This is a genomic window from Mesorhizobium sp. M1409 (assembly GCF_040317535.1).
Lineage (GTDB): Bacteria > Pseudomonadota > Alphaproteobacteria > Rhizobiales > Rhizobiaceae > Mesorhizobium.
Genome location: NZ_JAMYKV010000011.1, coordinates 1 through 55661, shown reverse-complemented (window position 1 = coordinate 55661; position 55661 = coordinate 1). Strand labels below are relative to the sequence as shown.

At 62.8% G+C, this 55661-nt stretch carries 58 protein-coding genes (1 of these 58 running past the window's edge); 31 read left to right on the top strand and 27 right to left on the bottom strand.

What is annotated here, in order from left to right:
* Window positions 1–202, bottom strand: partial view of a vWA domain-containing protein gene (locus NKG99_RS11745; RefSeq protein ID WP_352867521.1) — the 5' end (the start) only. Its footprint begins 1985 nt before the window's first position; 202 of the gene's 2187 nt are visible here — the first part of the coding sequence; its start codon is at window positions 200–202; the stop codon falls past the left edge of the window.
* Between the two features lie 2 nt (window positions 203–204).
* Window positions 205–765, bottom strand: coding sequence for an RNA polymerase sigma factor (locus NKG99_RS11740; protein ID WP_352867681.1), 561 nt, complete (start codon window positions 763–765; stop codon window positions 205–207).
* 157 nt (window positions 766–922) lie between these two features.
* Here NKG99_RS11740 and NKG99_RS11735 point away from each other — a divergent pair, with 157 nt between their 5' ends.
* Genes NKG99_RS11735 through NKG99_RS11710 form a run of 6 tightly spaced genes read left to right on the top strand, consistent with a single transcriptional unit; the run spans window position 923 to window position 3251 of the window.
* On the top strand, window positions 923–1246 hold the full coding sequence (locus NKG99_RS11735; protein WP_023757734.1) for an ArsR/SmtB family transcription factor: 324 nt from the start codon (window positions 923–925) through the stop codon (window positions 1244–1246).
* The gene (locus tag NKG99_RS11730) at window positions 1243–1653 is read left to right on the top strand and encodes an SRPBCC family protein (protein ID WP_352867520.1); all 411 of its coding nucleotides are present in this window, start codon (window positions 1243–1245) and stop codon (window positions 1651–1653) included. Before NKG99_RS11735 ends, NKG99_RS11730 begins: the two co-directional genes overlap by 4 nt.
* A 50-nt stretch (window positions 1654–1703) precedes the next feature.
* Window positions 1704–1925, top strand: coding sequence for a hypothetical protein (locus NKG99_RS11725; protein ID WP_352867517.1), 222 nt, complete (start codon window positions 1704–1706; stop codon window positions 1923–1925).
* A gap of 11 nt (window positions 1926–1936) precedes the next feature.
* Complete coding sequence (locus NKG99_RS11720; protein WP_352867516.1) at window positions 1937–2380, top strand: DUF1801 domain-containing protein; 444 nt, start codon at window positions 1937–1939, stop codon at window positions 2378–2380.
* Window positions 2381–2409: 29 nt separating this feature from the next.
* Window positions 2410–2802: a VOC family protein gene (locus NKG99_RS11715; protein WP_352867515.1), complete on the top strand. Its 393-nt coding sequence runs from the start codon at window positions 2410–2412 to the stop codon at window positions 2800–2802.
* 41 nt (window positions 2803–2843) lie between these two features.
* Window positions 2844–3251 carry a DUF1801 domain-containing protein gene (locus NKG99_RS11710; protein WP_352867514.1) on the top strand — a complete coding sequence of 136 codons (408 nt, stop codon included), beginning with the start codon at window positions 2844–2846 and terminating at the stop codon, window positions 3249–3251.
* Window positions 3252–3257: 6 nt separating this feature from the next.
* On the opposite strand, the gene NKG99_RS11705 is transcribed toward NKG99_RS11710, so the two are convergent.
* Window positions 3258–4436: a BaiN/RdsA family NAD(P)/FAD-dependent oxidoreductase gene (locus tag NKG99_RS11705; protein WP_352867512.1), complete on the bottom strand. Its 1179-nt coding sequence runs from the start codon at window positions 4434–4436 to the stop codon at window positions 3258–3260.
* Between the two features lie 185 nt (window positions 4437–4621).
* Complete coding sequence (locus NKG99_RS11700; RefSeq protein ID WP_352867510.1) at window positions 4622–5209, bottom strand: TetR/AcrR family transcriptional regulator; 588 nt, start codon at window positions 5207–5209, stop codon at window positions 4622–4624.
* 140 nt (window positions 5210–5349) lie between these two features.
* Here NKG99_RS11700 and NKG99_RS11695 point away from each other — a divergent pair, with 140 nt between their 5' ends.
* The gene (locus tag NKG99_RS11695; protein ID WP_352867509.1) at window positions 5350–5907 is read left to right on the top strand and encodes a DUF308 domain-containing protein; all 558 of its coding nucleotides are present in this window, start codon (window positions 5350–5352) and stop codon (window positions 5905–5907) included.
* A gap of 177 nt (window positions 5908–6084) precedes the next feature.
* Here NKG99_RS11695 and NKG99_RS11690 read toward each other — a convergent pair whose 3' ends face one another.
* From NKG99_RS11690 to NKG99_RS11680, 3 genes are all read right to left on the bottom strand, one after another.
* Window positions 6085–6822, bottom strand: a complete 738-nt coding sequence (locus NKG99_RS11690; RefSeq protein ID WP_352867507.1) for a dienelactone hydrolase family protein — start codon at window positions 6820–6822, stop codon at window positions 6085–6087.
* Between the two features lie 107 nt (window positions 6823–6929).
* Window positions 6930–7619, bottom strand: a complete 690-nt coding sequence (locus tag NKG99_RS11685) for a hypothetical protein (protein WP_352867505.1) — start codon at window positions 7617–7619, stop codon at window positions 6930–6932.
* Window positions 7620–7708: 89 nt separating this feature from the next.
* Entirely contained in the window at window positions 7709–9283 is a 1575-nt protein-coding gene (locus NKG99_RS11680) for a trimethylamine methyltransferase family protein (RefSeq protein WP_352867503.1), read from the bottom strand.
* Between the two features lie 275 nt (window positions 9284–9558).
* Between NKG99_RS11680 and NKG99_RS11675 the strand changes: the two genes are divergently transcribed.
* Window positions 9559–10257, top strand: coding sequence for a cobalamin B12-binding domain-containing protein (locus tag NKG99_RS11675; RefSeq protein ID WP_126069400.1), 699 nt, complete (start codon window positions 9559–9561; stop codon window positions 10255–10257).
* Between the two features lie 90 nt (window positions 10258–10347).
* Here NKG99_RS11675 and NKG99_RS35950 read toward each other — a convergent pair whose 3' ends face one another.
* A complete protein-coding gene (locus NKG99_RS35950) occupies window positions 10348–10488 on the bottom strand; it encodes an EncA/B family entericidin (protein WP_502910928.1) in 141 nt (46 codons plus the stop codon).
* A gap of 63 nt (window positions 10489–10551) precedes the next feature.
* On the opposite strand from NKG99_RS35950, the gene NKG99_RS11665 reads away from it, so the two are divergent.
* The gene (locus NKG99_RS11665; protein WP_352867499.1) at window positions 10552–11184 is read left to right on the top strand and encodes a DUF1638 domain-containing protein; all 633 of its coding nucleotides are present in this window, start codon (window positions 10552–10554) and stop codon (window positions 11182–11184) included.
* Here NKG99_RS11665 and NKG99_RS11660 read toward each other — a convergent pair.
* On the bottom strand, window positions 11181–11552 hold the full coding sequence (locus NKG99_RS11660; protein WP_352867497.1) for an NAD-dependent epimerase/dehydratase family protein: 372 nt from the start codon (window positions 11550–11552) through the stop codon (window positions 11181–11183). The genes NKG99_RS11665 and NKG99_RS11660 overlap by 4 nt on opposite strands.
* Window positions 11486–12091, bottom strand: a complete 606-nt coding sequence (locus NKG99_RS11655; RefSeq protein WP_352867495.1) for an NAD-dependent epimerase/dehydratase family protein — start codon at window positions 12089–12091, stop codon at window positions 11486–11488. Before NKG99_RS11655 ends, NKG99_RS11660 begins: the two co-directional genes overlap by 67 nt.
* A gap of 114 nt (window positions 12092–12205) precedes the next feature.
* Here NKG99_RS11655 and NKG99_RS11650 point away from each other — a divergent pair, with 114 nt between their 5' ends.
* The 9 genes from NKG99_RS11650 to NKG99_RS11610 all read left to right on the top strand — a co-directional run bounded on the left by NKG99_RS11650 (window position 12206) and on the right by NKG99_RS11610 (window position 20674).
* Window positions 12206–12781 (top strand): DUF4893 domain-containing protein, encoded by a 576-nt coding sequence (locus tag NKG99_RS11650; RefSeq protein ID WP_352867493.1) that lies wholly within the window; start codon window positions 12206–12208, stop codon window positions 12779–12781.
* A 94-nt stretch (window positions 12782–12875) separates the two neighbouring features.
* On the top strand, window positions 12876–13655 hold the full coding sequence (locus NKG99_RS11645) for a formyl transferase (RefSeq protein WP_352867492.1): 780 nt from the start codon (window positions 12876–12878) through the stop codon (window positions 13653–13655).
* Window positions 13656–13959: 304 nt separating this feature from the next.
* A complete protein-coding gene (locus NKG99_RS11640) occupies window positions 13960–14262 on the top strand; it encodes a virulence factor (RefSeq protein ID WP_027034742.1) in 303 nt (100 codons plus the stop codon).
* Entirely contained in the window at window positions 14255–14866 is a 612-nt protein-coding gene (locus tag NKG99_RS11635; RefSeq protein WP_352867490.1) for a methylenetetrahydrofolate reductase C-terminal domain-containing protein, read from the top strand. Before NKG99_RS11640 ends, NKG99_RS11635 begins: the two co-directional genes overlap by 8 nt.
* Window positions 14863–15954, top strand: a complete 1092-nt coding sequence (locus tag NKG99_RS11630) for a methylenetetrahydrofolate reductase (RefSeq protein WP_352867487.1) — start codon at window positions 14863–14865, stop codon at window positions 15952–15954. The genes NKG99_RS11635 and NKG99_RS11630 overlap by 4 nt, the downstream gene beginning before the upstream one ends.
* 81 nt (window positions 15955–16035) lie before the next feature.
* A complete protein-coding gene (locus NKG99_RS11625) occupies window positions 16036–17010 on the top strand; it encodes a methyltetrahydrofolate cobalamin methyltransferase (RefSeq protein ID WP_352867486.1) in 975 nt (324 codons plus the stop codon).
* A 10-nt stretch (window positions 17011–17020) separates the two neighbouring features.
* On the top strand, window positions 17021–19114 hold the full coding sequence (locus NKG99_RS11620) for an ASKHA domain-containing protein (protein WP_352867483.1): 2094 nt from the start codon (window positions 17021–17023) through the stop codon (window positions 19112–19114).
* 186 nt (window positions 19115–19300) lie between these two features.
* Entirely contained in the window at window positions 19301–19486 is a 186-nt protein-coding gene (locus NKG99_RS11615; RefSeq protein ID WP_352867481.1) for a hypothetical protein, read from the top strand.
* A gap of 234 nt (window positions 19487–19720) precedes the next feature.
* The gene (locus NKG99_RS11610; RefSeq protein WP_352867478.1) at window positions 19721–20674 is read left to right on the top strand and encodes an alpha/beta hydrolase; all 954 of its coding nucleotides are present in this window, start codon (window positions 19721–19723) and stop codon (window positions 20672–20674) included.
* A 34-nt stretch (window positions 20675–20708) separates the two neighbouring features.
* On the opposite strand, the gene NKG99_RS11605 is transcribed toward NKG99_RS11610, so the two are convergent.
* A complete protein-coding gene (locus NKG99_RS11605) occupies window positions 20709–21608 on the bottom strand; it encodes a LysR substrate-binding domain-containing protein (RefSeq protein ID WP_352867476.1) in 900 nt (299 codons plus the stop codon).
* Window positions 21609–21827: 219 nt separating this feature from the next.
* Between NKG99_RS11605 and NKG99_RS11600 the strand changes: the two genes are divergently transcribed.
* From NKG99_RS11600 to NKG99_RS11585, 4 genes are all read left to right on the top strand, one after another.
* A complete protein-coding gene (locus NKG99_RS11600) occupies window positions 21828–22013 on the top strand; it encodes a hypothetical protein (protein WP_032930657.1) in 186 nt (61 codons plus the stop codon).
* A 338-nt stretch (window positions 22014–22351) separates the two neighbouring features.
* Window positions 22352–22486 carry a hypothetical protein gene (locus tag NKG99_RS11595; RefSeq protein WP_013531161.1) on the top strand — a complete coding sequence of 45 codons (135 nt, stop codon included), beginning with the start codon at window positions 22352–22354 and terminating at the stop codon, window positions 22484–22486.
* A gap of 344 nt (window positions 22487–22830) precedes the next feature.
* Window positions 22831–23769 carry a GlxA family transcriptional regulator gene (locus tag NKG99_RS11590; RefSeq protein WP_352867678.1) on the top strand — a complete coding sequence of 313 codons (939 nt, stop codon included), beginning with the start codon at window positions 22831–22833 and terminating at the stop codon, window positions 23767–23769.
* Window positions 23697–23954 carry a type II toxin -antitoxin system TacA 1-like antitoxin gene (locus tag NKG99_RS11585; RefSeq protein ID WP_352867473.1) on the top strand — a complete coding sequence of 86 codons (258 nt, stop codon included), beginning with the start codon at window positions 23697–23699 and terminating at the stop codon, window positions 23952–23954. Before NKG99_RS11590 ends, NKG99_RS11585 begins: the two co-directional genes overlap by 73 nt.
* A 10-nt stretch (window positions 23955–23964) precedes the next feature.
* On the opposite strand, the gene NKG99_RS11580 is transcribed toward NKG99_RS11585, so the two are convergent.
* The 15 genes from NKG99_RS11580 to NKG99_RS11510 all read right to left on the bottom strand — a co-directional run bounded on the left by NKG99_RS11580 (window position 23965) and on the right by NKG99_RS11510 (window position 41439).
* Complete coding sequence (locus NKG99_RS11580) at window positions 23965–24747, bottom strand: ABC transporter ATP-binding protein (RefSeq protein ID WP_352867471.1); 783 nt, start codon at window positions 24745–24747, stop codon at window positions 23965–23967.
* Complete coding sequence (locus NKG99_RS11575; RefSeq protein WP_352867469.1) at window positions 24744–25517, bottom strand: ABC transporter permease; 774 nt, start codon at window positions 25515–25517, stop codon at window positions 24744–24746. Before NKG99_RS11575 ends, NKG99_RS11580 begins: the two co-directional genes overlap by 4 nt.
* An 85-nt stretch (window positions 25518–25602) precedes the next feature.
* On the bottom strand, window positions 25603–26553 hold the full coding sequence (locus NKG99_RS11570) for an ABC transporter substrate-binding protein (protein WP_352867466.1): 951 nt from the start codon (window positions 26551–26553) through the stop codon (window positions 25603–25605).
* Between the two features lie 162 nt (window positions 26554–26715).
* Window positions 26716–27060, bottom strand: a complete 345-nt coding sequence (locus NKG99_RS11565; RefSeq protein WP_352867463.1) for a peptidase inhibitor family I36 protein — start codon at window positions 27058–27060, stop codon at window positions 26716–26718.
* Between the two features lie 156 nt (window positions 27061–27216).
* Complete coding sequence (locus tag NKG99_RS11560) at window positions 27217–28065, bottom strand: DUF1194 domain-containing protein (RefSeq protein WP_352867461.1); 849 nt, start codon at window positions 28063–28065, stop codon at window positions 27217–27219.
* An 88-nt stretch (window positions 28066–28153) separates the two neighbouring features.
* Window positions 28154–30715, bottom strand: a complete 2562-nt coding sequence (locus tag NKG99_RS11555) for a GcvT family protein (protein ID WP_352867459.1) — start codon at window positions 30713–30715, stop codon at window positions 28154–28156.
* A 274-nt stretch (window positions 30716–30989) separates the two neighbouring features.
* On the bottom strand, window positions 30990–31163 hold the full coding sequence (locus NKG99_RS11550) for a hypothetical protein (RefSeq protein ID WP_352867457.1): 174 nt from the start codon (window positions 31161–31163) through the stop codon (window positions 30990–30992).
* Window positions 31160–32392 (bottom strand): hypothetical protein, encoded by a 1233-nt coding sequence (locus NKG99_RS11545; protein ID WP_352867454.1) that lies wholly within the window; start codon window positions 32390–32392, stop codon window positions 31160–31162. The genes NKG99_RS11550 and NKG99_RS11545 overlap by 4 nt, the downstream gene beginning before the upstream one ends.
* Before the next feature lie 23 nt (window positions 32393–32415).
* Window positions 32416–33846: an aspartate aminotransferase family protein gene (locus NKG99_RS11540; RefSeq protein ID WP_352867675.1), complete on the bottom strand. Its 1431-nt coding sequence runs from the start codon at window positions 33844–33846 to the stop codon at window positions 32416–32418.
* A gap of 104 nt (window positions 33847–33950) precedes the next feature.
* Window positions 33951–34958: an NAD-dependent epimerase/dehydratase family protein gene (locus NKG99_RS11535; protein ID WP_352867451.1), complete on the bottom strand. Its 1008-nt coding sequence runs from the start codon at window positions 34956–34958 to the stop codon at window positions 33951–33953.
* Window positions 34955–35389 carry an EamA family transporter gene (locus tag NKG99_RS11530; RefSeq protein ID WP_352867448.1) on the bottom strand — a complete coding sequence of 145 codons (435 nt, stop codon included), beginning with the start codon at window positions 35387–35389 and terminating at the stop codon, window positions 34955–34957. Before NKG99_RS11530 ends, NKG99_RS11535 begins: the two co-directional genes overlap by 4 nt.
* Before the next feature lie 126 nt (window positions 35390–35515).
* Complete coding sequence (locus NKG99_RS11525) at window positions 35516–36868, bottom strand: FAD-binding oxidoreductase (protein ID WP_352867445.1); 1353 nt, start codon at window positions 36866–36868, stop codon at window positions 35516–35518.
* Between the two features lie 2 nt (window positions 36869–36870).
* Window positions 36871–38304: a UbiA family prenyltransferase gene (locus NKG99_RS11520; protein ID WP_352867442.1), complete on the bottom strand. Its 1434-nt coding sequence runs from the start codon at window positions 38302–38304 to the stop codon at window positions 36871–36873.
* 227 nt (window positions 38305–38531) lie between these two features.
* On the bottom strand, window positions 38532–38795 hold the full coding sequence (locus NKG99_RS11515; protein WP_352867440.1) for a hypothetical protein: 264 nt from the start codon (window positions 38793–38795) through the stop codon (window positions 38532–38534).
* A gap of 154 nt (window positions 38796–38949) precedes the next feature.
* Window positions 38950–41439 (bottom strand): mechanosensitive ion channel family protein, encoded by a 2490-nt coding sequence (locus NKG99_RS11510; protein WP_352867438.1) that lies wholly within the window; start codon window positions 41437–41439, stop codon window positions 38950–38952.
* Window positions 41440–41646: 207 nt separating this feature from the next.
* Here NKG99_RS11510 and NKG99_RS11505 point away from each other — a divergent pair, with 207 nt between their 5' ends.
* The 4 genes from NKG99_RS11505 to NKG99_RS11490 are packed head-to-tail and all read left to right on the top strand — an operon-like array spanning window position 41647 to window position 46797.
* On the top strand, window positions 41647–42906 hold the full coding sequence (locus NKG99_RS11505; RefSeq protein WP_352867436.1) for a sarcosine oxidase subunit beta: 1260 nt from the start codon (window positions 41647–41649) through the stop codon (window positions 42904–42906).
* Window positions 42907–42915: 9 nt separating this feature from the next.
* Complete coding sequence (locus NKG99_RS11500) at window positions 42916–43227, top strand: sarcosine oxidase subunit delta (protein WP_352867434.1); 312 nt, start codon at window positions 42916–42918, stop codon at window positions 43225–43227.
* The gene (locus NKG99_RS11495) at window positions 43224–46217 is read left to right on the top strand and encodes a sarcosine oxidase subunit alpha (protein ID WP_352867431.1); all 2994 of its coding nucleotides are present in this window, start codon (window positions 43224–43226) and stop codon (window positions 46215–46217) included. The genes NKG99_RS11500 and NKG99_RS11495 overlap by 4 nt, the downstream gene beginning before the upstream one ends.
* Complete coding sequence (locus NKG99_RS11490) at window positions 46210–46797, top strand: sarcosine oxidase subunit gamma (protein WP_352867429.1); 588 nt, start codon at window positions 46210–46212, stop codon at window positions 46795–46797. Before NKG99_RS11495 ends, NKG99_RS11490 begins: the two co-directional genes overlap by 8 nt.
* A 162-nt stretch (window positions 46798–46959) precedes the next feature.
* Here NKG99_RS11490 and NKG99_RS11485 read toward each other — a convergent pair whose 3' ends face one another.
* On the bottom strand, window positions 46960–47664 hold the full coding sequence (locus NKG99_RS11485) for a nitroreductase (RefSeq protein ID WP_352867427.1): 705 nt from the start codon (window positions 47662–47664) through the stop codon (window positions 46960–46962).
* Between the two features lie 178 nt (window positions 47665–47842).
* Here NKG99_RS11485 and NKG99_RS11480 point away from each other — a divergent pair, with 178 nt between their 5' ends.
* The 5 genes from NKG99_RS11480 to NKG99_RS11460 are packed head-to-tail and all read left to right on the top strand — an operon-like array spanning window position 47843 to window position 55428.
* Window positions 47843–48430, top strand: a complete 588-nt coding sequence (locus NKG99_RS11480; protein ID WP_502910932.1) for a helix-turn-helix domain-containing protein — start codon at window positions 47843–47845, stop codon at window positions 48428–48430.
* Between the two features lie 21 nt (window positions 48431–48451).
* Complete coding sequence (locus NKG99_RS11475; protein ID WP_352867423.1) at window positions 48452–50905, top strand: GcvT family protein; 2454 nt, start codon at window positions 48452–48454, stop codon at window positions 50903–50905.
* Window positions 50902–51807: a homocysteine S-methyltransferase family protein gene (locus NKG99_RS11470; protein ID WP_352867421.1), complete on the top strand. Its 906-nt coding sequence runs from the start codon at window positions 50902–50904 to the stop codon at window positions 51805–51807. Before NKG99_RS11475 ends, NKG99_RS11470 begins: the two co-directional genes overlap by 4 nt.
* Window positions 51800–52981, top strand: a complete 1182-nt coding sequence (locus tag NKG99_RS11465) for a pyridoxal phosphate-dependent aminotransferase (protein WP_352867418.1) — start codon at window positions 51800–51802, stop codon at window positions 52979–52981. The genes NKG99_RS11470 and NKG99_RS11465 overlap by 8 nt, the downstream gene beginning before the upstream one ends.
* Window positions 52978–55428: a GcvT family protein gene (locus NKG99_RS11460; protein ID WP_352867415.1), complete on the top strand. Its 2451-nt coding sequence runs from the start codon at window positions 52978–52980 to the stop codon at window positions 55426–55428. Before NKG99_RS11465 ends, NKG99_RS11460 begins: the two co-directional genes overlap by 4 nt.
* Window positions 55429–55661: the final 233 nt, after the last annotated feature.

The following is a 55661-nucleotide window of genomic DNA, read 5'->3' as shown; positions in this document are numbered from 1 at the left end:
GTTTCTTTTGCATGATCTCGCTCCAGAGCTTTTGTGCTCGCTCTGTGAGACGAAGCCCGCCAACCGATCCTTGGGTGACGGCAGAAATATTTTCCTGATCATAGGCGCGCAGGGCGGCCTCAAAAGCACGTGCCTTCGCGCTCCCGCCCGGCGCCGGTGCCGCGATGTCGCGCAGTTTCTTGAGTTCGTTGTCGTCGACCATGGTCACACTTCCCCGGCCGTGCGCATCAGCGTCTTCAGCCGTTTCTTCGCTTCATGGATGTGCCAGGAAACCGTCGTCTCCGAGATCGCCATCGCTTCGGCGGCGGACGCGTGGCTCAACCCTTCGCCATAGACCAAAAGCACCGCGTCACGCTGCTTATCCGGCAATTGCCGAACCGCTGCCCATAGGGCGTCGGCCGGGTCTTCCGGTTCGGCCGACGCATCGCCCGTGATCAGCGCATGGATGCCGTAGGCCTCGGTCTTGACCGTCTCACGCGCGGTCTTTCGCATCGTGTCTCGCGCGGCGTTCATCGTCACGGAATAGAGCCATGTCGTGAAGGCGCCGCCGCCGCGATAGTCGCGGATCGCCTTGCCGAGCCGGACGCAGACCTCCTGGGCGATGTCTTCGGCGTCCGCCTTCCTGCCGCACCATCGATAGGCGGCCCGATAGACAAAGTCGTAATGGCGCTCCAGCAATGTGCTGAAGGCCCCCCTGTCTCCGCCCTTCGCCCGCCCGATCAATTCGGCGTCGGAGGCTTCGCTCTCATCCAGCATCATCGCCATCATTTGCCTGTTGGACGAAGGCTAATGGCTAATCCTTGGGGTAATGGAAAGATTTTTTCGGAAACGGCCGGATCGTGACCATCAACGCCCCTGCTTGACACATCCATATCTCGGTGGTTATACGTTAAACCAATAGCCGCCGGGTTATCGATCCCAAATGACGAACGCTCACGATGTCCTCTTCAGAACGCTCTCCGATCCGACGCGTCGTGCGATCTTCGAGCGCTTGTGCCGCGAGGGCGAACAGACGGTGGGAGCGTTGACGGCTCAATCCGGGGTCTCGCAGCCCGCGGTGTCGAAGCATCTCGGTCTTCTCAGGCAGGCCGGACTGGTGCGCGATCGCCATGAAGGACGGCAGACCCATTACAGCGCCCAGCTCGCAGCACTTTCCCCACTAACCGACTGGACGAACCAGATGAACGCGTTCTGGCAGAGCCGGTTCGACGACCTCGAAAATTTGCTCAAAAGAATGGACCAATGACCAGCACAGCGACCGAAACGCGCTCCGTCATCGTCGAACGTGATATCCCCTATCCGCCGGAGAAGATCTGGCGCGCCCTCACCCAACCGCATCTGATCGAGGAGTGGCTGATGAAGAACAACTTCAAGCCAGTCGTGGACCACCGTTTCAATCTCAGCGCCGACTGGGGCGGCGTCGACTGTCGGGTCCAGACGGTCGAGCCCAACAAGACGCTATCCTACACCTGGGATACCAAGGATCTCGAGAGCGTGGTCACCTGGACGCTCACCGCTACGAGCACGGGGACCCATCTGCGCATGGAGCAGACGGGCTTCCGGTCGGACCAGCAGCCCTACTTCCGCGGCGCCACCGTCGGCTGGCAGAGGTTCCTCGCTGCCCTGGAGGATGTCCTGGCGCGGCTGGATTGAAAGCCGCCGGCAAGCGGATCGCTGGGTCCGCTTCGGCCCGTTGACAGGAGGTGCCATTGGACAAGTGGATTCGGCAAATTCATCGCTGGCTGTCGATCATCTTTACGCTGACCGTCATCGCCAACTTCGTCACCATGGCATTCGGGCAGCCTCCCGCCTGGGTGGTCTACTCTCCGCTGTTACCGCTCGTCCTGCTGCTGTTCAGCGGCCTGTACATGTTCGTGCTGCCCTATGCCACCAAGGGACGCGACGCGCAGCGCGCGGACGGATAGGTGTGGGCAGAATGGCCAAGACGCTGGGACAATCCATCAAGGCCAAGGCTGCACCGGTGCTGCTCTCGGGCGGCAACCCGCAAATCGCCAAGGGCGACGGCGACGCCCCCGTGCAGGCATACATCGCCGCAATGCCAGGCTGGAAGCGCGATCTCGGCGAGCGCCTCGACGCGCTCATCCAGCGCAGCGTGCCTGACGTGCGCAAGGCCGTGAGATGGAATTCGCCGTTCTACGGCATCGAAGGCCAAGGCTGGTTCGTGACGTTTCATGTCTTCACCCACTACGTGAAGGTGACCTTCTTCAGCGGCATGTCGTTGCGGCCGATCCCACCCGGCGGCACGGCGAAGAGCAAGGATGTGCGCTGGATCGACATCCGCGAAGACGACCAGTTCGACGAGGCGCGGATGGCGGACTGGGTGAAGCAGGCCGCCGCCCTGCCCGGCTGGGTCCCGTAGCGACCGAATACGACAGAGGAGAAATAGCCATGAAGATCAAGCTGACCAGTGTGCACGTGGACAACCAGGAGAACGCACTGCGCTTCTATACCGACGTGCTCGGCTTCACCAAGAAGGCCGATTTCAGCAATGGACCCTATCGCTGGCTGACCGTGACCTCGGCCGAAGAGCCTGACGGGACCGAGCTGCAGCTCGCCCTCAACGACAACCCGGCGGCCAAGGCTTATCAGGAAGCCATCTTCAAGCAGGGGCAGCCCGCGGTTATGTTCTTCACCGACGACGTCAAGGGCGACTACGAGCGCATCAAGGCCAAGGGCGGCGCGTTCACCATGCCGCCGACCGAGGTAACCGGCTCGACCATCGCTCAGCTGAACGACAGCTGCGGCAACCTCGTTCAGATCACCCAGCTGGCGCGCTGGTAAAGGACGGCGGTTGAACGCGTCGAGGCACAGGAAGGCACCCAATGAACCCATCCGAACAGATCGACCAGCTGATCGCCGGCCTCAAGGACTGGCGCGCCGAGACGCTCACCGGCATCCGCAAGACCATTCTTGCAGCCGACCCGGACATCGTCGAGGAGTGGAAGTGGATGGGCAGCCCGGTATGGTGCCTGGACGGGAACATCGTCGTCGGCAATGCCCACAAGGACAAGGTGAAGCTCACCTTTTTCCATGGCGCCAGCCTGCCCGATCCCGACAAGCTGTTCAACAACGGTTTTGGCGGCAAGGTGTGGCGGGCAATCGATATCCTTGAGGGCGACAAGCTCGATGAGGGCGCCCTGAAAGACCTTGTCCGGGCCGCCATCGACTACAACCGGGCCAAAAAGAAGAAGAAAGCGCCGGCGGGTGCTCGGGCGAAGGCGCAGAAGTAACGGGTCCTAGGCAGCCTGGCCCGCCACCCATCCCGACGACCATGCCCACTGGAAATTATAGCCACCCAGCCAACCTGTGACATCGACGACTTCGCCTATGAAGAACAGGCCCGGCACGGATCTCGCCTGCATCGTCTTCTGGTCCAGTCCGTTGGTGTCGACCCCGCCCAGCGTCACTTCGGCGGTGCGGTAGCCCTCTGAACCGGCCGGCTTGATACGCCAGTCATTGATCGCGGCGGCGACGGTCTTGATCTGGGCATCGGAAAGATCGGCGAGGTTGCTCTCGATCCCGGTTCGTTCAGTGATCGATTGGGCAAGCCGCTTCGGCAGATGATTTGCCAGCACCGTCTGCACCGCCTGCCGTCCATTGCCGCGCTTGGCGGCACGAATGAGGTCCGCCACATCCACCCCCGGCAGCATGGCGATGCGGATTTCATCGCCCTCGCGCCGATAGGACGAGATTTGCAGGATGGACGGTCCGCTGACGCCGCGATGCGTGAACAGCATCGCTTCGGAAAACCGCGTCTTGCCGCAAGCGACTTCCGCGTCGACGGCGTTGCCGGCCAGGGGCGCCAGCCGTTCGAGCGTGTTGGCGTCGAATGTCAGCGGCACCAGCGCCGGCCGCGTTTCGACAATGGCTAGGCCGAACCGTTCGGCAAGCTCATAGCCGAAACCGGTCGCCCCCATCTTGGGGATCGACTTGCCGCCGCAGGCCACAACAACGGACTGGCAAGTGACCGTGCCGGTGGAGAGGGTGAGCACAAACCCCTCGGCCGTTTTGCGGACATCCGCAACGCTGGTCAACAGGGCCAGCTCCACGCCCCTGCCCTGCATTTCCGAGACCAGCATGTCGATGACCTGGCGGGCGGAGCCGTCGCAGAACAATTGCCCCAGCGCCTTCTCGTGGTAGGCGATGCGATTGCGTTGGACGAGCGCGATGAAATCGCGCTGCGTGTAACGGCTGAGCGCCGAAATGCAGAAATGCGGATTGCCTGAGAGAAAATTCTTCGGGCTGGCGTGGATGTTGGTGAAGTTGCACCGGCCACCGCCCGAGATGCGGATCTTTTCGCCCGGCATCGCCGCGTGATCGAGGATCAACACCGAACGGCCACGCTTGGCCGCCTCCACGGCGCACATCATTCCGGCGGCACCCGCGCCGATGATCACGACATCATAGAATTGCATCAGGCTATTCGTTCCCGCTCGACCCGCTCATCCGGGGCCGCGCCATTTGTGCTGCCTGATACCGCGAACGGGACGGCAGCCAACAGGCAAGAATAGCCGCGGAGAGGTTTGGGGGACAGGAACCAAGCGAAGACCGGACGTCGGCTTTCGACCTGAGCAGTTGACCACTTTGGCCTGACAGTTCTCTAGCAATCCTGTCCCAGCAGTTTGGTGATCTGGGGCGTAACGATTTTGGTGAACAGCCCGGGATCGCTGAAAGCCCTCGCAGAGAGCATGGCCCCATGAACCGATGCCATCAACATTTGGGCCTCCTCCTCCGGCCGGTTGTTCAACCGGAACAAGCCCTGCTCCACTCCAGCCCGCAGCACCGACGTAAGCCATCTCGCCAGGTTATGGAAATGAGCACGAATGCGCGATGCGACCTCTTCCGGCAGCATCTGCATCTCGCCAGCGAGCATCGCGCAGACGCAAAATGACGGCGAGGCATCGCGAATGCATGTCTGCCAGTAGTTCAGATAGGATCGCAGTTGTTCTGCAGGGCTTGAGAACTGCTTCCGGACAGATTCCAAACCGGATTCAGCCTGCCGCTTGTAGCGATCCACCAGCACCGAGACCAGTTCGGCCTTCGTCGGAAAGTGATGGTGGATGCTCGCCTTCCTGATGCCGATCGCAGCCGAGATATCGGCATAGCTGAACCCGTTATAGCCGCCTGCGACGATGAGCGACTGCGCGATGTCGAGAATTTTTTCGGACGTCGAAGTCTTTGATTCCATACCTTCGCCTACCTTCTGGTAGGAAGATTGTCAAGTATGTGCATCGCTCCTGCTTCTCACGAAGAGGTGTCCGAGCGCCGGGTTGACTCATGGGAAGATGCCTCCCTACTGGTAGGTAGACAACAACAAGGAGCCTGCCAATGCAAAGCCAATCTTCGACCCGGCCCAACTGGTTGCGATCCTATTATTTCGGACGCGCTATATTCTCTATCGCCTGGATTGCTGCCGCCATTCTCTTCAGCGGGCGACCCGGTCCCGCCGCGTTTCTGCTCGTGATCTACCCGGCATGGGACGCGTTCGCCAACCTGGTTGACGTCAGGGTAAATGGCGGCCTGAAAGCCAACTCGTCTCAAGCATTGAATGTCGTGGTCAGCCTGATAACGGCGCTCGCCGTCATCGTGGCGATCCGCAACGGCATGTATGCCGTTCTGGCCGTGTTCGGGGTTTGGGCGATCCTCTCGGGCCTGCTGCAGCTGAATACGGGACTAAGGCGTTGGCGCTACTATGGCGCGCAATGGGCGATGATCCTGAGTGGTGCGCAATCGGCCCTCGCCGGCGGCTTCATGATCAGCCTATCCCTCGGCACTGTTGCGCCGACGATTCTAGACATCGCCCCCTATGCTGGGTTCGGCGCGTTCTACTTTCTGCTTTCCGCCATTTGGCTTGTCGTCGCAGCCTATCGCAAGGCAGGCGCATAGGCGCTGCCTGTCCGGCGGTGGCAAAGTGAAAGTCATTTTGCCGCCGCAGCAGCGACAGCATCACTCATTCCCCGCAAGCACCCAGCAATCTCACCGTGCGAACGGGTGCGCACGCCTTCTTCAGCGCGATGTGTATCGCCACGAGTCATCCTCTGGCCTGGCAAACGAGTCCTGACCTCAGATCAGTGTCTCGGCGAAAAGCGTCGTCAATCGCTTCCAGTGGCGCTCGGCGCCCGCGGCATTGAAAACGCTGTGGTCTGGCACGCACCAGCCATGCGCCACACCGACATAGTTTTCGATGACGTGGTCGACTTCCGCAACTCTGAGCGCCTCGGCCAGCCGCGCCGATTGTTCCGGCGGAAAACTTCTGTCGACACCGGAAGTGCCGACATAAACGCGCGCCTGGATGGACGCTGCCTTGCGGTGCGGGCTGTCGGCGGCGTCGCTGGCCAAATTGCCGCCATGGAAACTCGCGGCTGCCTTTATCCTGTCTGGATAGGTCGCGGCGGCATTCAATGCCCGGCCGCCACCCATGCAATAACCGACCGTGCCGACCGGTCCGGTGACGCCCTCGGCAGCGAGAGCGTCGAGGAAAGCATCGCTGTCGCTGATGGTCATCTCCTGCGTCGTGCCGCTGACCAGCGCCGTCAGCGCCGCCTTGGTCTTTTCCTCGACGAAGGCGGTCTTGGCGTCGAACGGCCGGTAAGGCGCATTGCGGTAGAACAGGTCCGGCACCAGCACCGTATAACCTTCATTCGCCAGCCGCTCGGCCATGCTGTCGAGCGCCGGCCGCGGACCGAAAGCGTCCTGATAAAGAATGACGCCGGCCTTGGTCGAAGATGCCTTTGCCGAGCGGAAAAGCCCCGCCTTGGCAACGCCATCCCTGGTCTCGATGTGAAGCTGTTGTTTCGTCATCGCCCGGCTCCGTTCGTCAGATGCGCGATACATATCCGGCCGAACCGATACGGCAAGGCGTTCCCTGAACCCGGCGGTCAACATTTCGTGCAGGATTGCGTGTCGGTTTACAGTCCCGCGAATGCCGCCATGTGAAACGCCTGGACCTCCGGCGGATAGCGATAGGTTGTGCCATAGGGACAGGCGTTTCGATCGAGGCAGCCGCCGCTGCGGCACGGTTCGCCGTCCGTTCCCCGCACATGCGCAAGACAGCCCTGATAGGCAAATCCTTGCGCGGAATAGGCGTAGACTGGGCAAGATTTCAGGCATGGTTTCTCGACACAGGTATCGCAAAGGTGAGGCGCTGCCTCGGCGGCGCGAACCGGAAGCGTGTCCTCGAACAGCAGTGCACCGCGATAGGCGTGCCACAGCCCGTATCGCGGATGCATGAGGATGCCGAGCGGTGACGGCCTCAGCCCCTCCGCCCGCATCGCCCATTGCTGGAACGGCAGATAGGGCTTGTCCGATGGCGAAACGGCCCGCGCCCCGAATGCCTCCGCCACGGCACCGATCACTTCGCGCGACCACGTGTCGAGCGGATTGGCGATGCTCCGTGGTTGCTTTTCCCGCCAGCGCAGGAAATGCGGCCAGGGCGCGGCACCCCCCTGCCCCACCAGCAGGACGGCTCTGGCCGGCGCGCCCGATGATCCAGTTGGCGACGCTTCGCCGGGCGCGAAATTGAAACCGCCGCGAAGGACAAGGCCGTTGGCGAGAAGCGCCGCAGAGATGCGGTCAACGCTGCAGGCAGGCGCAATCATTCCTTCTTGACCGGATCGGAGAACGCGCTCCGCCAGACTTCCTTGTGGATGATGCTGGCGACTTTAGCCCCGCCTGACTCGGGCTCCTTTCAAGTGAAGGCGTCGGGCATCGACCCCTTCTTCCTGGCGATGAAGTCCTTCAAGGCCTCGTCGATGCTCGGATCGAGATGCGGCGCCTCGTAGCTCTCCAGCCAGCGGCGGGCAAGCTCGTTGGCGCGCTGCGGCGCGGTCTTCTCGCCTTCGGCCAGCCACTGCTCGTAGGAATTGTTGTCGGCGATGTTGGAGCGGTAGAAAGCGGTCTGGAAATTCGCCTGGGTGTGGTCGCAGCCGAGATAGTGGCTGCCCGGACCGACCTGGCGTATGGCATCCATCGCCTGGCCGTTTTCCGATAGATCGACCCCCTCGGAGAATTTCTGCGTCATGCCGAGCTGGTCGATGTCCATCATGAATTTTTCGTAGCAGGACGCCAGCCCGCCCTCGAGCCAGCCGGCCGAATGCAGCACGAAATTGGTGCCGGCCAGGATGGTCGAGTTCAGCGTGTTGGCGCTTTCATAGGCCGCCTGAGCATCCGGGACCTTGGACGCGCAGAGCGAGCCGCCGGTACGGAACGGCAGGCCGAGACGGCGCGCCAGCTGTGCCGCGCCATAGGAAACCAGCGACGGCTCCGGTGTGCCGAAGGTCGGCGCGCCCGACTGCATGGAGATGGACGAGGCGAAGGTGCCGAACAGCACCGGCGCGCCCGGCCGGATCAGCTGCGTGAACGAAGCGCCGGCCAGCACCTCGGCCAGAACCTGCGTCAGCGTGCCGGCCACCGTCACCGGGCTCATCGCGCCGGCAAGGATGAACGGCGTGACGATGCAGGCCTGGTTGTGGCGCGCATAGACTTTCAGCGCGCCGAGCATGGTCTCGTCGAACACCATCGGCGAGTTGGCGTTGATCAGGCTGGTCAGCACCGTGTTGTTCTCGACGAAATCGTCGCCGAACACGATCTTGGCCATGGCGACAGTGTCTTCGGCACGCTCCGGCGCGGTCACCGAGCCCATGAACGGCTTGTCGGAATATTTGATGTGGCTGTAGATCATGTCGAGATGGCGCTTGTTGACCGGCACGTCGACCGGCTCGCACACAGTGCCGCCCGAATGGTGGATCGACGGCGCCATATAGGCGAGCTTCACGAAATTCCGGAAATCCTCGATCGTCGCGTAACGCCTGACACCATCGAGGTCACGCACGAAGGGCGGACCGTAGACCGGCGCGAAGACCGTGGCATTGCCGCCGATCTGCACCGAGCGCTCGGAATTGCGGGCATGCTGGGTGTAGACGGACGGCGCGGTCTTGAGCAGCGAACGGCAAAGCCCCTTCGGAAAGTGCACGCGCTCGCCCTTGACGTCGGCGCCGGCCTCTTTCCACAGCTGCAGCGCTTCCGCGTCATCACGGAAGATGATGCCGATCTCCTCGAGCACCGTGTCGGTGTTCTTCTCGATCAGCGCCAGGCCTTCCTCGTCCAGCACCTCATAGACGTTGATCTTGCGCTTGATATAGGTGAGCTGCGTGCCCGGGCCACCGCCCGAACGTGCTGCCCGCCGGGCAGCGGCTCCGCCGCTGGCGCCGCGCCCACGTCGCGCGTTTGACGCTTCCTGATCGACTGCCGCGTGTTCGCTCATGGTGATTCTTCCCTGAATCTGTTCTTGTCTGGAATCCATAGCGGCTGCCTCTCGCCGCTTCTTGCCAGATCGTAGCCATGCACCCTATTCGAAACGGCCCGCCAGCGCCAACGCCTGTCGCAAAATCGACAAGAATTCCTAGAGAGTTGCGGTCGCTTTCCTTTTGCGGGAAGTCGCAAATCAGCTATGGATACATGCCCCTAGCGGGTTAGGAATGACCGTGAATATTTTGTGCTTTGCGACATGGTCGCGATGCCGGCAGGAGCTCGATACAAATGTCCGACGACGAGATCATCCTTTCCGAACTTTCCGACGACGAGTTGGTGCAGCAGATGCACGACGATCTCTATGACGGGCTGAAGGAAGAGATCGAGGAAGGCACCAACATCCTGCTCGAGCGCGGCTGGGTGCCTTACAAGGTGCTCACCGAGGCGCTGGTCGAGGGTATGCGCATCGTCGGCGAGGATTTTCGCGACGGCATCCTGTTCGTGCCGGAAGTGCTGCTGTCGGCCAATGCGATGAAGGCCGGCATGTTCATCCTGCGTCCGCTGCTCGCCGCCACCGGCGCGCCCAAGCAGGGCAAGATGGTCATCGGCACCGTCAAGGGCGACATCCACGACATCGGCAAGAACCTCGTCGGCATGATGATGGAGGGCGCGGGCTTCGACGTCATCGACCTCGGCATCAACAATGCGGTCGAGAAATATCTCGATGCCATCGAGCAGCACCAGCCCGACATCATCGGCATGTCGGCACTGCTGACCACGACCATGCCCTATATGAAGGTCGTCATCGATACGATGAAGGAAAAGGGCATCCGCGACGACTATGTCGTGCTGGTCGGCGGCGCGCCGCTGAACGAGGAATTCGGCAAGGCCGTCGGCGCCGATGCCTATTGCCGCGACGCGGCGGTGGCGGTCGAGACCGCCAAGGATTACATGAAGCGCAAGCACAACGTTCGCGCTTCGGCCTGAGCCGGCCGGCCCCGAAATGCCCCATGAAAAAAGCCGCGCCTTGCAGCGCGGCTTTTTTGTCCCCAGATGATGAGGAAGGCTGTGCGTGGATCAGGGCTTGGTAACGGTGTCCTCGACTGCCTTGGCCGTCGATTTGACGTCCTTGCCGACGCCACGGACGGTGTTCGCGCAAGCCGCAAGGGTCAAGGCGCAAGCCAGGATGGCAATCGGCGTGATGCGTAGCAGCTTCATGAACGGTGTCTCCCTCAACAGATAAATTAGCGCCACAACAACGAAGGCCGCTCGACTGGTTCCATGGCCAAGACGCAAAAAACGAAACCGAATCAAGACGACAGGCTGCTCGTTATCGCCTGTGGGATGATTGCGCGCGAAGTTCTGGCCGTCAAGGAACAGCTCGGACTGGATCACCTCGACCTGACCTGCCTGCCTGCGGAATTCCATTTCTATCCGGACCGCATCGCCCCGGCCATGGACAAGGCGATCGAAAAGGCCAGGGCGGAAGGCTACACCAACATCTTCGTCGGCTATGCCGATTGCGGCACCGGCGGCCTGCTCGACCGCATCTGCGAGAAGCACGGCGTCGAGCGCATGGCCGGCCCGCATTGCTTCGCCTTCTATCAAGGCATGGATGCCTACGCGAAGATCGCCGACGACGACATGATGTCCTTCTACATGACCGACTTCCTGTGCCGGCAGTTCGACGCCTTCTTCATGAAGCCTCTCGGCCTCGACAAGCACCCCGAGTTGATCAAGGACTATTTCGGCAACTACGAGAAGCTGATCTATCTCGCCCAGACCGATGATCCCGATCTCGACAAGGTCGCCGAAAAGGCCGCAAAGATGCTCGGTCTCGTTTACGAACGCCGCGCCACCGGCTATGGCGACCTGACGGCCGGAATGGCGCAGGCCGCCGCCGTCACCGGCTAGGCCGCCCGCAGTTCCGTTAGCACATCGGCAAAGCTCGTCTTGCAGACGAAACCCAGCCTGTCCCTCGCCCGCGACGCGTCGTAGACCCGGTCGATGGAGGAAAACATCGTCCAGCCTTTTCGCGCGTAAAGGGCCGGAAAATCCGGAAAATAGCGCGCGACGACGGATGGCGCATCGGCGATTAGCTCAGTGCAGTCTTCCGGTCGAAATGGCGTTGGCGCCGATACGATGAAAATATCAAAGCCGAGCTGTGGCGCCTTTTCCAGGGCAAGGATGTGGGCATCGGCCGCGTCCTCCACCGTCAACCGGCGAAACAACAGCTCATTGGCCTTGGTGTTGGCATCCGACTGCTCGATCCCATGCGCCATGTCGTCGGCTTCGGAAAGAAGCGCGCCGTGCGCAGCACCACCACCGGCAGCCCGTGCTGGACGTGATAGAGGCGGCAGAGATGCTCGGCCGAAAGCTTGGTGACGCCATAGATGTTGCGTGGCTCGGCCGACATTGCCTCCGTCAGCCATGCCGCCTTGCGCGCGCCACCGCTTAACCCGTCGCGTATCGCTTGCGAAATCATCAGCGAGGTCGTCGAGGTGAAAATGAAGCGCTGCACGCCGGCCGCCACCGCCGCGTCGAGCAGGTTCAGCGTGCCTTGCACATTGGTGGCGACGAAATCGCTGTTGGCGCGGCTCTCTATGTTGGGCTTGTGCAGCGCGCCGCTGTGGATGATCGCGTCGATCTGGTTGTCCCTGACCGTCCGCATGACAAGGTCGCGGTCGGCGATCGAGCCGATCATCCGCGTTTCCGCCGATGGCACCGGATCGAGCCCGGTGACATCGTGCCCAAGCGCGCGCAGCCGCGGCGTCAGCGCGCTGCCCAGCCAACCCGACGATCCCGTGAGCAAGATTCGCATTCGTCACACCATGATTTTTGACCGTGACGCTGTTAAGCACGGATGACAGGCGCCAACGACCCGATAAGTTATGCACCAGCCGGCGCTGCGCCAGACTTCAACCGGAGGCTTCCTATGACCCATCGCCCGCTGTTCGCCCTTGTCGGCTTGCTCTGCTGCACTCTTCCCGCCCTTGCCGATGGCGAGATACAGAAACTCATCACCGCCGCCGACAAGGCGCGACTTGACAAATATGGCGAGACCCGCAAGGCGGCGCTCGCCGAGGCGAAAGCGGGCGACCCCGCCGAGGTTAGACAACTCGACGCCTTGCTGGCGAAGCCGCTGGTGGCCTTCTCCGACAAGGATCTGACCGGCAACTGGCAGTGCCGCACCATCAAGGCCGGCGGATCTTTGCCGCTCGTCATCTATGGCTGGTTCAAGTGCAAGGTGATCGACGACGGTTCGGGCTGGCGGCTGGAAAAGATCAGCGGCTCGCAGCGCACCAAGGGGCGCTTCTTCGACGATGGCGAGAAACGTGCGATCTATCTCGGCTCCTTCTATGTCAACAGCGATCCGGCAAAGCCCTATGGCAGTGGTCCGCAAACCGACCAGATCGGCTATGCCTTCCGCAACAACGCCAAGGAATGGCGCATCGAATTCCCGGCGCCCTACTATGAATCGAAGCTCGACATCATCGAGTTCAAACGCTGACCGTGTATCGAAGAGCTGATCACCAAGGATTAACCCGAACGCCCTAGCATCCCGCCCATTGTCGAGAACGGGTTGCTTGGAGGGGGCAAGATCCATGGCAGCATCGGAATCCAGTACGCGGATCGTGGTCGTCACCGGAGGAGGCCAGCATGTCTGGGCGATCGTCAATGCGATCGCCGACCGCGTCGGCCCTGTCAGCGTTATTCTCGAAACGCCTGAATCCAAAAAGGAATTGCTGATTGGTCGCGCTCGCCGCCAAGGCTGGATCTCCGCCATCGGCCACCTCGGCACGATGGTGCTGAGCAGGCTTGGCAAGCGGCTCCTTGCCGGCCATGCCGCGCGGCTGATTGCTGAGGAGAGGCTCGAGGTCGAGCCGCGGCGAGGCCAGGAAATCATCCATGTTGCTTCCGCCAATGGGCCGGAGTGCCTCGAGGCAATCGAGAAGATCCGGCCTGGCGTTGTCCTGCTTAACGGCTGCAGACTGTTGTCGAAGGACATGTTGGCCCGGATGCCGTGCCCGGTGCTCAACTATCACGCCGGCATCACGCCGAAATACCGCGGCATGAATGGCGGCTACTGGGCGCTGACTTCAGGCGATCCGCAGAATTTCGGCACCACCGTGCATCTGGTCGATGCCGGCGTCGACACGGGCGGCGTGCTGAAACAGGTGCACGGGCGGCCGAAACGCGGCGACACCATCTCCAGTTACGCGCTTCGTCAGGCCGCGTTCTCGCGCGACATCTGCGTCGAGGCAGTCAGCGACGCGCTGGCCGGAAAACTTACCACCATCGACCCGGGCCTGCCGTCGCAACAATGGTATCACCCAACGATCTGGTTCTACCTCTGGACTGGCCTCAGAACCGGCATCTGGTAGCGCCTCCTTCTCCCGGATCCGCATGCCGCGCGCCGGCTTTTCCGACGCGTCGAACCTGCCGCCGGCTCGCGCCGCAAACGAATAAACCCACCTTTCATTTTACGACATCCAAATGCGTCGCTTTTGAATGCGCGCGCGTCGTCCCATAACAAGCGGCCCCACCGCGCTTCCGGCAATGCTCCGACACTGCATCGGCCCGAAAATCGGAATCGATCTTCGGAAAGCTCGACGCAGCAGATTGAAGTGGTAGAGCGTCCTTTGTGCGTCCAAGTGGACACAGGGCGCTCTACGGGAGTGAGAATTCATGGCCGATCTGATCGTCGTCTACTGGCGCGACATCCCTGCCCAGATCATCGTCAAGAAGGGTCGGCAGAATGCCAAGCGCGAACTGCCGCTGCGCTTCACCGAGGCGATCGACATGTGCGCCATGCGCACCGGCGCCGGCGGCACCGACGATTATCTGGCCGAATGGCGCAAGGCCGATCCCATTCCGGTCGGCGACGACCTCGAAGCCGAGGTCGAGAAGGCGTTCAACGACATCGACACCAAATACGACCGCGAGCGGCTGGTCGCTCTGGTCAAGGCGGGCGGCAAAGAAAATGTCTGACACCACCCCGGCGGTTACCCAGGCCACTTTGGTCAAGAAGGCAGCGCCGAAATCCGACTACAAGCCGGCCGACGTGTCGCCGCAGCGGCGCGTGCAGCGTTCCTTCGCGGTTCGGCTGTGGTCGATCAGGCATTCGCGATTGCTCGAATGGTTCTACGCCAAATTCGCCGACATGTTCCTGCTCCTCCATCCCCTGTGGAAGGGCATTGGCTACGGCCGCGTCGAAGGGCCGATCAAATTCGTCGAGAAGCGCGTCAAGGGCTTCATGTTCGACTGCCGCATGTGCGGCCAGTGCATATTGTCGTCAACCGGCATGTCGTGCCCGATGAACTGCCCCAAGCAGCTGCGCAACGGCCCTTGCGGCGGCGTCCGCGCCAACGGCAATTGCGAGGTCGAGCCCGACATGCCCTGCGTCTGGGTCAAGGCTTGGGAAGGCTCGCAGAACATGGTTCACGGCGACAAGATCCTGACGGTACAGAAGCCGGTCGACCAGTCTCTGCGCGAAACCTCGGCCTGGCTGCGGGTGACCGCGCAGGCCGCCGCCGCGCGCGAAGCCGCCGCTGCCGCCAAGAATGGCGCGGCGAACACCGGGGCATCGGCATGATCGGACGCCAGCGCGACGAGAACCCGGCTGGCATCCACCTGCCGCTCGAGCCCCTGCCCGGCCACACCTCGCGCGGCCGACTGGAGCGCGTGCTTCGGCGCGGCGAGTTCGCGGTGACGACGGAGCTCAATCCGCCCGACAGCGCCGATCCGGAGGACGTCTATAATCGCGCAAAAATCTTCGACGGCTGGGTCGACGCCATCAACGCCGTCGATGCGTCGGGCGCCAACTGCCACATGTCTTCGGTCGGCATCTGCGCACTGCTCACCCGCATGGGCTACGCGCCGATCATGCAGATCGCCTGCCGCGACAAGAACCGCATCGCCATCCAGGGCGACGTGCTGGGCGGTGCCGCGATGGGCGTCGCCAACATGCTGTGCCTCACCGGCGACGGCGTGCAGGCCGGCGACCAGCCCGGCGCCAAGCCGGTGTTCGACCTCGACTGCATGTCATTGCTCGAGACCTGCCGCATCATGCGCGACAACGGCAAGTTTCTGTCCGGCCGCAAGCTGACGACGCCGCCGCAGCTGTTCCTGGGTGCTGCGATCAATCCGTTCGCGCCGCCGATCGACTTCCGCCCGCATCGGCTGGGCAAGAAGATCGCAGCCGGCGCTCAATTCGTGCAGAGCCAGTATTGCTTCGACGTGCCGATGTTTCGCACCTACATGCAGAAGGTGCGCGATCTCGGTTACACCGAAAAATGCTTCATCCTGGTTGGCGTCGGCCCGCTCGCCTCGGCCAAGACGGCCAAGTGGATCCGCTCCAACGTGCCGGGCATCCATATCCCCGATTCGGTCATCAAGCGGCTGGAAGGCGCCCAGGACCAGAAGAAGGAAGGCAAGCAGCTCTGCATCGACATCATCAACGAGGTGAAGGAAATATCAGGCGTTTCCGGCGTCCATGTGATGGCCTACCGGCAGGAGGAATACGTCGCCGAGATCGTCGATGAATCGGGCGTGCTGAAGGGCCGCCAGCCATGGAAACGCGAGATCCGTCGTGACGACCAGATGGTTGCCGACCGGCTCGAAAGCATATTGCACGACGACATTACCGAAACGCAGGTGGACATGGTGAAGACCGCGCACTGACGGCGCGGAAGGCCCCCATTCGCTTGAACGAAAACAAACAACGATATAAAGAAATCTTTATATCATGGCGGAGAAGAATTCATGACCCGTACCATCGTCGCCTCGGCGACCCGAGAAATCATCATCGGCTTCGACCAGCCGTTCTGCGTGATTGGTGAACGCATCAATCCGACAGGCCGCAAGAAGCTGGCCGCCGAGATGATCGCGGGCAATTTCGAGACCGTCATCAGGGACGCGCTCGAGCAGGCAGCCTGTGGCGCCACCATGCTCGACGTCAATGCCGGTGTCACCTCGGTCAACCCGAACGAGACCGAACCTGGCCTTTTGGTGCAGACGCTGGAGATCGTGCAAGGGCTGGTCGACCTGCCGCTGTCGATCGACTCGTCGGTCACCGCCGCGATCGAAGCCGCGCTCAAGGTCGCCAAGGGCCGCCCGCTGGTCAACTCCGTCACCGGCGAGGAAGAAAAGCTCGAAGCCATCCTGCCGCTGATCAAGAAATACAATGTGCCCGTCGTCGCCATCTCCAACGACGAGACCGGCATTTCGATGGATCCGGATGTTCGGTTCGCCGTCGCCAAGAAGATCGTGCAGCGCTGCGCCGATTTCGGCATTCCGGCGCATGACGTTGTCGTCGACCCGTTGGTCATGCCGATCGGCGCGCTGGGCGATGCCGGCCGCCAGGTGTTCGCGCTGCTGCGCCGCCTGCGTGAAGAGCTCAAGGTCAACACCACCTGCGGCCTGTCCAACATCTCCTTCGGCCTGCCGCATCGCCACGGCATCAACGCCGCCTTCATCCCGATGGTGATCGGTGCCGGCATGACATCAGCCATCATGAACCCGGTGCGTCCGCAGGAAATGGAAGCCGTGCGTGGCGCCAACGTGCTGAACGGCACCGACGAGAACTGCACCAACTGGATCAGGACCTACAAGGACTACAAGCCGGCCGAAGGCGGCCAGGCGGTAGCTGCCCCTACGCAAGTCAATGCGCCGGGCGAAGGCGCCAACAACGGTGGCCGCCGTCGTGGTGGCCGTGAAGCCCGTATGGGTCGAGGATAAGCGCGCAATCGTGAATTCACCTGCAAACATCACCGACCCGCTCGTGCTGTTCATGCCGTCGGGCAAGCGCGGGCGGTTTCCTGTCGGCACGCCCGTGCTCGATGCCGCGCGCCAGCTCGGCGTCTATGTCGAAAGCGTCTGCGGCGGACGCGCCACCTGCGGACGCTGCCAGATCGAAGTGCAGGAAGGCAATTTCGCCAAGCACAAGATCGTTTCCTCCAACGACCACATCACGCCCAAGGGTGCCAAGGAAGAGCGCTATGAGCGCGTCCGCGGCCTGCCCGAACGGCGCCGCCTCTCCTGCTCGGCGCAGATCCTCGGCGACCTCGTCATTGACGTGCCGCAAGACACCGTCATCAACGCGCAGACCATCCGCAAGGATGCCGATACCAGGGTGATCGCCCGCGATTCAGCGATCCGCATGTGCTATGTCGAGATCGAAGAACCCGACATGCACAAGCCGCTTGGCGACCTCGACCGCCTGAAGATCGCGCTGATGCACGACTGGGGCCTGAAAAGCCTCGATTTCGATTTCTATCTGCTGCCGCAGGTGCAAGGCATCCTGCGCAAGGGCAACTGGACCGCCACCGCCGCCATCTACAAGGATGCCGACAGCGAGACCGCGCGTGTCGTGGCGCTGTGGCCCGGCCTCAAGAACGAAGCCTATGGCCTCGCCTGCGACATCGGCTCGACCACCATCGCCATGCATCTGGTGTCGCTGCTGTCTGGCCGCGTCGCCGCTTCGTCCGGCACGTCGAACCCGCAGATCCGCTTCGGCGAGGATCTGATGAGCCGTGTCTCCTATGTGATGATGAACCCGGACGGCCGCGAAGGCATGACGGTCGCCGTGCGTGAGGCGATCTCGGGTCTGGTCGACAAGGTCTGCGCCGAAGGCAATGTGCAGCGCAACGACATCCTGGATTCCGTCTTCGTCGGCAATCCGATCATGCACCATCTGTTCCTCGGCATCGATCCGACCGAGCTTGGCGGCGCTCCCTTCGCGCTGGCCGTTTCGGGTGCGGTTCACATCAAGGCATCCGATATCGGCCTGAAGCTAAACCAGGGCGCCAGGCTCTACATGCTGCCTTGTATAGCCGGCCACGTCGGCGCCGATGCGGCGGCCGTCACGCTGTCGGAAGGCCCGCACCGCCAGGACGAGATGATGCTGATCGTCGATGTCGGCACCAATGCCGAGATCGTGCTCGGCAACCGTGCGCGGGTCGTGGCTGCTTCTTCTCCGACCGGCCCGGCCTTCGAGGGCGCTGAAATATCCGGCGGCCAGCGCGCAGCACCCGGCGCCATCGAGCGCGTGCGCATCGATCCCGACACGCTTGAGCCGAAGTATCGCGTCATCGGCTCGGAGCTGTGGTCCGACGAGCCTGGCTTCCTCGACAGCGTCCAGGCGACCGGCGTCACCGGCATCTGCGGCTCCGGCATCATCGAAGTGGTGGCCGAGATGTATCTCGCCGGCATCATTTCCGAGGACGGCGTTATCGACGGGGGACTTTCGGCCCGCTCGCCGCGTGTCACCGCCAACGGCCGCACCTTCTCCTACGTGCTGAAGGAAGGCTCCGCCGTATTGAAGGAAGATGGGCCGAAGATCACCATCACCCAGACCGACGTCCGCGCCATTCAGCTCGCCAAGGCGGCGCTTTATGCCGGCACCAAGCTGCTGATGGAAAAGCAGAACACCGACCATGTCGACCGCATCCATTTCGCCGGCGCCTTCGGCTCCTTCATCGATCCGAAATACGCCATGGTGCTGGGCCTGATCCCGGACTGCGACCTCGACAAGGTTTCGGCGGTCGGCAACGCCGCCGGCGCCGGTGCCCGCATGGCGCTGCTCAATCGCGGCTATCGCCGCGAGATCGAGGACACGGTCAGCAAGATCGAGAAGATCGAGACGGCGCTGGAACCGAAATTCCAGGAGCATTTCGTTTACGCCATGGCGCTGCCCAACAAGGTCGACCCGTTCCCGAAACTGTCCGCGGCGGTGAAACTGCCGCCGCGCAAGACGGTCAGCGAGGATGGCGTTGCCGGCGACGCCGCGCCGCGCCGGCGCTCGCGCGAAGGCCACGAGGGGCGGCGGCGCGGGCGGGAATAAGCGGACGCGCCCAGACCGCCGCCTTCCAAACTCATTTGTATGCAAATGTTTCCGGATCGCCAGATCCGGAAACCGAAACACTGTTTTCGCGAAATCCATCCGATACATGGCAGGTGCATTTACCCGGGCATCGAACGGCGGCCGAAGATAATCCTCGGCCGCTGCCGTTCTTCAAGGGAGATGAAAATGTCGATGTTCGGAAATCTCGGTCGCTTCGGTGTGACCATCAGGCAGACCCACGCCAGGAACAAGGCGATCCGAGCGCTGAACAGCCTGCCGGCGCATGTCCAGAAGGACATTGGTTGGCCGGCATCGCCACCGAACGATCCGCAAGCCGGGCTTACCTCGCTGCTTCTGGGTACGCCGCGCTGATGACCTTCGCCGACAAATGCAAATTGCTTGGCATGCGCCGGGGATATCGCATGTCCCCGGCGACCACCGGCAACCGGCTGCGTGCCGCACTTCTGCCGCGCCGCTGACCACTGCGGCGCGGATCACACCACCGTGTAGACACAGCGCAAATCTTGACATTTTCCGCCACGGCACGATCTTCGGAGATAGCGGGGTTCTCTTAGTCGGCTTTAGCCGAAGTTCGTGTATCCGTGTATGCCAAGTTTGAAAAGCCACGTGGTGTCGTTTGTCCTCAGGCACAGCCGCAAGCAGGCGTTTGCCAGCCCGGAGAACCTGCAGCGCTGGATCGTTGCCGCGCGCAAGACCGAGAACCACCAGCCGCCTGCCTCATTGCATCAGCGTCTCGACATCGGGATGCATACGGTCGATGGCTTCCCCGTCTATGAAATCGCCCCCAGGGCCGGCGCGCAGAAGCGGATTTTGTATCTGCACGGCGGCGCCTATGTCTTTGAAATCACGCCCTATCATTGGCATCTGATTGCCGACATGGCCGATCGGCTGGGCTACGGCATCACGGTACCGATCTATCCCATCGCCCCCGAACATGACTTCCATGCCATGTTCGGCATGGTCGGCGACGTCTACCGTCAGATGCTCGACGAGACGGAGGCCGAAGACATCGTCTTCATGGGCGATTCCGCCGGCGGCAATATGGCCGTGGTGCTGACCATGATGGCTGCCGAAAAGGGCTTGCCGCCGCCGTCGCGGCATGTGCTGATTTCACCGGGCCTCGATATGTCGCTCTCCAATCCAAAGCTGTTCGAGGCCGAACGCAACGACCCGTGGCTCGGCATTCCCGGCGGCTTGGAAGCGATCCGGATGTACAGCGCCGGCATCGACCGCAGCGACTGGCATATCAGCCCGGTCTATGGCGATCTGTCGGTGCTGCCGAAAACGCTGCTCCTGACCGGCTCGCACGACCTGCTCAGTCCCGACAATCTTATCTTCGCCGAGAAAGCGCGTGCCGCCGGCATCGAAGTCGATGTCGTCTATGAGGAAGGCATGTTCCACGTCTGGCCGTTGATCGATATGCCGGAAGCACGCCGCGCCCGCCAACACATCGTCGCGTTTCTCAGCGAGAGCCGCTTGCCGGTCAGGCAAGATACGGAAACAAGGTTCGAGGCGCCCTCCGCCGAGGCGGCGCAATAGCGCTTTTCTCCTTGGACCCGGCGCTGCTGGCGGATCAGAACTTGCCGGTTTCCCGGAACACTTCGAAGGTCGCGCGGATGTGGTCGGCAACGGCCTTCACCGGCGCGCTGGCATCCGGTGCCACCACCATCGCCAGATTGTAGGTGCCGATGTCGGGCATGCCGTCCTTCGGGCAGAGTTCGACCATGTCGTTGCCGAGGAACGACTTCGGCAGTGGCGCCACTGCGAGATCGGACATGATCGCGGCGCGCTGGCCGGCCGTGTGCGCGCTCATATAGGCGATGCGGTAGTTGCGGCCCTCGCGGCCAAGCGCGTCAAGCGCTCCGGCGCGCCAGGCGCAGCCCTCTTCCCACAGCGATACCGGCAAGGGCTCACGCAGATGCGCGCAGCCGCCCTTGGCGCCGGCCCAGACGATCGGCTCTGTGAGCAGCACTTCGGCGCCGAGCGCGCTGGTCTTGTAGGAATTGGTGAGCAGCGTGATGTCGAGCGCGCGGTCGTCCATGCGCCGGCGCAGATTGCTGCTCTGGTCGATGGTGACGTCGACGGCGATCGACGGATGCGACTGCGCGAAGCGCTTCAGCACATGCGGCAGCACACGCTCGCCGTAGTCGTCCGGCGAACCGAGCCGCACCACACCGACAATCTCGGGAATGATGAACTTCGACACCACCTCGCGGTTGATCGACAGCAGCCGGCGGGCATAGCCGAGCAGCATTTCACCGTCCCTGGTCAGCGACACCGAGCGGGCATCGCGCGCGAACACCGAGCGGCCAAGGATATCCTCCAGCTTCTTGATCTGCATGGAAACGGCCGACGGCGTGCGGAAGACCGCATTGGCGGCAGTGGTGAAGCTGCCGGTCTCGGCAATCGCCACGAAAGTGCGCAAAACGTCGAGATCGAGCAATGGCAGTGGATGATTGAGCGGGGCGTTCATGGGAACCGACCTTCAATTTTTCTGATGCAAAACATCATTCCATTTCGTTTGATTGAACATCAGATTGAGAAGATAGTCAACTCCATCGAAGCAGGTAGCTGCCATGAGCGGCCATGACCACCACGACACAGACCTGCATTCGGCACGAAATGAAGTTGAAACAGACCCGACGTAACCAACTCGCTGTCTGGCACCCGCCAGCCGCCAAAGGAGAGTGAAATGTCTATCCTGTCGTCTCTTGGTCGCATCGCGACCGAATTCAGCGCGGCCCGTGCCCGCTACCAGACCGAACGCGCCATCCGCTCCCTGCCGATCGAACTGCAGAAGGATATCGGCTGGCCTGAAGCTTCCGACACCAAGACCGGTACTCGCAATGGCGTCGGATCATGGGCTGGAGCAAAGTAGATCGTGTGTACCATGTGCTGAAGGCCTGCCGCGCAACCCGCCCGGCAGGCCTTCTCTATTTTATTTGTATTCAAATGAGTTTCGGAGTCATGTCGCTCGCGCATGACGCATATGAGAAAGCCGCATAGCAGCTTCTGTTTCTAATTAGTTCATTGTAAACAATGGTAAATTTCGGGCATCTTGCCCAAATTTATCGCAATCGGTGTCGCATTTCATATCAAGCGCTTCGCATTTGCGATTTAGTTTTTGCTTACACAAGCCTATATCAGCGCCAGCAAACGAGCTGCCCCACTCCATCAAGCGAAGGCGACCCGTCTGAGCAACAAATGGAGATGATCATGAAGCTTTTTGCACGCCTCTTCGCCCGCCGCGAAATGAACCTGACCACCGCTCTCGAGCGCCAGCGCCTTGCCAACACCATGCCCGGCCAGACCGGCGCCATGAACGCGGCGCGCCTCGGTTTCGTCGCCTGAAGATTTCAAGGCAGCGCATCCCTGCCGCTGCTTTAAAACTGTAACGCCGCCTGGCTCCAGCCAGAGCGGCGTTTTTGTTCTGCCGCCGGCCGCACGCTGCCTGTCCTTTGACCAGCGGGATGCCACTTCCGGGGCTCGCTGCACGCCGATTGCCCATTTGCGACCCATGTCGCAAATTTAATCTTGTCCGGGCGGTGTAGCCGATTGACAGACATGGTTTTTCCTGATGTCGCTATGCTATTCGCGACATCCTGTTCGCGCCATGGCTGAGTGAGGCTCCCTTGAACGCCGTAAAGCATCCGATCAAGCGATCGTTTGTATTCTTCCTTGTTCCCGATTTCACCATGATCGCTTTTGCGACCGCGCTCGATCCCCTGCGCTCGGCCAACCGCATGCTCGGCTACGAGGCCTATCGCTGGCGTCTCGCCAGCATCGACGGCAAGCCGGTGCGCGCCTCGAACGGGGTCGAATGCGCGGTCAACACCTCGCTGGAGGATGAGCGCAAGAAGATGGCAGGCCCCGACCGGCCGAACATGGCCATCGTCTGCAGCGGCATCGATGTCGAGCGCTATCATAACAAGTCGGCCTTCGCCTGGTTACGCGAGGAATACAATCGCGGGGTCGCCGTCGGCGGCCTGTGCACCGGCGCGCACATCCTCGCCGCCGCCGGCCTTTTGTCCAACAAGCGCTGTGCCATCCACTGGGAGAACCTGCCGGGCTTTTCCGAGGCGTTCCCGAAGGCCAATGTCTTTGCCGACCTCTTCGAGATCGACCAGAACATCTATACCTGCGCCGGCGGCACCGCCGCGCTCGACATGATGCTGAAGCTGATCGGCGACGACTTTGACGAGAACCTCGTCAATCGCGTCTGCGAGCAGGTGCTGACCGACCGCGTGCGCAGTCCGACCGACCGCCAGCGCCTGCCGCTGCGCGCGCGCCTCGGCGTCCAGAACTCGAAAGTGCTGACCATCATCGAACTGATGGAAGGCAATCTGTCAGAGCCGCTGTCGCTGATCGAGATCGCCGACCATGTCGACCTGTCGCGCCGTCAGATCGAGCGGCTGTTCCGCACCGAGATGGGCCGCTCCCCTGCCCGCTATTATCTCGAAATCCGGCTCGACCGCGCCCGGCATCTGCTGATCCAGTCGTCGATGCCGGTGGTCGAGGTGGCGGTCGCCTGCGGCTTCGTCTCGGCCTCGCATTTCTCGAAATGCTACCGCGAACTCTACGCCCGCTCGCCGCAGCAGGAACGCGTCGACCGCAAGCAGTTGCTGGCGGCCTGATCAGGTGTCACGTGAGTAAGAGAACGACCCGATCCGAAAAACTGGCCGACCGGCGCAGCTTTCACCTCGACGCGAAGAAATGGGCTGCGTTTATGGCGGCTCTGGATGCCTCGACGCGTGACCTTTCACGCCTGAAACGCCTGTTGAGCGAGCCGAGCATCTTTTCCGATCGCGATCCAGCGTGAGCCAGGCGAACTACACCTGCGCCGTGCGCATCGCCTCGACCCGAATATCCTCGGTCAGCCGCGCCTTCAGCGCCGAGAATTCCGGGCTGGTCTTCAGCGTGTAGTGGCGCGGGTGCGGCAGGTCGATGGCGACATCCGACTTGATGCGGCCGGGCCGCGCCGTCATCACGATTACGCGCGAGGCCATGAAGATCGCCTCCTCGATGTCATGGGTGACGAACAGCACCGTCTTCTTGCGGCGTTCCCAGATGCCGAGCAGCAGTTCCTGCATCAGACCGCGGGTCTGGTTGTCGAGCGCGCCGAACGGCTCATCCAGCAAGAGTATCTCGGGATCGTTGGCCAGCGCCCGCGCGATCGCCGTGCGCTGCTGCATGCCGCCGGAGAGCTGCTTCGGCCAATGGTTCTCGAACCCCTTCAGCCCGACAAGGTCGACATAGGAGGCGACGATCCCATCCCGCTCCTTCTCCAGCATGCCGCGTTCGCGCAGGCCGAAGGCGATGTTTTCGGCAACCGTCAGCCAGGGAAACAGCGTATAGGATTGGAAAACCATGCCGCGATCCGGCCCAGGCCGGGTCACCGCCTTGCCGTCGAGCAGCACGCGGCCTTCGCTTGGCGCTTCGAGGCCGGCGACGATCCGCAGCAATGTCGACTTCCCGCATCCGGATGGCCCGAGGATGGTGATGAAGTCGTTGGCGGCGACCGCAAGGTCGATCGGCATCAACGCCTTGACCGGCTCTCCGCCGCTCACGCCGGCAAAAGTGCGCGAGACGCCCTCGATGAGAAGCTTGCTCACGCCAGGCTCCACGGAAAGAGCCAGCGGTTGAATGCCTTGAAGGCGAAGTCGGACAACAGCCCGATCAGCCCGATGACGATGATGCCGAAGATGATCTGCCCTGTCGCCAGCCGCGACTGGCTGTTGATGATCATGTAGCCGATTCCGGAGGACGAGCCGATAAGCTCGGCGACGATGACGTAGGTCCAGGCCCAACCGAGCACCAGCCGCAAAGTCTCGGCGATCTCGGGCGCATTGGCCGGCATGATCACCCGTTTGACGATGCCGTTGTTGGTTGAGCCAAGCGTATAGGCCGCCTCGACCAGGTCACGTCTTGTGCTGCCTACCTTGACCGCGACGATCAGGACGATCTGGAACACCGAGCCGACGAAGATGACGAGCAGTTTTTCCAGCTCGCCGATGCCGGCCCACAGGATGAGCAGCGGAATGAAGGCCGAGGCCGGCAGGTAGCGGGCGAAGGAGACGAACGGCTCCAAAAACGCCTCCACCGGCTTCCAGGCGCCCATCGCAATGCCGATCGGCACCGCGACGACCGACGCCAGCAGGAAGCCGCCGAAAACCCGCCAGATGGTGATCAGTATGTCGAGCCAGAAACGGTCCTCGACCAGCAGCCGCCAGCCATCCTTCAGCATCGACAGCGGATCCGCGAGGAAGATGCGGTTGACGTGGCCGCCGAGCGTGATCCACGCCCAGAAGGCGACGAACAGCACGAAGAAGGAAATGCCGAGCACGGTTCGGATGCCCGGCGAGACTGGATGCAAGGGGCGCATCGTCAAATCGTCCCCATCTTCGTCACTTGTCCATGAGAAGGCGACGGCGCCAGGCGGCGCCGCATGATGGTCAAAGGCAGCACCGTCAGTTCGACAACGCGCTGGTGTCGGCCAGTGTGGCGACGTCGGGCGCTTCCTTGATCAGCCCCATCTGCAGCAGAAGCTCGCCGGCGGTCTTGGAAAAATCCTGGAATTCCTTGGTGAAGAACTGCTTGTTCTCCGCCCTGTCGGCCCATTTCAGGTATTTCGCCGAATCCTCGAACTCCTTGGCCGACTGCTTCACGTCGGCGCCCATGGTCTCATAGGATTTCTGCGGATCACTCTTGATCAGGTCGAGCGCGTCGAAATAGCTGTCGGCCAGCGCCTTGGCGGCATCCGGATTGGCTTTGAGGAATTCGGGCGTACAGCCGACCGTGTCCAGCACCATCGGGTAGTCGAGCGTGGTTGCCAGGATGTGGCCCTGGTCGGACTTGTCGCGCACCGCCGAAATGAACGGCTCATAGGTCACCGCCGCATCGTTCTGCCCGGCGAGGAAGGCCTGCGCTGCCGCATCCGGCTCCAGATTGACGACGGTCACATCCTTGGTCGACATGCCGGCCTTGTTCAGCACCCAGGCGAGCATGAAATAAGGTGACGTGCCCGGCGCCGAGGACGCGACAGTCTTGCCCTTGAGGTCGGCGACGGTCTTGATGTCGTTGCGCGCGACGATGCCGTCGGCGCCATAGGATTTGTCGAGCTGGAATATCTGCTTTGTAGTAACCCCGCTGGCGTTCCACACCAGCCAGGTCTCGACCGTGGTGGCGGCGCATTGCAGGTCGCCGCTGGCGATGGCGAGCGGCCGGCTCGCCTGCGGCACCTTCTTCAAGGTCACATCCAGACCGTGCTTCTCGAAGATGCCTGCCTGCTTGGCAAGTGTCAGCGGCGCGAAGCCGGTCCAGCCGCTGATGCCGATGGTAACCGAGGTGGCGGCCATCGCCGGTGCGGACAAACCGGCGGCAAGCGTCAATGTTGCGGCGATAACGGCGATCCTAGTCATGTCAGTTCCCCTTTTGTTTTCGCTGAGGAAACTGTCTCACAGACGCCAATCGGCTTGTCAATGAACAGCTTGGTGAGGCAACCGCCGAGCCGGCGGCTGTAGTCAACTCTATCGGCGGCCCATCCCCGAAACGGGGCGGGCTGCCCGAAATCCAAATAGCCTTCAGTAGCCGTCGCAATAGCACTCCGCCGAGGAGATGCGGTCGTTCCAGTCGCTGCCGCCGAAATCGCGGATTCTGCGCCGGATCTCGATCGAACGGCCCCCCATCCGGGAATCCTCATAGGCAACGAGCGTGCAGCCGCGGCGAACGATCACAGACGAGACACGGTCGTTCCAGAACTGGCCGCCGCGAAAGTTCACGGAATCGTCGGACCCCATACCGATGGACCGCCCGCGAAAATTCGCGTGCTCGAACATCATGCAGGCGGGCTCGTCATTGTATTGGGCGCTGGCGCCGTCGGCAAAAAGCAGGGACGCGACAGCAGTTAGGATGGCTAGACGTTTCATCTTATGTTTCCTCCGTTTCGACCGCGGGTCCCTCCGGCTGGATAGCGCGGTCCGGCCAATTTGCCAATGCTTCGGCCGGCGTGGCAAGCCTGAAGCATGATCCCGAAAAGTGGAACCGGTTGTCGGAAAAAGATCATGCTCAAACTGAAAAGAGCTTTAGCGGCTGTCGAACATCCAGCTGCGGTTGCGCCACATTCTCTCACCGACCAGGCAGTCGGTGGCGGGTTCCGCCTGCGCCGGGACCACCGGCGGATGCGCGGCTTCTTCCGCCGCCCATTGCTGCGAGGCCGGACCGGCAAGTTCCAGCACCAGCTTGCGGCGGATGGCTTCGGGAAACTGCGTCCAGTCGTTGACCGGGATCATGAACGCTCCGGGGCCGCCGATTACGCAGTCGCTGTAATAGCGATCGAGATTGTTGACATCGTAGGCGCCTGTGAAGCCGCCTCGGGTCATTAGCGGCAGGCCGTTGATGACGATCCCTTGCTTGACCAGCCCGTCGCGGGTGAGGTTGACCGGCGCGCCCTGGTTGTTGGGACCGTCGCCTGAAATGTCGATCACCCGCTTGGTCCCCTGGTAGCCACTCTCGGCGAACAGGTCGTTGCCGAATTCCAGCGCGCCGGAGATCGAGGTGCGCCGTGCACTGTTGGGCGGCCGCGCGGATAATTGCGCAACCACCCGCTCCGCGTCAGCGCGGCTGGCGATCACAGTCCATGGCACGATGACGCGCTGCCAGTTGGTGCCGGCCCATTCGACATAGGTGACCGCGATCTTGCCATGGGCGCCATCGGCAATGGCCTGCAGCACATTGTCGTGCGTCAGCGCCGCTGCGTAGCCATGACGCTGGATCTCGAGCTCGTCCGGCGACATCGACAGCGAAACATCGACGGCCAGCACCAGCTCGACATCGACCGGCTCATCCGCGGCGGATATTGGCGTCAGCCAGAGCGTCAGCGCGAACGCGGCGCAGCCTGAAAGGAAATGTCTTGCGCGGGCAAAAGCAGACATTCCCCAAGGGTAAGCGAAAACAGCCCGTTTAAAAAGAGCAAAGCCCGGCCGATAGCCGGGCTTTGCGTTCGTTCACGGTCCTGCAGCATCAGCTGCGCGGCTTGAGGTTCTCCGGGTCGTAGAGCGGCTTGTAGCCGACAGCCGCTACTTCGACCGGATAGGTTTCGCCGAAATACTCGATGGTAAGCTTGCGGCCTTCCTGGGCGTACGCCCACGGCAAATAGGCGAGACCGATGTTCTTGCCGATGGTCGGGCCATAGGCCATCGAGGTGGTGAAGGACCGCCGACCGAGTTCGTCGACCAGCGTTTCGCCGGTCTTCGGATCCATCACCGGCATCGTGCCGACGGGATACCGGGCAACGCCTTTGGAATCGACGTTCTCGGTCATCACAAGCGTGCACAGCATGGCCGGCTGATGCTCGCGGGCGCGGTACTCGACATGCTTGGCCTTGCCGCAAAAGTCGTTTTCCTTGACCTTCGGCCGAGCCAGATCGGCTTCGAGCAGATTGTACTCGGTCAAAAGGTCGGCGTTCTGCAGGCGCAGGCTCTTTTCCATGCGGCGGGTGTTGGCATAAGTCTCGACACCGAACGGCATCACGCCGGTCGAGCGCAGGGCATCCCAGACGGCCAGGCCATCCTCGTAGCGCATGTGCAGTTCCCAGCCTTGCTCGCCGACATAGGAGATGCGGAAAGCGGTGACATCCTTGCCGCCGATCCTGACCGGCTTGATCGCCGCGAACGGGAAATTCCCATGCGAGAGCCCGTCCGGATTCTCGACAACTTTCTGCAGGGTCGCCCGGGCGTTCGGTCCCCAGATGCCGATGGTGACGTATTTCTCGGTCACATCGGTGATGGTAACGTCGAAACCTTTGTCCTGCGCGGTGCGGCGCATGTACTGGAAGTCGCGCGGGCCGGCGTCGGCGCCATCGATCAAACGACAGCGGTCGGCCATGCGGATGACGGTGAAGTCGGCGCGCACCATGCCTTCCTCGTCGAGGAAGTGGGTATAGATGCCCTTGCCGATGTTGTTGTCGCCGCCGATCTTGGCCGCGCAAAGCCATTCCAGCAACGCGACATGGTCCGGACCTTCGATGTCGTACATGGCAAAGTGAGACAGGTTGACGATGCCGCAATCCTCGCTCATGGCGAGATGTTCGGCATTTGAAACGCGCCAGAAATGTCGGTTGTCCCACTCGTTCTCACGCACCGGCACGCGGTTGCCGTATTTCTCCAGCAGATGCTCGTTGGCGGCATAACCATGGGCGCGCTCCCAGCCGCCCAGTTCCATGAAGTAGCCGCCGAGTTCCTTCTCGCGCTCCCAGAACGGCGAGCGCCGGATGTTGCGGGCCTTGGAGAACGGTTCGCGCGGATGCACGGCCGGATTATAGACCTTCATCGCCGTCTCTGTGCAGCGATCCCAGATGAACTGCTCCTTCGTCTGGTGCGGATAGAAACGCGCATAGTCTATGGCGTGATGGTCGATCGCGGTGCGGCCGTCGGTCATCCAGTCGGCGATCAGCTTGCCCATGCCGGGGCCGTCCTTAACCCAGATGGCGACGGCATACCAAAGGCCCCGCACCTTCTGGCTTTCGCCCATGGACGGGCCGCCATCGGCCGTCACCTGGAGAAGCCCGTTGAAGGAGTGGCTTTCATTGTAGCCGAGTTCGCCGAGGATCGGCGTCAACTCCATCGCGCGCTCGAGCGGCGCCAGGATCTGCTCCATGTCGAGATCGCGCTGCGAAGGTGAAAGCCGCGCCTGGTCCTTCTCCAGCAAATCGCGCGGGTGGCAGAGACGCGGATTGGTCTCTTCGTAATAGCCCCATTCGATCTGCCCGCCCTCGGCTGTCTTGGGGTCGCCGGTGTCGCGCATATAGGCAGAATTGCCCTGGTCGCGCAGCAGCGGCCAGCCGATCTCCTTGCCGGTGCCGGCAAACTCGTTGTACGGGCCGAAAAAGGTCAGCGGATGGTCGATCGGCATGACCGGCAGATCCTCACCGACCATTTCGGCGATCAGCCGGCCCCAGATGCCGGCGCAGACGACGACATAGTCTGCCTCGATGGTGCCGCGATCGGTCACGACGCCTGATATGCGGCCGTCCTTGACGATGAGCGACCTGGCGGGCGTGTTGGCGAACGACTTCAACTTGCCCGACGCTTCCGCTTGGTCGACCAGCTTGCCGGCGACGGTCTGCGAGCGCGGGATGACCAGACCAGCGTCGGGATCCCACAGACCGCCCTGCACCATCGCTTCTTCTATGAGGGGAAATTTTTCCTTGATCTCGGCCGGTTCGATCAGGCGCGCGCGCGTGCCGAACGCCTTGGCCGAAGCGATCTTGCGCTTGATTTCTTCCATGCGGCCATCGTCGCCGACGCGGGCAACTTCAAGACCGCCGATGCGCGCGTAGTGGCCCATCTTCTCGTAGAAATCGATGGAGTAGAGCGTCGTCCAGCACGACAGGAAATCGTGGCTGGTCGTGTAGCAGAAGTCGGAGGCGTGCGCCGTCGAGCCGATATCGGTCGGGATGCCGGATTTGTCGATGCCGACGATATCGTCCCAGCCGCGTTCGATCAGATGATGGGCGATCGACGCGCCGACAATACCGCCCAGGCCGACGATGACGACCTTCGCCTTTTTCGGAAACTCTGCCATTGTCCGCGACTCCAAAGTGATAAAGCGGGCGGACTATAGGGCGGAGCGGCAGGGCGAATGAAGCCTGTTTGCGACATTGGCAAAAAGCCGAGCGACCATAGGGTGAAATGGTTCACGTCGGGCGCCTTGGACGGTTCGCTTTCCGAGCTGGGGCTAACTCAGGCGAACGCCCAGATGTCCTCGGCCTGGAAGCCGACCTGATAGCCTGAGGTCTTCAGCTTGACCACGACCTGGCCGACCTCGGCGGCCGAAAGCGCGCCGACCTCGACCTTGATCATGCCGGGGCGTTAGCGCTTGAGGTCGAGCTGTTCGAAGACAATCCAGTCGGCGCCTTCAGCGCCGCCCTGGCCAGGAACTTTGTGCCGCGCAGCGACGGCCCGCGATCGAGAACTCCCTTGGGAAGACCAAGCGACAGGGCAATTCGCGCCAGGCTGGATACCCAACTCATGACTTGTCTCCGGGAATGATTGGCAAGGCGACGCGATGCTGGCCATGCCCCAATGTTGCCCACAGAGCCATGAACGGTGTCGCCAGCAGCAGGAAGGATGGGATCAGATGCGGGAAATAGATGCGGGTGTCGTGAATCGGGAAGACGGTGAACTTCGCCAGCGCACCGAGCACCAGCGCCGCAAACAGGATGCCGGCGCGGCGATCGAGGCGGAAGCCGGCACGGCCGGCCGCATACCAGCCCGCCAGTGCCAGCACCGACACCCCGACCCAGCTGTTCAGGCTGACGGCGCGCAGCAGTGACGTGGCGAACGCCTTGAGATAGGCAGTGACCGAGAATGGCGGCGCGAACCCGTCCATATTGTACTGCTGCTCGATGCTGGAGAACCACAGATGCGGCCACCATCCAGGATGATGGGCCCAGTGCGAAATGGCGAAGTAGGCGACGAAAGAAGCCGCAAAGCCGGCCAGCGCGCCCCATGCCTTCTGCCGGAACACGACCAGCAGCACAGCGAAAATAGCAAGGAAAACAACGTTGTCGGGCCGCACCATGAAGGCGAGGAAGAGCAGGATCGCCGTTGCCACCTCGCGGCCGCGGACATAGGCGTAAAGCCCGCCCAGCAGCAGCGCCGAGCACAACAGGTCCGGCGTCGAGGCGCGCGCCGCATCGCCGAAATCGGCCATGATCAGCACCGCGCCGACCAAAGGCGCCAGGGCCAGAGCCCGCTCGGAGCGCAGCCAAAGCAGCGTGATCGCGCCAAACAGCAGCACGGAGAACACCGATACCAGGCGCATTGCCTCGACCGGCGACATCACCGCGCTCAGCGTCGACAGGATCTCGGCGTAGAGGAATTTGATCCGGTACATGCCAAGCAGCGAATGGAAGTCGGCGGCATTCTCCGTCATATGGCTGCGGAAGCCGCCGCCATCGTCGGTCAGCGCCTCGTAGTCAGCAGCCGAAACACCTGATTTGACCGTGTTGTAGGCGTAGTCATGCCGCGCCTGCGCATCGGGATAGGTGCCTTCCTCTGATATGGCGAGATAAGGCAGCATGTCCCAGTTGGCGTCTGGCATCACCCAGGCGGTGAACGCCGTCAAAAGGATGTAGAGCGCGAAGGCCGCCGCGCCAATCGGTGCCGCCAGCCGCGCATAGGTCCCCTCGCCCCACGCCAGACCGGCCCCGGCGAGCCGGTCGAGTGGGTTTTGCGGAGCGGGCGACTTGGTCAGCATCGTTGTACTCAGCGAGCTTCCTTTTAGCGGACTTGGCTTTTGACGAAGTCCTTGACGATCGACACGATGCCGCGCGACAGCAGGCTGTCGAAAGCATCGACGAAGCGGTCGACATGCTCAGGCCGGCAGATCAGCGGCGGCTCCAGCCGGATGACGTTGCGGTTGTATTCGGTGAAGGCGACCAGCACGTCATAGTCGCGCAGCAGCAGCGCACCGACAAAGCCCGACAGCGAGCCCTTCAGCTTGTCGTCGAGCACGCTGACGATAGGCCGCAGCACCATCGGCAAGGTCTGCGAGAAGTCGTGGAACTCAAGGCCGACCATAAAGCCTTTGCCGCGCACATCCTTGATGATCTTCGGGTATTTTTCCTTGAGCGCCTGCAGGCGCTGCAGCAGATAGTCGCCGGTGACGGCGGCGTTGTCGATCAGCCCCTCGTCATAGAGAACGTTGAGCCCTTCGATCGAGGTGACGCAGGCCTCGCCCATGCCGCCGAAGGTCGCCATGGCGTGGATCATTGCCGTCTTCGGCGTGCCATAGGCCTTCATGTAGACCTCGCGCCGCGCGATCATCGCGCCGACCGCTGCCTTGCCGGCGCCGAGCGACTTGGCCAGCGCGGTCACGTCGGGAATGACGCCGTAATGCTCGAAGGCATAGAAGCGGCCCGAGCGGCCGTAGCCGCACTGCACTTCGTCGGCGACCCACAGCACGCCATACTGGTCGCACAGCGCGCGCAGCTTCCGCCAGTATTCGGCCGGCGCCTGGATGATGCCGCCGCCGCCCTGGATGGTTTCGAGCACGATGACGCCAACCTCGGGGTCGGAACGGAACAGGCGCCCGACGGCTTCGATGTCGGCGAACGGAATGCGGACCGTGTTGTCCGCCACCTTGAAGTCGGCGCGATAGAGCTGGCCGTCGGTAATGCCCAGCACGCCCTTGGTCTTGCCGTGGAAGGAATTCTCGGCATAGACGATTTTCGGCCGCTTCGGGCCGGCGGCGCGCTCGGCGAGCTTCACCGCCGCTTCCATGGCTTCCGAGCCGGACGAGCCCAAAAACACCATGTCGAGATCGCCGGGGGAGCACTTCGCGATGTTGTGCGCGAGGGCCGCCGCGTATTGCGACATGAAGGCGATGGCGATTTCCTGGCGCTGCTCCTCCTGGAATTTTTTCCGTGCTTCCAAGATGCGCGGATGGTTGTGGCCGAAGGCCAGCGAACCGAAACCACCGAAGAAATCGAGGATCTTGCGGCCGTTCTGGTCGATGTAGAACATGCCTTCGGCGCGCTCGATCTTGATCTTGTGGAAGCCGAGCAGCTTCATGAAATGCAGCTGGCCGGGGTTGAGATGCGCCTTGAACAGGTCGGTCATACGGGCGACATCCATCGCCTTGGCCTGCTCGACGCTGATCAAATCGGGCTTGGCGATGGTGGCGGGCGACAGCGACGGCGCGCTGACCATGGTGCGCACGTTGGTCTGCTCGGGCTTGGCCATGACGGTCATTTCAATCTCCTGTCTGCGCGCACGACCAGGATCGGGCGCAACGAAAGCTGTTTTGCGAGCCGCTATTCGGCAGGCACATGTTTGGTGGCCACAGTGGGACCGGCTTTCCTGGCGCGGTACTCGCTGTAGGCGGCGATCAGCATGTCCTCGTCGCGATATTGCGGCACCCAGCCGAGCTGGCGCCCGGCCTTGGACACGTCGAGCACGCACTCCTCGTCGGCGATCAGATATTGTTCCGGATCCATGATCGGCATGTTCATGAGGTCGAGCAGGTCGAGCGTGCGCTTGACCGCCCACCCCGGTGTCGGGATCAGGATCGATTTCGAGCCGGCATGCCTGATCAGGTCGCCGAGCAATTTCTTGACGGGGGGCGGGTTGAGCGAACCCAGATTATAGGCCTCATCAGGCACGCCGGCTTTCCAGGCCGCGCGGGCAGCTTCCGCACAATCGAAAACAGAAATGAACTGATAGGGGTTTTTGCCCGAGCCGATCATCGGCACGGGTAAACTCCAGTCGATCAGCTTGAACAGTTTTTCGAGAATGCCGAGACGGCCGGGGCCGATGATCAGGCGCGGGCGAAACAGCGAGATCGACATGCCGCGCTTGCGCCATTCGGCGGCCAGTTCCTCGGTCTTCTGCTTCGACCAGCCATACTCGCCAAGCGGCGCGACCGGATGCTCCTCGGTCATCGGCTTGGTGACCGTGTGGCCGTAGATCATATCGGTCGTATAGTGGACGAGCTTGGCTGCGCCAGCTCTGTCCATGGCCTGCAGGATGTGCTCGGTACCGTGGAAATTCACCGGGAAGAAGAAGTCGTGCCGCTTGGCGCGCACCTGGATCGGCGACAGCATCTTGGCCGACAGATTGTAGACCATGTCGTCGGCCTTGAGCCCGACAGCCGCGATCGAGGCCGGATCGGTGACGTCGCATTGGATAAAGCCGACATTGCGGTAATGCGGCAGGTCGTTCTTGACGATGTCGGCGACGACAACCTCTTCACCATCGGCCACCAGCTTCGGGGCAAGGTGGCGGCCGACGAAACCGTCGCCGCCGAAAATCACATGTCTCATCGAACAGTCTCGTTTGCTTGGATCTTGTCGGGCGTGATGGAAGCCGTCTGGTCCGCATGTCCTCGCCCACTTTGGGCGATCAGCACCGTGCCGACGCAGATGCAGGCGATGCCAGCGATGCGCCAGCCATTGAGGTCCTCGCGGAAGACGAAATAGGCGAAGATGGCGACGGCCACATAGGCGAGGCTGAGGAATGGATACGCGAAGGAAAGCTCGACCTTGGACAGCACATAGAGATGCGAGGCCATCGAGATGACGAAAGTACAGAGGCCCAGGAACACCCATGGGCTGAAGACGATCTGCAACAGCTTGATGAGCGGATTGACGCCCTCGAACGAGATCGGCCCGAGCGACATCATGCCTTGCTTCAGCATCAGCTGTGCGGCAGCATTGGTCATGACCGTAAAGAGAATGAAGACGATGTATTTCATGTGTTCCAAGCCACCCCTTCGCGCTTCCTATTACAAACCCGCAAACATTTCGTGAAGCCGCAAGAATGTTTTGAGTGAACCGTGTATTTTTAACGGTCCGATAACCATGAATTACTCGAAATTTATCTATTCCGCGGCTTCGACGACACCCCGCCGCAGGTCCAGCTTCCTTGCCGTCCGCGCCCAGAAACTCGATAGGAAGGCGGGATCGCGCAGCGCCTCCAGCCGTGGCCATTCGGGAAAGGACGACGCGAAGATGTCGGCGCCCATGCGGGCGTCCTTGTAGGGATTGACCGCGCCACCCGCCTCGACCGTGATGCGATCGAGTTCCCGCAGCAACGCCAGCGTCGCCGCGCCCCTGTTGGGGAAATCCAGCGTCAGCGTGTAGCCGGGACGCGGGAACGACAGCAGCGCCGGCGAGCGGATGGAGCCGAAGCGTTTCAGCACGGTGAGGAACGAGCCCTGCCCGGCTTGCCTTGCAGCCGCCAGCAGCGCCGGCACCGCCTCGCGCGCCGTCTCTTCCGGCACCACGCTCTGGTGCTGGAAAAGCCCTTTAGGTCCATAAAGCCGGTTCCAGTCGCGCACGCCGTCGAGCGGGAAAAAGAAGCCCTGGTAGCCAGTCTGGCGCGGTGCAGTCGAGCGCCCTTTCTTCCACCTGTAGGCGGCGCTGAAGGCGGTCAGGAATGGCCGGTTGAGCACATTGAACGGCAGCTGGACCGGCACCGAGAGCTTGCCGCCGGCGCGTGAGGCGGTATGCGAACCGTGCTCGGCATGATTGCCTGACAACAGCAGGCCGCGACCGCTGTTGCGGCCGCCGGCAAGCTGGTCGATCCAGGCGACCGCGTACTCATTGGCCTGATCGGCCGCCTCGGCCAAACCGAAGAACTCGTCGAGATCGCGAAACGGTGTCGCCTTTTCGACGATGTCGAGGGAAGGAACCCGCATCAACCGGATCGAGGCCGACAGGATGAGACCGGTCAGCCCCATGCCGCCGATCGTCGCCCGAAACAGCCGCGCATTGTCCGTTGTCGAGCAGCGACGGGTCTTCCCGTCGGATTTGAGCAGCGTGAGTGTCTCGACATGGCAGCCGAATGTTCCGCGCCGGTGATGGTTCTTGCCATGCACGTCATTGGCGATGGCGCCGCCGAGCGTGACGAATTGCGTGCCTGGAACAACCGCCGGGAAGAAGCCGTAAGGGGCGGCGTGGGCGATGATGTCGGACAGCAGCACGCCAGCATCTGCTTCCAGAACACCGGTCTCGGCGTTGAAGGCGCGGATCCTGTTCAGCGACCGCATGTCGATGATCGCGCCGGCCTCGTTCTGACAGGAATCGCCATAGGAGCGCCCGTTGCCATAGGCAAGCAGCGACGCCGGCCCGGCCTGCCCACCCTTCAGCAGCGCGATCGCCTCATCGGTACCGATGACGCGCGTCGCCGGCGATGTGGCAAGGCCAAAGCTTGGGAAGCGCTCAGTGGCCATGCCTACCAGCCCCCGATGACCAGCATCACCGCGCCGATCAGCACCACGATCTGACTGCGCCAGTCGCGAATGATGAAGACGACCGGATCGTCATGCATCTCGTCGCGGCGCGCCAGGATCCAGACTCGCATGGTCAGATACAGCACGATCGGCGCCAGCGGCCAGATCAGCCACGGATGCGGATAAAGCTCCCGCACCGCGACGCTGTCCATGTAGAGCGCCAGCACCAGGGCCGAAGAGAAGGCCGAGGCCATGCCGGCCTGGGCAACGATCTCCTGGTCTTCGGTGCGATAGCCGCGGCCGGCAATGCGCTCGCCATGCGGGATGGCGGTGATGCGCAGTTCGACAAAACGCTTCACCAGCGCCAACGACAGGAAGAAAAAGATCGAGAAGGCGAGCAGCCAGAACGAGACATCGACGCCGGTCGCCGCCGCACCGGCCAGGACGCGGATCGTGTAGAGGCCGGCGAGCGTCAGCACGTCGACCAGCAGCATGCGCTTGAACGACAGCGAATAGGCCGTGGTGACCACGATGTAGCCGCCGAGCACGGCCAGGAATTCGGGCGATAAAAACAGCCCGGTGCCGACGCCGATCGCCAGAAGCACGGCGATCGCGCCAAGGCCGAACGGGATCGACAGCGCACCGCTGGCGAACGGCCTGTTGCGCTTGGCGAGGTGTTTGCGGTCGAGCGCGAGGTCGAAGAAATCATTGAGGATATAGATGGCCGATGCCACCGCGCTGAACGAGACGAACGCCAGCAGGCATTCCCAGATCATATCGATGTTGAAATATTCATGCGAGAGCACCATCGGCACCGCGATCAGCGAATTCTTCAGCCATTGATGGACGCGCAGCATCTTTACGATGGTCCGCAAGGTCGGCTTTGGCGCCAGCATCGTCTCGGCGCCGTGCGCTGCCTGCCAGCGTGCGGCATGACGGTCGGGCGCGACGACAATCGCGTTGCGTGCGGCATCGAAGACCTGGAGGTCATGGCGGCTGTTGCCGGCGTAGTCGAAGCCGCCATCGCCATAGGCCGCGATCAGCGACGCGCGCTTCCTGCTCGAGGTGAGATTGGCGAGACAGTCGGTGTCCAGCACCCGGTCGAAGATGCCGAGGTGGGCAGCGATGGCGTCCGCGAACTTGCGCGGCGTGCCGGTCGCCAGCACGATCTTGCGGCCTTCGGCGTGTTCTGAACGGAGGCGGCAAAGCAGCATCTCGCGATAGGGCAGCGATGCCGGGTCGATGTCGATGCGCTGCGCGATCGCCTGCTTCAGCCGCCCCGGCCCGCCGGCGGCCCAGAAAGGCACGAGGAAGATATAGAGCGGGTTCTTCTTGAGAAGGATGAACAGGCCTTCCCACAACAGGTCGGTCGCGATCAGCGTGCCGTCGAGATCGACCGCAAGCGGTATTGCGTTCCTGTCCGACCGCGCATCCATGTCCGTCCTGCCCCGCCCGCGTATGATCCGGGAAACCGGAATCTCGTTGCGCGCCGCTATTCGGCGTCTTGAGGGCAGGTATAGCGGGGGATGGCGTAGCGAACGTTAAAACGCACGGTTGTAGACGGCTGCCGTGGCGGTATTTCCGGCCTCATTGTTAAACAATCGATACCGGAAACGATAAAAGGCCGAGCAAATGCCCGGCCTTTCCTGTCATGCCGTCGAAATTACTTGATGCGGGCGACACCACCCGAGATTTCGACCGTTTCCGAGCCGGTCAGGGCTTCGAGGTCGCCATTGGGCAAGGTGACGAAACAGCCATTCGGGCAGAATTCAACGGTTTCGCCAGCAGCCAGCGCCAGATCGCTTTTGCTGCCACCCTCGGTCACGATCAGCGTGCGGGTCTCGGCGTCCTTGTTGACCGCGCTTGCGGCATGGGTCGAGCCGCTCACGGCGAACAAAGCGGCGGCAGCGACGAGAGACTTCCACATGGTGCAATATCGGTGTTCCCACCGCCTCTGTTGCATTTCGCAAGGCATTTTCGCCTTTGCATGGGAGCTTATATGAGATGGAAGCTGAACCGCAACTGAATGCCGCATTCATGCCGCAATTGGCTTTGGCCGGTCCGAGCGCGTCAATCGGCACCTAGTCGGGATCGGGCTTGCGCAGCTTGCGCCCTGTCTTGGCGGTCCGTTTCGCTTCGGCCGCGGCTTCCAGCTTGGCCTGCTCCTGTTCGGCGAAGTCGGCCTCGATCTTGTCGTCGTCGGTCGGCCAGGCTTTGGGCTTGTGGGCATCGACGACGGCGCGCGGCGTCGATGGAATTTCGATGTGCTCGCTGCTGAATTTTTCGAGCACGGCAAATCGGATGTCGTTCTGCGCGATGTTGCCGTTCATCACGTCGGCCAGGAACACGCGGATCTCGAATTCGAGTGCGGCAGGCCCGAAGTTGGAAAACAGCACGAAGGGTTCGGGGTTTTTCAGCACCATAGGATGGCCGCGTGCGATGTCCAGCAGGACGGCATGAACCTGCTTGACGTCGCTGCCATAGGCGACGCCGACCTTGATGTCGACGCGGCCGAGCTTGTTGCGGTGCGTCCAATTGCCGACGGCGTTGTTGATCAGGTTCGAATTGGGCAGGATGACCGATTGCCGCTGGAAGGTCTCGATCTCCGTGGCGCGCACGCTGATTTTCTTCACGGTACCGCTGACATCGCCGGCGACGATCCAGTCGCCGACCTTGAACGGCCGCTCGGCCAAAAGGATCAGGCCGGAGACGAAATTGGACACCACATTCTGCAGGCCAAAACCGATACCGAGGGAAAGAGCGCCGGCGACCAGCGCCAGACTGGAGAGGTCGATGCCCGCCGCCGATATGCCGACCAGTGCCGCCAGCGCGACGCCGGCATAGCCGACCGCCAGCCGGATCGAATTGCGAACCCCGGTATCGACCTTGCCGCGCGCCATCACCGAACCGTCGAGCCAGCCCTGGAACCAGCGCGTCAGGAAATAGCCGATGATGAAGACGACGATGCCCGAAAGGATGCCGGTGACCGAAATCGTCACCGAGCCGAGATTGATCCCGGTTGCCAGTTTGTAGGCCCAGGCCTCGATATCGCCGGGCTGGAAGCCCCACATCAACAGGATCAGCGGCAGGAAGACCAGCACGATCATCACATTGATGGCGACGCTGACGACGAGGCCGAGCTGGTCGAGTGCGGTGTCCTCGTAGCTCGAATTGGCCGACAGCCAGCGTCCGACGGAGGTGTCGGCGAAAGCGCCCTCCTCGCCGATCGCCCGCGCCGACAGGAAGCCGATATAGGCGGTGATCAGCGCGGTGCCGGTGACGACGACCTGTAGCGAGACGAACAAGGCGAGGCCGATATAGCCGAGCAGCGCGGCGACGATGGTGAAAAGACCGAGCGCGAGCGATGTATAGCGCAGCCATGCCGGCCACGGCCGCCAGCTTCCGTCACGCGCCTTGAACGGCCTCAGCATCGCCATCAGGATCAGGATGATGCCGACGATGATGGTGGCGCCGAAACTGCGGGCGATGGTCAGCGACAGCGGCGAGCCCATCTTGTCGTTGATCACCGACAGGAAATAGTTGACGCCGATGACCACGGCCATGGCTGTCGTCAGCCGCACCAGCCAGCGCGCCGGCCCCGTCTCGACGGGAATAAGGCGCCAGTTCGGCAGCCGCGGCTCAAGCGCCGCATTGGTCAGCCGGTTGACGCAGAACACCACGCCGATGACGGCCGCGAGCGCATTCAAGAAGAGGCCGATGTCGCCGCGCAACACATTGTAATAATTGAAAAAGAACACCGTGGAGGCCAGGAACACGCCGACCGCCAGCGTCGGCAGCAAGGTAGACCAAAAGGCCACCGATAGACGGCTGAGATAGGATGGATCTTCATTGGCGGGGTCGGCTTCGAACACGCGCCCGAACAGGCGCCTGCCACCGACCAGCAGCACCAAAGCCAGCCCGAGCGCCACGAAGGTAGCCGCGAGGATGGCCTGGAACTTGAACTTGAAGGCGAAGCTCAGCCAGGACGACACGGCCTTGTAGAAATTGCCGAATTCGTCCCTGGCGTCCGAAAAAACCTGCGGGCTCAGCGCGTCGGACAGCACGTAGCGCTTGGTGAGCACATTGCGGAACAGCTCGCTGCGCATGTTGCCGATCTTGTCGATCAGCCCGCTGATGCGGATCGACAAGGACTGGGCTTGCGAGATAACGGCGTTGATCTCCGCCTTTTCCGATGTCAGCGCCTGGCGTTCGCCGCTGACGATATCGGGCTCCGGCGGCTGGCCGGCGGCGGGCGCGGGCCCGATCTGTTCAAGCCGGCTGTTGATCTCGCCAAGGCGCGTGCGGAAGGCCAGCGCGCTGGTCAGCGATTGGCGCGACAGTTCCTCGAGCTGCAGCCGGATATCGACGAGGCTGCCATCATCCTCGGCGTCCTGCTGGATCTGCTTCTCGAAATTGTCGGTCTTGGTCGTCAGCCCCTGAATGATCTTCTGCTGGTCGGCGACCAGTCCGGCTGGCGCCTGGCCAAGCCCTTGCGCCGCCGCGTCGAACGACAGCGTCGCCGAAACGACAAGCGCGAGAATCAAAATGAGGCGAAACAATCGGAAGATCATGATTTTGACGGCGACTCACGGGCGGCGAGGCAATTTGAAAGCCTGTCCTTGATAAAGACGGCCATATCACGGGGCAAGCCGTCGCAGTCATCGCTGGCCCATCCGATCACACAGGCGTCGGCCAGTCGAAAGGCAATGGCGCAATATTGGCTTTGCGGATGCGGCCTGCTCTATAGTCTGCCGCATCGCCCGAACCGGATGACAATGATGGCAGAGTACTCGGCCTTTTCGCTGCTCGCGAACGCGCTCAAGGGAAACAAGGACTGGAAGCCGGCCTGGCGCAAGCCGGACCCGAAGGCATCCTATGATGTCGTCATCATCGGTGGCGGCGGTCATGGGCTGGCCACCGCCTACTATCTCGCCAAGGAACACGGCATCACCAATGTCGCTGTGCTGGAAAAGGGCTGGCTCGGCTCAGGCAATGTCGGCCGCAACACGACGGCCGTGCGCTCGAACTATCTGCTGCCTGCCAACACCCGCTTCTACGAACACTCGATGAAGCTGTGGGAGAACCTCTCGCACGAACTCAACTACAACGTCATGTTCTCGCAGCGCGGCTGCCTGAACCTGGCACACACGCCGGCCCAGTTCGACGACTATGCAAGGCGCGGCAATGCCATGCGCCATCTCGGCGTCGACGCCGAGCTGATGACGCCGGCGCGGATCAAGCGCCTGATACCGGCGCTCGATATCTCCGACAGCGCACGCTTTCCGGTGGTCGGCGGCCTGATGCAAAGGCGCGCGGGCACCGCCCGTCACGATGCGGTGGCCTGGGGGTACGCGCGCGGCGCCGACCGACGCGGCGTCGACATCATCGAGAATTGCGAGGTCACCGGCTTCCTGCGCGATGGCGACAGCATCACAGGCGTCACGACGTCGCGCGGCGACATACGCGCCAAGAAGGTGGCTGTCGCGGTCGCCGGCAGCACCGGACGCGTCATGCAGCTGGCCGGCATCGAGAGGATGCCAATCGAAAGCCATGTGCTGCAGGCCTTCGTCACCGAATCGCTGAAACCCTTCATCGATACCGTCGTGACGTTTGGCATGGGCCATTTCTACATGTCGCAGTCGGACAAGGGCGGTCTCATCTATGGCGGCGACATCGACGGCTACAACAGCTATGCCCAGCGCGGCAATCTGCCTATCGTCGACGAAGTGATGAGCGAGATGCTGGCGCTGTTCCCGGGCCTTGCCCGCGTTCGCATGCTGCGCTCCTGGGGCGGCGTCTGCGACATGTCGATGGACGGCTCGCCGATCATCGTCACCGGCCCCCTGCCCGGCATGTATCTCAACTGCGGCTGGTGCTATGGCGGCTTCAAGGCGACGCCGGCTTCCGGCTGGTGCTTTGCCTGGACCATCGCCAAGGACCAGCCGCACGACCTCAATGCCCCCTTCACGCTCGACCGCTTTCATCGCGGCCTGGTGATCGACGACAAGGGCCAGGGTGCAAACCCGCGGCTTCATTAGGAGCATTCCGTGCTGATCACCTGCCCCTATTGCGGCCCGCGCGACGTCATCGAGTTCACCTATCAAGGTGACGGCAACCGCGAGCGTCCCGACCCCGCCTCGCAGAATTTCGAGGCGTGGAACGCCTACGTCTATGACAGGCTGAACCCGGCCGGCGACCACAACGAGATCTGGCAGCATTCCGGCGGTTGCCGCGCGCATCTGAGGGTCGTGCGCAACACGCTGACGCATGAGATTTTGAGCGTCGCCTTCATACGGGGTGATCATGGGCGCGGCGATCACACCTCGGCCGCGCGCCGCAAGGCGGAGGGCAAGTCATGAGCCCGCGCCGCACCGACATCGGCGGTCGCATCGACCGGGTGAAAACCATCCGCTTCACCTTCGACGGCGCGCCCTATACCGGCCATGCCGGCGATACGCTGGCATCGGCGCTGCTGGCCAAGGGCGTCACCCTCTTCGGTCGCTCGTTCAAATACCACCGCCCGCGCGGCCTGCTGACGGCTGGCGTCGAGGAGCCCAATGCCCTGGTGACGGTGCTGAAGGGCGAGGTCCGCGAGCCCAACATTCCGGCGACCATGGTCGAGATCCATGACGGGCTGGTCGCCATCAGCCAGAACCGCTTTCCCTCGCTTGCTTGGGACATCAACGCCGTCAACCAGCTCGGCGGCAAGATCCTGTCGGCCGGCTTCTACTACAAGACCTTCATGGGACCGGCGTTCGGCCCGCTGAAGGGCACGCGCTTCTGGATGTTCTGCGAACATTTCATCCGCCGCGCCGCCGGTCTCGGCAGCGCCGGATCGGCGAAGGACCCGGCCCGCTACGAGCGCATGAACGCCTTTTGCGACGTGCTGGTGGTCGGCTCCGGCCCGGCCGGACTGATGGCCGCCAAGGCCGCCGCCGATCAGGGCGCGCGCGTCATGCTGGCCGATCTCGAGCCGCGTTTCGGCGGCTCGGCCAACTGGTCCGACGAAACGATTGACGGTGCGCCGGCCGCCGATTGGGCCCGCCGCATCGTCGCCCAGCTCGAAGGCCGCGACAATATCCGGCTTTTACCGCGCACCACGGTGTGGGGCTATTACGACAACAACACGCTTGCCGCGCTCGAACGCGTCAGCGACCACAAGGAGCAGCCCGGCAAGGGCGAGCCGCGCCATCGTTACTGGGCGATACGCGCCAAATCCGTGGTTCTGGCCACCGGCGCTTTCGAGCGGCCGCTGGTATTCCCGGGCAATGACCGGCCAGGCGTGATGCTGGCGCATGCCGCCGAGCGCTATGCCAACGAGTTCGGCGTGCTGCCGGGCGAGCGGATCGCGTTGTTCACCAACAACGACAGCGCCTATCGGGCGGCGGTCGCCTTGAAGAGAGCCGGAGCCGCGGTCGTCGCCATCGCCGATATCAGGCCGGAGCTTTCGCCAGAGATGCGCAAGCTGGCCGCGGAGGCCGAGGCAGAGATCTTCGCCGGCCATGCCGTCGTCGCCACCGAAGGCGGCAAGGCGCTGTCCGGCCTCAAGCTGCAACGCTTCGACATGACCAACGGCGCGCTCATCGGCGACGCACGCAGCATCCATGCCGATTGCCTGCTGATGTCCGGCGGCTGGTCGCCGACCATCCATCTGGCCAGCCAGGCCGGCGCCAAGGCGGAATGGAACGCCGCGCGGCAAGCCTTCCTGCCGCCGAAGCCGACACAGAAATGGATCGGCGCCGGCGCGTTCACCGGCAGTTTCTCGACGCTCGAAGCACTCGCCGAAGGCCGCGCCGCGGGCCTTGCCGCCGCCGGCGGGCAGAGCACACCGTCCGTGCTGCCGACCGTCGAAGCCGTACCCGGCGATCCCGATCCGGCTCCGGTGTTCGAGATCAGGGCCAAGGGCAAGAGCTTTGTCGACTTCCAGCACGACGTGACAGCAGAGGACGTTCGGCTGGCGCACCGCGAAGGCTTCGTCTCGGTCGAGCATCTGAAGCGCTACACCACGCTGGGCATGGCGACCGACCAGGGCAAGAGTTCCAACGTCCCCGGCCTTGCCATCATGGCCGAAGCGCTGGGCAAGCCGATCCCCGAGGTCGGCACGACACGCTTCCGGCCGCCCTTTGCGCCGGTTTCGATCGGCTCGCTGGCGGCGGAGCGTTTTGGCGACCTGAAGCCAGAGCGGCTGACGCCGATGCATGACTGGCATCTCGCCAACGGCGCGACCATGTATTCCGCCGGCCTCTGGTACCGTCCGATGATCTACGGCCTTGCCGGCGAGACAATCGAGCAAGCCTATGTCCGCGAGGCCAAGGCGACGCGCGAGACCGCCGGCATCGTCGATGTCTCGACACTGGGTAAGATCGCTGTGCAAGGGCCCGACGCCGCTCAGTTCCTCGACCGCGTCTACACCAACATGTTTTCGACGCTGGCCGTCGGCAAGGCTCGCTATGGCCTGATGCTGCGCGAGGACGGCCTCGCCTTCGACGACGGCACCACCTGGCGCCTCGGCGAGCAGGATTTCCTGATGACCACCACCACCGCCAATGCCGGCAAGGTGATGCAGCATCTGGAATATTTTCTCGACGTGATCTGGCCGGACCTGAAAGTCCACGTCACCTCGGTGACCGACGAATGGGCGGGCGCCGCGATCGGCGGGCCGAAGGCCAGGGAGATCCTTGCCGCTTGTGTCACCGGCACATCGGTCGACAATGCCACCTTGCCGTTCATGGGTATCGTTCGCGGCGAGATATCAGGCGTGCCGGTGATGATTTGCCGGTTATCGTTCTCCGGTGAAATGGCGTTCGAGGTCTATTCCGGCGCCGGCCATGGCACGCATGTCTGGGAAGCGCTGATCGAGGCCGGCAGACCGTTCGGTCTGGTCACCTACGGGCTCGAGGCGCTGGGCACGATGCGCATCGAGAAGGGCCATGTCACCGGCGCCGAGATCGATGGCCGCACCACTGCGCGCGATTTGCATCTCGACTGGATGCTGTCGAAGAAGAAGCCGTTCATCGGCTCGGCGATGATGGACCGCGAAGGCCTGATAGCGGCTGACCGGCTGGAACTGGTCGGCCTGATCGCCCTCGACAACCGGCCGCTCAATGGCGGCGCGCACATCGTCGAGGAGGTGGACGAGGCCAATCCGCACGACTCGATCGGCCACATCACCGCGTGCTGTTATTCGCCGGCACTCGGCAAGCATATCGCGCTGGCGCTGGTCAAGGGCGGCAAGGCACGGCGCGGCACGCGCGCCCATGTCTCCGATCCCTTGCGCAACCGGTTCGGACCGGTCGAGATCGTCTCCAACCACTTCTTCGATCTGGACGGGAGCCGCATGCATGGTTGAGCGCCAATCGCCCCTCGATCCGGAATTTCATGTCGGTTCGCACGGCAATTTCGAGCATGGCGTCGAGATCATCCTGACCGAGACGCGGCCGGGCTCGATCGTGCAGCTCGCCGCCTGGCCTGGCGAGGAGAAGAAGCTGATATCAGCCATCCGCACCGTTACCGGGCTTGCGCTGCCGGACGGCGCCGGCGGCGGAGTGAGCGACGGCGTGAAGTCGGTATTCGGCTTCGCGCCTGGGAAGTTCACCGTTGCCGACGAGGCCGATGGGTTGGCCGCCGCCTTTGCCAAGGTGGTTAGCCCGGCCATCGGTACGATCACCGACCTTTCGCATGGCCGCACCGCCATCCGCATTGCCGGGCCGAAGGCCGAATGGGTGCTGGCAAAGTTCTTCGCCATCGACTTTTCGCTGCCGGCCTTTCCGGTCGGCGCCGGTCGCTCGACCGCCCATCACGATGTCTTCGCCCAGATCCAGCGCACCGGCGCCGACCAGTTCGACATCTATGTCTTCCGCTCGTTCGCGCGGTCGTTCTGGAAGGCGCTGTGTCACGCGAGCGAGGAAGTCGGCTACGAGGTGCAGTAGACCCCGCCTTGTCGGCTACGACTGCTGCACAACGGCGCGCCAAAAGCGGATACCGCCACCAGCTCGTTCATTGGACGCTCCACACGCAGGATGACTTCAGGTTTCGTTCTGTTTGGGCCGCGGCATAGAGTGTGTCGCTCAAGGCGCACCCGGTTTCCTTGCTTACTCGCTGAACGTTACCCACTCTTCCAGCGGCACGCGGTCGGTGCGGAAGGTGTTTTCCGGTTTGGATATGTCCTCATGGCCAAGCGCCATTCCGCAGACGACGATCTCCTCGTCGGGAATGTTGAGCACCGGCCTGATCTGCCGGTGGTAGGGTGCAAACGCTGCTTGTGGGCAAGTGTGCAAACCCCTGCCCCGCGCCGCGACCATGATGTTCTGCAGGAACATGCCGTAGTCGATCCACGAGCCCTGGTTGAGCCGGCGGTCGATGGTGAAGATCATGCCGACCGGCGCATCGAAGAAGACGAAGTTGCGGTCGTGCTGGGCGCGCATCTTGTCGACCTCGCGGCGGCCGATGCCGAGCGCACCATAGAGGCCGAAGCCGTTGGCGCGGCGGCGTGTCAGATAAGGCTCGAAGAACTGGGTGGGATAGTAGCGGTATTCGTCCCAATCGGCTTTTTCGGCGCGAATTCCGGAATTGAGAATGGCGTCGGTGATCCGCTGCTTGGTCTCGCCCTTGGTGACGTAGACCTTCCATGGCTGCATGTTGGTACCGGACGGAGCGCGCGCCGCAACCGCCAGAATGGCGCGGATCGTATTGTCGTCGACCATGTCGGGGAGGAACGCGCGCACCGAACGGCGCGACAGAATTGCCTCGTCGATAATCTCGGCTTCGCTCGCGATTCGAGTGTTGTTTTCCAGCATGGGCCGTCCTTACCCTCGTCTCGACCAGACGTCCCCACTCGCCGTTCGTGCCCGAGCCTTTGCATGAACCGTCAAAATCGTGCAAGCAAATCTTCTGCATCTGTGAAAATCCACTTGATTTTTTCATGCGCTTGACTTCTCATGAAATTTATCTGGAATTTTTCACGAAGTGAGCCCTTTGCCTTCGCCTGCCGCAAGAACATTGCAGGGACCTGACGAACGCGTGCTGGCCGGCGATATCAGGGCCTTGCGCAAACTGCGTGGTCTGACGTTGGCCGAGATCGGCCTGAAGCTTGACCGTTCGGTCGGTTGGGTCAGCCAAGTCGAGCGTGGCTTGTCGACGCCATCGCTCAGCGACCTCAGGGCCTTCGCCGAACTGTTCGGCGTGCCGATCAGCCTGTTCTTCAGCCATGACGTACCTGTCGAAAGCGAGCGCGGCGTGGTTGTGCGCGCCGGCAGGCGCCGCACGCTTGGCACAAGCGAATCCGGCCTGGTGGAGGAGCTTCTGTCGCCCGATCTCGGCGGTAGCTTCGAGATGGTGCGTTCGGTCTTCGCACCGGGCGCGGAACTGAAGGCCGAGGCGCAGCGGCCGACCGAGGAAGCCGGATACGTCGCATCCGGACTGTTCGACATCGAGATAGCAGGCGTCTGGCATCGGCTTGGCGAGGGCGATTCCTTTCGCTTCGAAGGCAAGCCTTACCGTTGGCGCAATCCGGGGGCCGAGCCGGCAATTGTCATCTGGGTGGTTTCGCCGCCGGTCTATTGAGTTAAAGTTTGGGAGAAGAACATGGCGGGTTTGCCGAGCACGGCGCGCGTGGTGATCATCGGAGGCGGTGCCGTCGGCACCTCCTCGCTCTATCATCTCGCCAAGGCGGGGTGGACCGACTGCGTGCTTCTGGAAAAGAACGAGCTGACCTCCGGCTCGACCTGGCATGCCGCCGGCAACGTGCCGACCTTCTCCTCGTCCTGGTCTCTGATGAACATGCAGCGTTATTCGACCGAGCTTTATCGCGGGCTGGCCGACGCGGTCGACTATCCCATGAACTATCACGTCACCGGCTCGCTGCGCCTTGCCCATACGAAAGAGCGCATGCAGGAATTCCAGCGCGCCAAGGGCATGGGCCGCTATCAGGGCATGGACATCGACATCGTCGGCGTCGACGAGATCAAGCGGCGCTATCCCTTCATCGAGACGCATGATCTGAAGGGCGCGCTCTATGACCCGAGCGATGGCGACATCGATCCGGCGCAGCTCACCCAGGCGCTGGCCAAGGGCGCGCGCGACATGGACGCGAAAATCATCCGCTTCTGCCCGGTCACAGGCGTGCGCCGCGAGAACGACGAGTGGGTGGTTGTAACAGCGCAAGGCGAGATCCGCTGCGAGATTGTCGTCAACGCCGCCGGCTACCGCGCCGCCGAAGTGGGCCGGATGTTCGGCCGCGAGGTACCGATGATGGTGATGAGCCATCAATACATATTGTTCGAGGAGATCCCCGAACTGGCGGCGTGGTCGAAGGAACAGGGCAAGAAATTGCCGCTGCTGCGCGACGTCGACACCTCCTACTATTTGCGCCAGGAGAAGAACGGCATGAATCTCGGCCCCTACGAGCGCAATTGCCGCGCGCATTGGGCGACCCACAATGATCCGATGCCGGAGGACTTTTCCTTCCAGCTGTTCCCCGACGATCTCGACCGGCTGGAACATTATCTGGCCGACGCCGTCGCCCGCGTGCCGATCCTTGGCACGGCCGGCCTGTCCAAGGTCATCAACGGGCCGATTCCCTACACGCCGGACGGCAATCCGCTGATCGGCCCGATGCCCGGCGTTCCCAACGCCTTCGAGGCCTGCGTCTTCACCTTCGGCATCGCCCAGGGCGGCGGCGCCGGCAAGGTGCTGGCCGAATGGGTGACTGAAGGCCAGACCGAATGGGACATGTGGTCGTGCGATCCGCGCCGCTTCACGTCCTTTGCCTCGGCGCCGGACTATTGCGTCGCCAAGGGCATGGAGATCTATGGCAACGAATACGCCATCCAGTTTCCGCGTCATGCCTGGCCTGAAGGCCGCGACCGCAAGCTGTCGCCGATCCACGATCGTATCAAGGCGTTCGGCGCGCGCTTCGATGCCTATAATGGCTGGGAGCGCGCCACCTGGTACGCGCAAGACGGCGACGATGTTTCGGAGGAAGCGACGCTGACCTTCCGCCGCGACGGACCGTGGCAACACCGCGTGCGCGAGGAGTGCCTGGCGGTGCGCGACGCCGCCGGCATCCTCGACTTGCCGGGATTCTCGCGCTTCAACCTCGACGGCCCGGGCGCCGCCGAATGGCTGAGCCTGCAGGTCACCGGGCTGGTGCCGAAGCCCGGCCGCATCGGCCTCGTCTATTTCGCCGACGACAAGGGCCGCATCGTCACCGAAATGTCCGTCGTGCGTCACGACGAGAATTTGATGACGCTGATCACCGCGGCGGTCGCGCAATGGCATGATTTCGAGTGGCTGAAATCGCGCATGCCCAAGGATGCGCCTTTCAGGCTGATCGACCGGACCGAGGAATTCTCCACCCAGATCCTGGCCGGACCCAACTCGAGGAAAATCCTCGCCGATATCTGCGAAGCCGACCTCGCTCTGCCGTGGCTGACGCATCAGGAAACGAAGATCGCCGGCCGCTGGGCGAAGCTTGTGCGTGTCTCCTTCGCCGGCGAACTCGGCTGGGAAATTCACACCAGGATCGACGACACCGCCGCCATCTTCGACGTGGTCTGCGCTGCAGGACAACAGCACGGACTGAAGCCGTTCGGCATGTATGCGCTGGATTCGCTGCGGCTCGAAAAGGGCTACCGCACCTGGAAGGGCGACCTGTCGACCGACTATTCGATCCTGCAGGGTGGGCTCGAGCGCTTTGTCAAATGGGATAAACCCGACTTCCGCGGCAAGGCGGCTTTGCTGAACGAGAAGCAGCAAGGCGTGAAGAAACGTTTCGTCACGCTGGTCGTCGAAAACCCCGGCGACTGCGACGCTCCCTACATGTCGACGCTGTGGCATGACGGCCAGATCGTTGGTGAGACGACGTCGGGCGGCTGGGGCCACCGCGTCGACAAGTCGATCGCACTCGGCATGCTGCGCGCCGACCTGGCCGAGCCGGGCACCGCCATCGAGGTCGAGATCTTCGGCGAGCGTTTTCAGGCGATCGTGCAGAAAGATGAGCCACTGTGGGATCCGAAGAACGAGAGGCTGCGCGCATGAAGAAGGTTATTCTCACCGATGGCGGAATGGGACAGGAACTGGTTCGCCGCAGCCAATCCGAGCCGACGCCGCTTTGGTCGGCCAGGGTCCTGATCGACGAGCCGGATCTGGTGCGCGACCTGCACGCGGAATTCATCCGTGCCGGTGCCCGGGTCATCACCATCAACACCTATTCGGCGACGCCCGAACGCCTGGCGCGCGAGGGCGCGGAAGACCTCTTCAAGCCGTTGCAGAAGCGCGGCATCGAATTGGCCAGGCAGGCTCGCGACGAGGCCGGCGACGCGGCGATCGCCGGCTGCCTGTCGCCGCTTTTCGGCAGCTACGCGCCGGCACTGACCATTTCCTTCGAGGAGACGCTCGACATCTACCGCCGCATCGTTGCCGAGCAAGCGGATAGCGTCGACCTGTTCCTGTGCGAAACCATGGCGTCCGCCGAGGAGGCGCGCGCGGCCGTCACCGCGGCGTCGGAAAGCGGCAAGCCGGTATGGGTGTCGTGGACGCTGGCCGATCACGGCAAACCGCGGCTGCGCAGCGGCGAGGCAATAGCCGCCGCGGCAAGCGCGCTCGACGGCCTGGCAGTCGCGGCGCGGTTGGTCAATTGCTGCCGGCCGGAAGCGATCGCCGCGGCCTTGCCCGAGCTGATCGACCTCGGCGGCCCGATCGGCGCCTATGCCAATGGCTTCACCTCTACCGAGGCACTCAAGCACGGCGGCACAGTCGATGTGCTGCATGCTCGTCACGACCTCGGCCCGGATGCCTATGCCGATCAGGCGATCGGCTGGGTGGAGGCTGGCGCCAGCATCGTTGGCGGCTGCTGCGAAGTCGGACCGCCGCATATCGCCGCTCTGCGCGACCGGCTCGAACACGCCGGCTACGAAATTTCAGGAGTTTTGCATGCCTAGACCATCATCGCGCATTTCCGGCATCGTGCCTTCGGGCAAGGACGGCTGGGAAGTCCATTTCGCCGCCTGGACGCGCAAGGAGGCCGGCGAAGACATCATCATGCTGTCGGTCGGCGATCACGACTTCGACACACCGTCGCAAACGATCGAAGCCTGCGTGACCGCGGTTCGCGGCAGCAATCATCACTACACCCCGCTTCCCGGCCTGCCGCGCCTGCGCAAGGCGATGGCGGCAGCCTCGAGCGCCTGCACCGGCGTCGAGACGTCGCCGGATCAGGTCATCGCCACGCCGGGCGGCCAGGCCGCACTCTACGCGGCCGTGCAGGGCGTGCTCGACCAGGGCGACCACGCCATCGTCGTGGCGCCCTATTACGCCACCTATCCCAACACGTTCAGCGCCGCCGGTGCCAGTTTCACCGTCGTCGAAACGCCCGCCGAAGACGGCTTCCAACCGCGTGCCGAGACGATCCGCGCGGCGCTACGACCGAACACGCGCGCCATCCTTATCAACACGCCGAACAACCCGACCGGTGCTGTCTATTCGCGCGAGCGGCTGGAGCAACTTGCCGAGATTTGCCGGGAGCACGACCTCTGGCTGCTGTCGGACGAAGTCTATTGGACATTGGGTGGCGGCGAGCATATCTCGCCGCGCTCGCTGCCAGGGATGGCCGAGCGTACGCTGGTGATCAATTCCATGTCCAAGAGCCACGGCATGACCGGCTGGCGCATGGGCTGGCTGACTGGTCCGGAGGCGATGATCACACTGCTGATCAACCTCAACCTAGTGACGACCTATGGCTTGCCGGCCTTCATCTCGATCGCCTGCGCCGAGGCACTGGAGAATCGTTACGGCGTCAAGGAGATCGCCGAGCGCTACGCCGCGCGCCGCACCGTCCTGCTCGATGCGGTGCGTGGCATGAACGATGTCACCGTGCGCGGTTCGGAGGGCGGCATGTATGTCATGCTCGACATCTCAGCCGTCGAACCGGACGACGAGAAATTCGCCTGGGCCTTGCTCGACAAGGAAAAGGTTGGCGTGATGCCCGGCTCCAGCTTCGGTGAGGCGGCCGCCGGGCACATTCGCATCAGCCTCTGCCAGCCGGAGCCCGTGCTGCAAGAAGCAGCGCTTCGGCTGCGCCGTTTCGCTTCCAGCTATCGTCGCGAGGCCGCATGACCGCCAAGGCCATCCCTGCCAAAGCCCGCGCCGTCATCATCGGCGGCGGCGTCTCCGGCTGTTCGGTCGCCTATCACCTGGCCAAACTCGGCTGGACCGACATCGTGCTCCTGGAACGCAAGCAGCTGACATCGGGCACGACGTGGCACGCCGCCGGCCTGATCGGCCAGTTGCGCGGTTCGCAGAACATGACCCGGCTGGCGAAATATTCAGCCGACCTCTACGCCAAGCTGGAAGCCGAGACCGAAGTCGGCACCGGCATGCGCCAGGTCGGCTCCATCACCGTGGCGCTGACCGAGGAGCGCAAACACGAGATCTATCGGCAAGCGTCGCTGGCGCGCGCCTTCGATGTCGATGTCCGCGAGATTTCACCCAATGAAGTCAGTGAGATGTACCCGCATCTCAATGTCTCGGACGTCGTCGGCGCCGTGCATCTGCCGCTCGACGGCCAGTGCGACCCCGCCAACATCGCCATGGCGCTGGCCAAAGGCGCGCGCCAGCGCGGCGCCACCATCGTCGAGAATGTGAAGGTCACCAAGGTCCACACCAAGGCCGGTCGCGTCACCGGCGTGTCCTGGGCGCAAGGCGAAGAACAAGGCACCATCGAAGCCGACATCGTCGTCAACTGCGCCGGCATGTGGGCGCGCGAACTGGGCGCCCAGAACGGCGTCACCATTCCGCTGCATGCCTGCGAACATTTTTATCTCGTCACCGAACCGATCCCCGGTCTGGGTCGGCTGCCGGTGCTGCGCGTGCCCGACGAATGCGCCTACTACAAGGAGGACGCCGGCAAGATGATGCTCGGCGCCTTCGAGCCGGTGGCAAAGCCTTGGGGTATGGATGGCATCCGCGAGGATTTCTGCTTCGACCAGTTGCCGGAGGACATGGAGCATTTCGAGCCGATCCTCGAAATGGGCGTCAACCGCATGCCGATGCTGGCGACCGCCGGCATTCACACCTTCTTCAACGGTCCCGAGAGTTTCACGCCCGACGACCGCTACTATCTCGGCGAGGCGCCGGAGCTGTCCGGCTACTGGATGGCGACCGGCTACAATTCGATCGGCATCGTCTCCTCCGGCGGCGCCGGCATGGCGCTGGCGCAGTGGATCAATGACGGCGAAGCCCCCTTCGACCTGTGGGAAGTCGACATCCGTCGCGCCCAGCCGTTCCAGAAGAACCGCCGTTACCTCCGGGAGCGCGTCTCCGAAACGCTCGGTCTGCTCTATGCCGACCATTTCCCTTACCGACAGATGGCGACGTCGCGCAATGTCAGGCGTTCGCCCCTGCACGAGCATTTGAAAGCGCGTGGCGCTGTCTTCGGCGAAGTCGCCGGCTGGGAGCGCGCCAACTGGTTCGCCCGCGAGGGCCAGGAGCGCGAATACCGCTATTCCTGGAAGCGCCAGAACTGGTTCGACAACCAGCGCGAAGAACATCTCGCGGTCAGGAACAAGGTCGGCCTGTTCGACATGACCTCGTTCGGCAAGATCCGTGTCGAGGGCCGCGATGCCTGCGCCTTCCTGCAAAGGCTCTGCGCCAACGACTTGGACGTGGCGCCGGGCAAGATCGTCTACACTCAGATGCTCAACCAGCGCGGCGGTATCGAGAGCGACCTGACGGTCTCGCGGCTGTCGGAAACGGCCTTCTTCCTCGTCGTCCCAGGTGCAACACTGCAGCGCGACCTCGCCTGGCTGAGAAAACACCACACCGACGAATTCGTCGTCATCACGGATATCACCGCTGCCGAAGCCGTGCTCTGCCTGATGGGACCGGATGCGCGAAAGCTGATTCAGAAGGTGAGTCCCAACGATTTCTCCAACGAAACCAACCCGTTCGGCACGTTCCAGGAGATCGAGATCGGCATGGGCCTGGCCCGCGCCCACCGCGTCACCTATGTCGGCGAGCTCGGCTGGGAACTCTATGTCTCGACCGATCAGGCAGCCCATGTGTTCGAAGCGATCGAAGAGGCAGGAGCGGATGTCGACCTGAAACTCTGCGGCCTGCACACGCTGGATTCCTGCCGCATCGAAAAAGCCTTTCGGCATTTCGGCCACGACATCACCGATGAGGACAACGTGCTGGAAGCCGGCCTTGGCTTCGCCGTCAAAACGGCCAAGGGCGACTTCATTGGGCGTAATGCCGTGCTGCGCAAGAAGGAAGCCGGACTGAGCCGTAGGCTGGTCCAGTTCCGCCTGAAAGACCCGCAACCCCTGCTCTTCCACAACGAGGCGATCCTGCGCGACGGCGAGATCGTCGGTCCGATCACATCAGGCAATTACGGCCATCATCTCGGCGGCGCCGTCGGACTGGGCTATATCAAGTGCCAGGGCGAGAGCGAGGCGGATGTGCTGGCCTCATCCTACGAGATCGAGATCGCCGGCGAGCGTTTTGCGGCGGAAGCATCGCTGAAGCCGATGTACGACCCGAAGTCGGAGCGGGTGAGGATGTAGTGCGCAGTCCTGTCCTTCTCCCCTTGTGGGAGAAGGTGGATCGGCGCGCAGCGCCGAGACGGATGAGGGGTGTTCCAGCGGAGTGAGGCGTTGGCGCTCCCTGGAACACCCCTCATCCGTCGCCTTCGGCGACACCTTCTCCCACAAGGGCTAGCGTGCGCACACATTTGCTTCGGGTTGATTTTGCGAGGCGAGAACGAAGCCGTCTGTGATGGCGTTGAAGCGTCTGAGGC

Excerpts from the sequence above, each read along its gene's own strand:
- NKG99_RS11625 (WP_352867486.1), top strand. The coding sequence starts at position 16,036 with ATGACCCGTACCATCGTCGCCTCGGCGACCCGAGAAATCATCATCGGC.
- NKG99_RS11550 (WP_352867457.1), bottom strand. The coding sequence starts at position 31,163 with ATGAGTTGGGTATCCAGCCTGGCGCGAATTGCCCTGTCGCTTGGTCTT.
- NKG99_RS11510 (WP_352867438.1), bottom strand. The coding sequence starts at position 41,439 with ATGATCTTCCGATTGTTTCGCCTCATTTTGATTCTCGCGCTTGTCGTT.
- NKG99_RS11655 (WP_352867495.1), bottom strand. The coding sequence starts at position 12,091 with ATGCGAATCTTGCTCACGGGATCGTCGGGTTGGCTGGGCAGCGCGCTG.
- NKG99_RS11605 (WP_352867476.1), bottom strand. The coding sequence starts at position 21,608 with ATGAACGCCCCGCTCAATCATCCACTGCCATTGCTCGATCTCGACGTT.
- NKG99_RS11720 (WP_352867516.1), top strand. The coding sequence starts at position 1,937 with ATGGCCAAGACGCTGGGACAATCCATCAAGGCCAAGGCTGCACCGGTG.
- NKG99_RS11600 (WP_032930657.1), top strand. The coding sequence starts at position 21,828 with ATGTCTATCCTGTCGTCTCTTGGTCGCATCGCGACCGAATTCAGCGCG.
- NKG99_RS11615 (WP_352867481.1), top strand. The coding sequence starts at position 19,301 with ATGTCGATGTTCGGAAATCTCGGTCGCTTCGGTGTGACCATCAGGCAG.
- NKG99_RS11705 (WP_352867512.1), bottom strand. The coding sequence starts at position 4,436 with ATGCAATTCTATGATGTCGTGATCATCGGCGCGGGTGCCGCCGGAATG.
- NKG99_RS35950 (WP_502910928.1), bottom strand. The coding sequence starts at position 10,488 with ATGAAGCTGCTACGCATCACGCCGATTGCCATCCTGGCTTGCGCCTTG.
- NKG99_RS11685 (WP_352867505.1), bottom strand. The coding sequence starts at position 7,619 with ATGATTGCGCCTGCCTGCAGCGTTGACCGCATCTCTGCGGCGCTTCTC.
- NKG99_RS11535 (WP_352867451.1), bottom strand. The coding sequence starts at position 34,958 with ATGAGACATGTGATTTTCGGCGGCGACGGTTTCGTCGGCCGCCACCTT.
- NKG99_RS11675 (WP_126069400.1), top strand. The coding sequence starts at position 9,559 with ATGTCCGACGACGAGATCATCCTTTCCGAACTTTCCGACGACGAGTTG.
- NKG99_RS11490 (WP_352867429.1), top strand. The coding sequence starts at position 46,210 with ATGGTTGAGCGCCAATCGCCCCTCGATCCGGAATTTCATGTCGGTTCG.
- NKG99_RS11610 (WP_352867478.1), top strand. The coding sequence starts at position 19,721 with ATGCCAAGTTTGAAAAGCCACGTGGTGTCGTTTGTCCTCAGGCACAGC.
- NKG99_RS11545 (WP_352867454.1), bottom strand. The coding sequence starts at position 32,392 with ATGCTGACCAAGTCGCCCGCTCCGCAAAACCCACTCGACCGGCTCGCC.
- NKG99_RS11585 (WP_352867473.1), top strand. The coding sequence starts at position 23,697 with ATGCTACCGCGAACTCTACGCCCGCTCGCCGCAGCAGGAACGCGTCGA.
- NKG99_RS11565 (WP_352867463.1), bottom strand. The coding sequence starts at position 27,060 with ATGAAACGTCTAGCCATCCTAACTGCTGTCGCGTCCCTGCTTTTTGCC.
- NKG99_RS11475 (WP_352867423.1), top strand. The coding sequence starts at position 48,452 with ATGGCGGGTTTGCCGAGCACGGCGCGCGTGGTGATCATCGGAGGCGGT.
- NKG99_RS11590 (WP_352867678.1), top strand. The coding sequence starts at position 22,831 with ATGATCGCTTTTGCGACCGCGCTCGATCCCCTGCGCTCGGCCAACCGC.
- NKG99_RS11575 (WP_352867469.1), bottom strand. The coding sequence starts at position 25,517 with ATGCGCCCCTTGCATCCAGTCTCGCCGGGCATCCGAACCGTGCTCGGC.
- NKG99_RS11460 (WP_352867415.1), top strand. The coding sequence starts at position 52,978 with ATGACCGCCAAGGCCATCCCTGCCAAAGCCCGCGCCGTCATCATCGGC.
- NKG99_RS11730 (WP_352867520.1), top strand. The coding sequence starts at position 1,243 with ATGACCAGCACAGCGACCGAAACGCGCTCCGTCATCGTCGAACGTGAT.
- NKG99_RS11640 (WP_027034742.1), top strand. The coding sequence starts at position 13,960 with ATGGCCGATCTGATCGTCGTCTACTGGCGCGACATCCCTGCCCAGATC.
- NKG99_RS11635 (WP_352867490.1), top strand. The coding sequence starts at position 14,255 with ATGTCTGACACCACCCCGGCGGTTACCCAGGCCACTTTGGTCAAGAAG.
- NKG99_RS11665 (WP_352867499.1), top strand. The coding sequence starts at position 10,552 with ATGGCCAAGACGCAAAAAACGAAACCGAATCAAGACGACAGGCTGCTC.
- NKG99_RS11465 (WP_352867418.1), top strand. The coding sequence starts at position 51,800 with ATGCCTAGACCATCATCGCGCATTTCCGGCATCGTGCCTTCGGGCAAG.
- NKG99_RS11555 (WP_352867459.1), bottom strand. The coding sequence starts at position 30,715 with ATGGCAGAGTTTCCGAAAAAGGCGAAGGTCGTCATCGTCGGCCTGGGC.
- NKG99_RS11700 (WP_352867510.1), bottom strand. The coding sequence starts at position 5,209 with ATGGAATCAAAGACTTCGACGTCCGAAAAAATTCTCGACATCGCGCAG.
- NKG99_RS11735 (WP_023757734.1), top strand. The coding sequence starts at position 923 with ATGACGAACGCTCACGATGTCCTCTTCAGAACGCTCTCCGATCCGACG.
- NKG99_RS11530 (WP_352867448.1), bottom strand. The coding sequence starts at position 35,389 with ATGAAATACATCGTCTTCATTCTCTTTACGGTCATGACCAATGCTGCC.
- NKG99_RS11695 (WP_352867509.1), top strand. The coding sequence starts at position 5,350 with ATGCAAAGCCAATCTTCGACCCGGCCCAACTGGTTGCGATCCTATTAT.
- NKG99_RS11715 (WP_352867515.1), top strand. The coding sequence starts at position 2,410 with ATGAAGATCAAGCTGACCAGTGTGCACGTGGACAACCAGGAGAACGCA.
- NKG99_RS11515 (WP_352867440.1), bottom strand. The coding sequence starts at position 38,795 with ATGTGGAAGTCTCTCGTCGCTGCCGCCGCTTTGTTCGCCGTGAGCGGC.
- NKG99_RS11560 (WP_352867461.1), bottom strand. The coding sequence starts at position 28,065 with ATGTCTGCTTTTGCCCGCGCAAGACATTTCCTTTCAGGCTGCGCCGCG.
- NKG99_RS11470 (WP_352867421.1), top strand. The coding sequence starts at position 50,902 with ATGAAGAAGGTTATTCTCACCGATGGCGGAATGGGACAGGAACTGGTT.
- NKG99_RS11495 (WP_352867431.1), top strand. The coding sequence starts at position 43,224 with ATGAGCCCGCGCCGCACCGACATCGGCGGTCGCATCGACCGGGTGAAA.
- NKG99_RS11540 (WP_352867675.1), bottom strand. The coding sequence starts at position 33,846 with ATGGTCAGCGCGCCGTCGCTGTCGCCCGCCACCATCGCCAAGCCCGAT.
- NKG99_RS11520 (WP_352867442.1), bottom strand. The coding sequence starts at position 38,304 with ATGGATGCGCGGTCGGACAGGAACGCAATACCGCTTGCGGTCGATCTC.
- NKG99_RS11525 (WP_352867445.1), bottom strand. The coding sequence starts at position 36,868 with ATGGCCACTGAGCGCTTCCCAAGCTTTGGCCTTGCCACATCGCCGGCG.
- NKG99_RS11630 (WP_352867487.1), top strand. The coding sequence starts at position 14,863 with ATGATCGGACGCCAGCGCGACGAGAACCCGGCTGGCATCCACCTGCCG.
- NKG99_RS11505 (WP_352867436.1), top strand. The coding sequence starts at position 41,647 with ATGGCAGAGTACTCGGCCTTTTCGCTGCTCGCGAACGCGCTCAAGGGA.
- NKG99_RS11680 (WP_352867503.1), bottom strand. The coding sequence starts at position 9,283 with ATGAGCGAACACGCGGCAGTCGATCAGGAAGCGTCAAACGCGCGACGT.
- NKG99_RS11595 (WP_013531161.1), top strand. The coding sequence starts at position 22,352 with ATGAAGCTTTTTGCACGCCTCTTCGCCCGCCGCGAAATGAACCTGACC.
- NKG99_RS11690 (WP_352867507.1), bottom strand. The coding sequence starts at position 6,822 with ATGACGAAACAACAGCTTCACATCGAGACCAGGGATGGCGTTGCCAAG.
- NKG99_RS11710 (WP_352867514.1), top strand. The coding sequence starts at position 2,844 with ATGAACCCATCCGAACAGATCGACCAGCTGATCGCCGGCCTCAAGGAC.
- NKG99_RS11660 (WP_352867497.1), bottom strand. The coding sequence starts at position 11,552 with ATGGCGCATGGGATCGAGCAGTCGGATGCCAACACCAAGGCCAATGAG.
- NKG99_RS11650 (WP_352867493.1), top strand. The coding sequence starts at position 12,206 with ATGACCCATCGCCCGCTGTTCGCCCTTGTCGGCTTGCTCTGCTGCACT.
- NKG99_RS11740 (WP_352867681.1), bottom strand. The coding sequence starts at position 765 with ATGGCGATGATGCTGGATGAGAGCGAAGCCTCCGACGCCGAATTGATC.
- NKG99_RS11645 (WP_352867492.1), top strand. The coding sequence starts at position 12,876 with ATGGCAGCATCGGAATCCAGTACGCGGATCGTGGTCGTCACCGGAGGA.
- NKG99_RS11570 (WP_352867466.1), bottom strand. The coding sequence starts at position 26,553 with ATGACTAGGATCGCCGTTATCGCCGCAACATTGACGCTTGCCGCCGGT.
- NKG99_RS11485 (WP_352867427.1), bottom strand. The coding sequence starts at position 47,664 with ATGCTGGAAAACAACACTCGAATCGCGAGCGAAGCCGAGATTATCGAC.